Origin of the sequence: Vitreoscilla massiliensis (genome assembly GCF_001457815.1) — a bacterium.
Classification (GTDB): domain Bacteria; phylum Pseudomonadota; class Gammaproteobacteria; order Burkholderiales; family Neisseriaceae; genus Vitreoscilla; species Vitreoscilla massiliensis.
Map to the genome: position 1 here is coordinate 168,187 of NZ_LN898221.1, position 56,329 is coordinate 224,515.

A 56,329-nucleotide genomic window follows, 5' to 3' on the forward strand; every position below is an offset into this window, starting at 1 on the left:
ATGAGCGCGGCGTGAAACTGATAGGCGCGACTGCCCACTTTGTCACGCCCGACTTGGATGAAGGCCCGATCATTGAGCAAGAGGTAGAACGCGTAGACCATGCGTATTCACCGGAAGATTTATTGCGTACAGGCCGGCACAGTGAAAGCGTGGTGTTGGAACGGGCCTTGAAAAACGTGCTCGAACGCCGCGTGTTCATCAATGGCGAGCGCACAGTGATTTTGCGCTAAGCGCCATTTTGCTTTTGCCAGATAAGAAAACCCCAGCCTAGGCTGGGGCTTTTTTTTGTGTAGGTTAGCGGTTGGTCGTCGCATAGCCTTTGCTGGCGCTCTGAGCCACACGTTTGCGCTTGATGGTGTGCACCACCATAAACAGCAATAATACAAAACCGACATAGCCATTGATGACGTAAATCGCGTTCACCAGCTTGTCAAATGGCACGTTCAAACCCACAACCACGCCGATGACGGTCAAAACCACGGTCAATAGCTTAAACGCCGCCGATTTGCCATCGGTAAAACGGGCGGACGCTTGCCACAACAAAGGCACGGCGGTGGTGTAAATGCCAGCCAACACAATGATGGAAAACACCGTCGCAAACAGCGGATGGATGCTGGCGGCCAGTTTCAAAGTCGGCACCATAGAGCCGGCGATGAATTCCATGTTCGCCAACAGCCCCAAGGCAATGATGAACAAGGCCACGCTGAAACCGATGGCGCCCAATACCGCACCGAATGTTACTTCGCGCAAATTGTTGGCGCTGCTGCCCATCAAACCCATGAAGCCAGCCAACCACAACATGCAAAAACCCACATACGACAAGGCGGCAAACAACCAATTGCTGGAAGCTTTCATCAGGTTTAGTGGTGCCAAAGTGGCGTTCACATCGCTCAAGCCTTGCGGGTGTTTCAAGATGCCCCACAGACCCAATAAAATGGTCAATACCACAATGGCGGGGCCAACTTTGCCCAACACATTGACGATTTTGTCCAAGCCACAGATGACAGTGCCCGCAACCACAATGCCCATGCACACTGCGCCTGTCCACGGCGCCATGCCATATTGCTGCGCCACGGTGGCGCCCGTACCGCCTATCATCACGATAAACGACATGTAGATAAAGACAATGGCAAAATAATCAAAAAACCGCCCCAACACCTTGCCGCATAAATAAGTGTACATCTGGCCACTGTTGTGCACGTTTTGTGCCTTGCCAATGAGCACAAATTCTCGCCCCACGTACACGAAGAGCAACATCACCACGCCGATGCCAAGCAAGCCTTGCCAGCCATAAGCGCTGAAATACTGCACCACCTCTTGGCCAGTGGCAAAGCCCGAGCCGATTAAAAATGCAATGAATGCGCCAGCATAAGTGGCGACCCGCCCCCAATGTGTGCTTGTGTTTGTCATCTGTTCTCCTTTTCTGTGTTTGGTTTATGTGCAGCTGCAACATACGGCAGTTGCCCACAGCCAAAAATTCAGAAAACGACAGGATTTGCGCACAAATCTGACATCTCACTCATTGCCTTATGAATGGATTATTGACAAAAATAAGCTGAAAACGTGTTATTAAATAGCAAATAGCATTGATTAGCATGGTATTGGTATTGCTATTCAAAAACAGCGTTTGTCGATTAAAAAAGCGGCCTGTAAATGCTTACAGGCCGCTTGGATTCAACACTCGATGTGATTATTAATCGTTCAGTGCATTGTTCAATTCACGTGTTTCATTGAACACGATGTCAGGCCAACGCTCTTGCGTGAGGTTCAAATTGACGCGGTTCGGTGCCAAATAGGCCAAATTGCCACCGGCATCTATCGACAGATTCATGCCATTGGCTTTTTCAAATTCGGCCAATTTTTTCTTGTCTGGGCAAGACACCCAACGTGCCGACCAAATGCTGGCCGAATCAAAAATCGCATCCACGCCGTATTCGGCCGCCAAACGCGAAGCCACCACTTCAAACTGCAATACCCCGACCGCGCCCAAAATCAAATCGCCGCCATTGTGTGGTTTGAACACTTGCACCGCGCCTTCTTCACCCAATTGTTGCAAGCCTTTTTGCAATTGCTTCATTTTCAATGGGTTTTTAATGCGCACGCCACGGAACAATTCAGGGGCAAAGAATGGAATGCCGGTGTAAGTCAGCACTTCGCCTTCAGAAAAGCTGTCGCCGATTTGAATATTGCCATGGTTGGGGATGCCGATGATGTCGCCGGCAAACGCTTCTTCCACCAATTCGCGCTCGTGCGACATGAAGGTCACCACGCTGGAAGCGGCGATTTCGCGGTTGATGCGCAAATGCTTGATTTTCATGCCGCGTGAGAATTCGCCTGAGCACACGCGCAAGAAAGCGATGCGGTCGCGGTGTTTCGGGTCCATGTTCGCTTGGATTTTGAACACAAAACCAGAGAATTTTTCTTCGCCCGGCTCTACCACGCGCTCAAGCGCAGCGCGGCCTTGCGGCGCAGGTGCCCAGTTGACCAAGGCATCCAAGATTTCGCGCACACCGAAGTTGTTAATCGCCGAACCAAAGAATACTGGCGTTAATTCACCGGCCAAGAATTCTTCCAAGTTAAATTCATTGGAAGCGGCCTGTACCAATTCGATTTCAGCACGCAAATTGTCCATTTCCAATGGAAACAATTCGTCCAAACGCGGGTTGTCTATGCCTTTGATGACTTCAAATTCGTGCGATAATTTTTCCGCACCGGCTTCAAACAGGTAAATTTCATCGTTGAGGATGTGGTACACCCCTTTGAAGTTTTTACCCATGCCAATAGGCCAAGTCACAGGCGCACAGCGGATTTGCAACACGCTTTCCACTTCGTCGAGCAATTCCAACGAGTCGCGCACTTCACGGTCGTATTTGTTCATGAAGGTCACAATCGGTGTATTGCGCATGCGACACACGTTCAACAATTTAATCGTTTGTGCTTCCACACCTTTGGCCGCATCGATGACCATCAGCGCGCTGTCTACCGCAGTCAATACACGGTACGTGTCTTCCGAGAAGTCTTGGTGTCCGGGGGTGTCGAGCAAGTTGACGGTGTGGTCGCGGTAATCAAACTGCATCACCGAAGACGCAACCGAGATACCACGTTGTTTCTCGATGTCCATCCAGTCCGAAGTGGCAAATTTGCCGGATTTTTTGCCTTTTACCGTACCGGCAGATTGAATCGCACCTGAAAACAGCAATAATTTTTCGGTCAAAGTGGTTTTACCGGCGTCAGGGTGCGAGATGATGGCAAACGTTCTTCTGCGCTTTGCCTGTTCTTGAATCATGTTTAACATAAATACGCTTTTTTGAGATTATGTACACGGTTATGTACACATTATTTTGCATTGGGAATAGTGAAAATAGTAAAGACTTGGTATAACCAAGTCTGTTTGAATCTTTGCGGCGATTATATCAAATCGGCTGTATTGCTGTTCAAGTATTTTTTAGCGGTTTATTGCTGTCGCATTAACGATTCGACCTGTGTTTGAGCTTATGCCGCAAACAGGCTATGGGTGTTCAATGAAAACATTGTCAATGCATCAATTGAGTTAACCAGCTGTTCATTGATAACCATGCATGATTGATTTACATGAAATAATTTTAGGGGAGAATTCATAATCAATTTGTATCAACTACTTGGTATTGAAACCAATGCCAGTACTCAAGAAATTCAAAGAGCCATCGCCAGACAAGAGCTGTATAAAACATTGTCACCTGAAGCGATCAATAAATGTAAAGCCTATTTGCTTAATGCAGAAAACAGACAACGGTATGACTTGAAATTATTTTCTGAACACCCTGAACTGGTTCACCATCAAACCAATGCTCATTTAAACGAAAATAAACAACAATCTAATACTGTTTTCAAAAAAGGTTTTTTTATTGGTTTTTCTGTGGCCACTTTGCTAGGTGGTTCAATATGGGGGGCACAATATCTTTATGACCAATATCGCGCCAAAACCATTTTAGAATCAATCGAAGAACAAAAAACGGTTTTTTCAACCAGCATTGAACAAGCCTACTTACCTTCAAGCGAGGTGAAGCCAGGTTCACTGAGGCGACAAATATTCAGTCTGATGCAAGAACAAGAATCGATTCAAAAAGATTTGGTTTTAAATTTACCAGCTGCAGAAGGCGTGCAATATGATTTTTCTTCATTGGTGCTCAGTGTGTATTTGAATGGGAATGGTTTGCCCAGCTCATTAAAAGGCTACAAAATGGAATACTTCCCCAGTTATGAGAATCAAACGTTGACTTGGAAGTGTGTTTCAAATTTGTCTGATGAAATCCGTCCTAAAAACTGTCTGCGTCAAATTCAACCCATGACAAAAGAAAAGATTTTAAAGAACATCTTTGAAGCTGAACTTAACCAACTTAAACAGCAATCCAGTCAGCCTGATTTAGCAAAACCATTGGATACCTCTACTGGCAATAACTTTATCCCACCCATTACTAATGAATGTACTAAATTCCAAGAAAAATTAAAGCAAAAACAATTTGATGTATTTGCAGCAGGGGCTTACTCAGGTCAATCCAGTGAATACCAAATTGACAGCAGTGGTCATCAGGCGCATTGGATGGATGTTTCTGTGATGCACAATAAACCGGTGGTCTTGATTCTAGGTGCTTATGAACCCTCTATTTGGCGCATCAAATGGGAGCCCAATACCGTGATTGTAGGCGTAGTATTAACGGGTTATCACGATCAGAAAATACTGGGTCTACCCAAATCGGTACCTGTATTGACAACGACATCTCAAAAAAATGAATGTGGTGCCAACTATGTTTCCAGTGAAAATGCTGGAGCAGTAAATCAGTTATCAAAAAGCATTTTAAAACAAGATATTAAATCTTTGGTTTTAGCCAAAAATGGACAAGCGTTGATTGGAAACATTACCGCTCAGACCCCATTGACCATGTCATCGGATACCACTTTAGAACAAATTATTGATAAGAATATGCCTTTAGCAGGAAGGAAAGGCATTGAACAAGCTGTTCAAAAAGGCTTGTTAAGACCCGCACTGCCTGCTGATCTTAAGCAATGGCAGAAGGCATACGATCAAGCCCACAATGTACACAGGCCACCGATTGTTGGTGAAGAAAGGCCACAAAATGGCTCTTATTTACTCAGAGGTGGAGACAGCGCCTACGTTATTTTAAAGCCCATGACCATCCCAGCAGGTTTGTATGGTGCCCACTCAGTAGAATTTTTACTGCCTAAAGGGATTCAAAAACCATCGGGTAATCTAGGGCATTCAACGATTTATGATTTAAGCAATGGCCAATGTTACGGACCACATCCCAAATGCCTCAGGCAGTAAAGCAGCAGCTGGTAATCCCTTTTAAGAGGGATTACCAGCCTAAACTGACCTATACCTTGCAAACTGTTTTTGGGCCAAATGCGAATACTCGCTCTCTTCAAGTGATTGTGTGCATTTCAGAGATTCAAATACCCGTTGTTATTCAAATAATTTTACGATGAATTGACCAACTCAGATGCCGCAGCTAATGTTGGTTTTATTTCGGATAACAAATAATGTTTTGAAACACCACGGTGCTCGACTTCGCTGCGTACACATGCGGTTGGTCGGCGTAAAAGCGCAGGCTCTCGCCCTCGTTTAAGTCATGCCACTGATCATCAAACAACACCTGCATCTGCCCTTGCAACACATGTACGTGCTCGATGACGCCAACGCTGTGTGGCGATGATTGTTGGCTGTGTGCGCCGAGCAAGGTGATTTCAAACATTTCCATGCCAGTATCGGCCTGAAACTCAAACAAGGTGCGCACCTTCATCTGCGCATCGTCGGGAAATGCCCATTCATGCTCGTGCAACTTGGCTTCAGCGGCAAAAAATGCCGAAAACGAGGTATCCAAACCACTGGCGATTTTCCACAAGGTGGCGATGGTGGGACTGGATTCTTCGCGTTCAATTTGCCCTAACATCGCTTTGGACACACCGGTGGCCTTGGCGGTAGCGTCCAAACTCAAGCCTTTGTGTTGGCGCAAAGCCTTGATGTGTTTGGCGATGTGGGTTTTAAAACTGTCTTCTTGCACACTCTTCCTCTTGTGCGCTATAGCGCACGGTATTATGATGGCGGCTGTGCGCAATAACGCACACAGACATTCTAACATCGGTTTTGAAAGTGCACTATGCTGAACAAGGTTTTTAACATCAGCCACATTTCGGCTGGCTTTACCGCGGTATTGGTAGGCTATACCAGCTCTGTGGTCATCATCATCCAAGCGGCAACTGCCGCTGGCGCCACACCGGCGCAAATCGAAAGCTGGCTGTGGGCTTTGGGCGTGGCCATGGGCTTAAGCTCTTTGCTGTTTTCATGGTTTTACAAGCGGCCGGTACTGACCGCTTGGTCGACTCCAGGTGCGGCCATGTTGGTGGCAGCAGTGAGCCAATACGACATGCCAGTCATCATCGGAGCGTTTGTGATTTCCGGTGTGTTGATTGTGTTGACCGGCTTGATTACACCGTTGGCGCGCTTGCTGGAGCGCATCCCGCCATACTTGGGCACGGCCATGCTGGGCGCGATTTTATTGCCGTTTTGCTTGAAGGCGTTCCAACCCTTGAGCAGCACACCCGTGGTGTTTTTGTTGATGTTTGGCAGCTATTTGGTCGCTAAATATTTTGTGCCACGCTATACCATGTTGATTTTGCTGTTGGTCGGCATTGCATGTGCGGTGTTCGGCGGCAGTTTCAGCCATGCCGGTGTGGCCTTGAATTTGGCGCAACCGCAGTGGGTGACGCCGCGTTTTGATGTGTTGGCAATGATCAATCTCAGCCTGCCTTTGTATGTGTTGACAATGTTGTCGCAAAACCTGCCGGGTGTGGCGATGATGCGCAGCCACGGCTATGAAGCGCCGGTCAAGCCGTTGCTCATAGGCACCGGTGTGACCAATGTGTTGTTTGCGCCGTTTGGTGGCTTTAGCGTCAATTTGGCCGCCATTTCTGCCGCCATTTGTATGAACGATGGCGTCGATGCCGACCCCAAACAGCGCTACCGCGCGGTGATGTGGGCGGGCGTATTTTATTTGATTGCCGGCGTGTGGGCCACGACGGTGGTGGCTTTGTTCTTGGCTTTGCCCAAAAACATCAGCCAAATTTTGGCCGGCTTGGCCTTGCTCGGCACTTTGCTGATGTGTTTGCAAATCTCGTTTAAAGAAGGCAAGCAACAAGAGTCCGCTTTATTGACCTTCTTAATCACCTTGTCGGGCGCATCGTTCTTGGGCATCAGCGCCACCTTGTGGGGCTTGTTGGTGGGCATGGTGTATTTAAAGGTAACGAACAAATAAGCTAAGCGGCCTGTAAACCCACATGAGCCACATGAGCCACATGACCCACGATATGGGCACACAAAACATGAAAACACGCTCATACGGGTTTTACAGGCCGCATCTCACCTGACTTTACCTGCTTTAGCAAAAATTCCACCGTGTCTACACCGTCAATAGAAGTGTTTTGCCGTACAATATCGGCAAATTTTTTTGTACAAGAACCATCATGACGCACTTTCACATCCTCGATTTAGACACCATGGGTCAAGGTGTGGCCAAAGCCGACGGCCACATCACCTTCATCGCCAAAACCCTGCCTAACGAGGTGGTCGAAGCCGACATCTACCGCAACAAAAAAAACATCCATTTTGCCCATGTGACTGAGGTCATCACTGCCGCGCCAGAGCGCCAAGAAGCGCCGTGTCCGCATTATGCCCAATGTGGCGGCTGTGATTACCAACACGTCGATTACCCAACCGAATTGGCATACAAACAAAAGGCTTTGCGCCGCCATTTGCGCCATTTCCCCGATATTGACATCACCGTCCACGCCGCGCCTCAGCGCTGGCATTACCGCAACCGCATCCAATTGCACTACCATGCCGATAAAAAAGTCTTGGGCTTAATGGACGTGAATTACGAGCCTTTGCCGGTACAAAACTGTCTGTTGATCCAAGAGCAGGTGCGCGACAAAATGCTGGCCTTGTACCAAGACGATGCGTGGCTAGAATTGTTGCAAGACGAGCCCAAACGCGGCCATTTGGAACTGTATTGCCGCGACGAAGAAGTGCAAGTGAGTGTGAACGAACCGTATGCCAATGGCGGCTTTACCCAGGTGTTTCCACACATGAACCATTATTTGACCACTTGGCTCAGCCATCAGGTCAACCAATACATGGACGACGATGCGGTGATTTACGACTTGTTCGGCGGCAATGGCAACTTAAGTCTACCTTTGGGTCGCCCGACCGTGGTAGTAGACCAATATGGCGAACACCAACCGCAAGACAATGACACTCAAACCTTTGTGTCGCAAAACTTATACGCCAAAGATGCGCTGCAGCGTTTACAGGCCGCCATTCCTGATGACATGCAGCAACCGACGTGTCTGATCATAGACCCGCCGCGTTCTGGATTGAAAAACCTCAAAGACTTTGTCAGTACCTTCAAACCCAAAGCGGTGATTTTCATCGCCTGTGAGCCTACCAGTTTTGTGCGCGACATAGCCACTTGTTTGGAACACTACACCTTGATGAAAGTGGACTTGTTCGACCTCTTCCCCGCTACCCAACACTACGAAACCGTAGGCGTGTTGGTGCGCAATGAGCTTGTTTGAGCCCATACCTGCACACAACCTCATCCCGCAAGATGGGGTGATCAACGATTTTGGCTGCGTCTTGGATTTACAGGCCGCATCGCAGTGGTTTGACACCTTAAACCGACTGGTTCCGTGGCAACACGATGAAGTCGAAATATTTGGCAAGCGCATCGTCACCGCGCGCAAAGTCGCTTGGTATGGCGATGCGCCGTATTTTTACAGCGGTGTACTCAAACAACCACTGCCGTGGAGCGAGGCCATGCTGGCCTTAAAAGCCTTGGTGGAACAACACACGAGTCATCACTTCAATTCTTGCTTGGTCAATTTGTATGAAAACGGCAGCCAAGGTGTGGGTTGGCACAGCGACGACGAAACCACTTTGGGCAAAGCGCCCATCATCGCCTCTTTAAGCTTGGGCGCCACGCGCCGCTTCTGCTTCAAACACAAAATCCACGCGTTAAAATGTGAAATGGCCTTGGAATCAGGCCAATTAATCCTGATGCAAGGCGATTTACAACGCTATTGGTTGCACGCGATACCGAAAGCCGCACAAGTACACGCGGCACGGATTAATTTGACCTTTAGGCAAATCCACACTGTGATTTGATGCATCCAATGTAAATCTAAGCGACCTGTAAACAATATGAACAGGGTTTACAGGCCGCTTATCAACAATCTAAACATGATTACCATGAATGCACTCAATACCTGTGAGCGACAAATTGCTTTAAGCCAATGATTTATTGCTGCAGCCTCGCGTCATGCATTGAGCAACACAATGCGTTGCATGGTTTCGCCGTATTTGAGCGCGTCTTTGCTGTGCATGTCCAAACAAAATGCGCAGCCATTGATTTGCGAGGCGCGCAGTTTAATCAATTCTTTTTGGGTGTGGTTCAGACTGATGTTGGCCAAATACAGCTTCAGCCCTATCATCGCCTTATGGCCCATAGGGGCAACTGCTTCCATATCAAAACGTTGGCTCATGTGTGTCTTCTGATGTGGTGCAAAACGGCATCATGCTGTGGCATCTGCGCGCTGGTGTGTTAACCGAATCGCAAAAGCCTTATGAAAGCGGCCTGTAAGCCATAAAAATGGTTTACAGGCCGCTTTATATCATGGCAACACAGTGTATGACTGCTTATTTGGTAGTTTCACGCACTTGTTTGTCACCCGGTACGCCCAAGCCAGACCAGCGCATGATGTTGGCGACTTCAAACTCGTTCAACTCGTAGAAGCTGCCGCGTTTCAAACGTGCTGGCAAACCAATCGGGCCAAAGCGCACGCGCACCAAACGGCTGACGGTCAAGCCCAAGTATTCAAACAAACGGCGCACCTCGCGGTTGCGGCCTTCTTTCAACACCACGTTATACCATTTGTTCACGCCCTCGCCGCCTTGCTCGAACATGCGTTCGACTTTGGCAAAACCGTCTTCCAATTCCACGCCTTCGGTCAATTCTTTCATTTGATCGGTGCTCACTTCGCCCAATACGCGCACCGCGTATTCGCGTTCCACTTCAAAGCTAGGGTGGGCAAAACGGTTTACCAACGCACCTGAGGTGGTCAAAATCAGCAAACCACTGGTGTTGACGTCCAAACGACCGATGGCAACCCAACGGCTGGAAGCCGCTTGTGGCAAGCGATCGAAAATGGTGGTACGGCCTTGTGGGTCGTCACGGCTGACGATTTCGCCCTCTTGTTTGTAATACAACAAGATGCGTGGCAAACGGTCTGGCCATTTGAGTTTGATGTGGCTGCCGCGCACTTCAACGTGGTCGCTTGGGCCGACTTTGTCGCCCAATTGCGCCACTTTGCCATTGATTTTCACCGAGCCTTGCAAAATCCACTGCTCCATTTCACGGCGTGAACCCACGCCAGAAGCGGCCAAGGCTTTTTGGATGCGCGCAGGTTCGATATTGCTGCTGTCGACGCGTTTTTCACGGAAAAAGCGCACTTTTTCTTGAATTTCTTGATTCGGTTGGCGCACTGCCAATTTTTTGGCACGGGTCGCGCGCACTTTCGGTTGGCGACGCTCAGTGCGTGCTTCGCCTTCTGCACCACGTTGTGGATTGGTTGTACCGCGTTGTGGGCGCTCTTGGCTTTGTTCATGGCGGCCTGTAACACGTTCGTTGCGTTGTGAACTTTGGCCAGCGGCTTTGCCACGGCCTTGTTCGCCGCGGTCTTTGCGCTCTGCGCGTTCATAACGCTCTTGCTGTTCGCGTTCTTTTTCCAAACGTGCACTCTTGCTGTGGCTGAGTTTGGCGGGTTTGCGTTTGCTGGTTTTGCTGATGCCGTCGCGCATTTGGCGCTTGGTTAAGGCAGGTTTGCCCATATTGTTCTCCTAACACTCGGTTTGAGGTTCTTCTGCGGCAGGGATTGCGGCAGGGTTGCTGATTTCGGGCAGAATTAAACTGCCCAATTCGGTTAAAGGTGGTAAATCGCCCAAGTCTTGCAATTGTAAATCGGCCAAAAACTGTGGCGTGGTCGCCCACAATACAGGCCGGCCCAGCGTTTCTCTGTGGCCTATGCTTTCTATCCAACCGCGCTCTTGCAGCGTTTGTATCACTTGCGTCGACACGGTCACGCCGCGTATGGCTTCAATATCGCCACGGGTGACCGGTTGCTGGTAGGCAATGATGGCCAAGGTTTCCATCACCGCACGTGAATAACGCGGTGGCTTATCGGCCTGTAAATGTTCCAAACGTTCGGTCACTTCGGCCACAGCATGAAAACGCCAACCTTCGGCAGTCTTGCTCAAGGCCAAACCACGCTCGCGCCAACGCTGTTCTAATACCGCCATCACCACATCCAATTGCGCTTGTGACAACGCCGGTTCTGTGTGTTGACGCAATTCGCGTTCCGACATAGCGCGGTTTTGCGTCAGCAACAAGGCTTCAATCAGGCATTCGGCAGACACAGTCATTTCTTGCGGTCCAATTGTTTTTGCGCCCGTTCTTCACGCAATTGCGCTTCAAACACCCGCGCCGCCGCCAACCATTTGGTCCACTCGTTCGGCAATTCCAAGGTGATGTTGCCGATTTGGCCACTGCGAAAATCGGTTAATACGATTTCTGCCGCTTTTTGGTAGTCGATGCGACCGCCACTTAAAATGGTGCCACGCTTGCGGGCAATGGCTTCCAACCATTGCTCTTCACGCCACGTTGCCATTTCATCGTGCTCATAATCCAATTGATAGCGGCCTGTAAGCAAGTCAAAATAATTGTGACTGAGGTATTTCAACAATTCCAAACTGACTTCTTCTTCGTCCAAGGCATTGCGACCAACTGCGCCACTGGCGGCCAAATTGTAGCCACCTTCGGGCACGATGATTTTCGGCCACAACATCCCAGGGGTGTCGTACAACCAGAAATCGTCGGCCAAGAACAAGCGCTGCTCGGCCTTGGTAATGCCAGGCTCATTGCCGGTTTTGGCGGATTTTTTGCCCAACATGCTGTTGATTAAGGTCGATTTGCCAACGTTGGGAATGCCACAAATCAACACCCGCAGCGGTTTTTCGATGCCGCCACGGTTGGGCACCAACTGGCGCGAGGCATTGATGAGTTTGACTGCATTGCCGCGCTCAGATGCATCCAAGGCGATGGCTTGGGTTTGGCTTTGGCCGCTGTAATAATCGAGCCACAATTGCGTGCGCGCATCATCGGCCAAATCGCGTTTGTTCAGAATTTTCAGTTTGGGTTTGCGACCAGACAAGCTTTCCAACAAGGGATTGGCGCTGGAACCGGGGCATCTAGCGTCCAAAACCTCTATGACCATGTCGACCGATTTCATGCGATCGCCAATGGCTTTCTTGGCCTTGTTCATGTGTCCTGGAAACCATTGGATTGCCATAAGACTGCTTTCGTATCAAAACGGGCTATTATACCTGAACTGAGCGGCGGCCATCGAACGGATTACAATTGTCGGTGCCGTATGAGCACATCACGGTCTTGAAAGATTTGCGCCAAGGCTTCCACTATGTAGACCGAGCGGTGTTGGCCACCAGTACAGCCGATGGCCACCGTTACATAACTGCGGTTTTCCATGTCTATGCTGGGCAGCCATTTGTGTAAAAAAGTCGCGATGTCGTCTATCATCTCTTGCACTTGCGGATAGCCAGAGAAATAGCGCTGTATCGGCTCGTCTATGCCGGTTAAACGGCGCAAGTCTTTTTCATAATGCGGATTGGGCAGGCTGCGCACGTCAAACATAAAATCGGCATCGCTGGGCATGCCGTGTTTGAAACCAAACGATTCAAACACGATTTGCAAGTTGCGATTGGGCAAACCGACCCATGCGGTGATGTATTGGCGCAACTTGGGCGTGGTCAATAAGGTTGTATCAATGACATGTGAACGCTCGCGCAACGGCATCAGCCATTCACGCTCATACGTTAAGGCTTCTTCCAAAGTGCAATTGTCATTGGTGAGCGGATGGCGGCGACGGGTTTCGGAAAAGCGGTGCAGTAATTCGTGCTCTTGTGCTTCCAAAAACAACACATCAAATTGCCCTACCGAGTGCTGAATGGCATCGAGCATGGGCAAGAAATACTGTTGGCTGATGCGGGTGCGCATGTCCAAACACACGGCCAAATCGGTGATGCCGGGCTTGGCTTGGTACAAAGTCACCAATTGCGGCAACAATTCCAACGGCAAATTGTCGACGCAAAAAAAGCCCAAATCTTCCATCAATTTCAGCGCAACAGACTTACCCGAACCGGACAAACCACTAATCAGAATGACTCTCATCGTTTAACTGATCCTCTTTTAAGACTTGAGTGTGGCGTTCGATGAATTGCTTGGTGCTGTCCAAGCCACGGCTTTGCAAGATGAAATTGCGTACCGCGGCTTCCACCAATACCGCCAAGTTGCGGCCAGCTGCCACAGGGATGCTGACTTTGCGGATGTGCACATTCAAGATGTCTTGCTTTTCAGACTGGATGCTGAGTCTGTCCAAGCTTTGCATCAATTGATCGTCGGCGCTGACCAAATTGATGATCAGTTTCAACGGTTTTTTCGGACGGATGGCGGTTTCACCAAAGATGGCACGGATGTTCAGCACACCCAAGCCGCGCACTTCTAAAAAGTCGCGCAATACCGGCGGACAACGCCCTTCCAAGGTTTCGGGGCCAATGCGGTAAATCTCCACCGCATCATCGGCGACCAAACCATGACCGCGTGAAATCAGCTCCAAAGCCAATTCGCTTTTGCCCAAGCCGGATTTGCCCATCAGCAACACGCCGACCTCGAACACATCCAAAAATACCCCATGCATCACCGTCGACGCAGCCAAGGCGCGTTGCAAATAAATCCGCAACACGTCCATCAAATACGGGCTTTCCAATTTGGACGTCAATAAAGGCACGTTGTGGGTGTGGCAATAATCGCGCAGTAAAAACGGCACCGCCAAATCGTTGGCGACGATGACCACGGCGATGGTCTTGCCAAACAATTCGTTCAAACTGGTGCGAATTTTACTGGCTTCCAAATCATTCAGGTATTTGACTTCGGCAGAACCCAAGACCTGCACTTGATTCGGATGGATGAAGTTCAGATGGCCTACCAAAGCCAATAAAGGCTTGTCGGCTTCGATGCTGATGCGGTTGTCTATGCCCGCAGTGCCTGCCGCCCAAGCCAATTTGAGTTTGCTTTGATTGTCTTGATAGAGGCGTCGCACTGAAATACTGGGCATGGTAACTCCGTTATTCTGACATTAAGATGTTTTGAACCGCTTGTTTGTCAGTGGCTTGCAACAATTGTTCGCGCACCACTTTGGATGAGAAACGACTGGCCAAATGTGACAACACTTCCAAATGCACACTGTTAGAGCCTTCTGGCACCAACAAAGCGAAAATCAAGTTCACAGGCTTGCCGTCAGGGGCATCAAAACCGATGGGCTCAGCGGTGCGGATGAAAGCGCCAATCGGGCGTTTCAGGCCGGCATAGCGACCATGCGGGATGGCCACGCCTTGACCCAAGGCGGTTGTACCCAATTTTTCACGCGCAAACAGACATTCAAACACGTCACTTCTGGCCATTTCGGCTTTGTTTTCGATCAACAAGCCAATTTGTTCAAACAAGCGTTTTTTACTGCTAACCGGTAAATCCAAGACGATGTGGTCGAGAGGCAAGATTTCGCCTATCACATTCATTACCATTTTTTTCCACTTTCTTTACGATGCGTGTCGGATTTTACGCGGTTAATGGCGCCGCGACAATGTTGACTTTAGGGCAAAAAACCGCTATCACGACCACCAATAATGCAAGATTAAACCCAAGCAAATCACCCAACCAATGCGGTTATTTTTCAAAAAGATTTCAAAGCATTTTTGACGGTCACGGCCTTTGATTTGCGTGTATTGCCAGCATTGCATGGCCACCGCAATCAACAAAGACAACCAATACGGCCAAGTGGCGTCTATGTCCCAGCCAACGATGGCCATCAACACAATAAACACCGCATGGCACAACATCACCGCATTGACGTCTTGCTCACCAAAGGTAATCGCTGAGGTTTTGATGTTGCCCAATTTCAAATCGTCTTCTTTGTCTGCCATCGCATAACAGGTGTCGTAAGCAATGGTCCACATCACATTGGCGCTGAATATCAGCCATGCCAATGCTGGTACGGCATTGGTTTCGGCGGCAAACGCCATCGGCACGCCAAACGAAAACGCAAAACCCAAATACAGTTGCGGAATCGGGAAAAAGCGTTTGGTAAATGGATAGGTCACCGCCAAAAACACTGCTGGCAAACTCATCCACCACGTCAAGGTATTCAGTGGCAACAAACACAACAGCGACACCAAACACAGCCCCGCCGTCAACAACAAAGCCTCTTTCTTGCTCACCTGCCCCATTGCAAACGGTCGACCTTTGGTGCGCGCCACCGCGCCATCAATGTCACGGTCGGCAAAATCGTTGACGACACAGCCGGCGCTGCGCATCAAAAACGTGCCCAAGGTAAACACCAACACCATCAGCCAATCAGGGCTGCCATCGGAGGCGATTAACAAAGCCCAATACGTCGGCCACAACAGCAATAAGGTGCCTATCGGTTTTTCCACCCGCATCAAGCGGCCATATACCTGCAGTTTTTGCTGCCAATTCATTTTTTGTGTGTCATTCATCATGTGGTTTTAATGTGGGTAAAAAGCTTTCAATCAGCAATAAAGGCGCGGCCTGTAAATAAAAACACGAGCGCCGCGACACAATGATTTCATCGCAGGGATTGGCCGGATGCTCTGGGCTCAAATAGGCAAATTCAAACTCAGTGCGCCTGAGCGGCAATTCATACAAGCGCATGCCCAAAGGCTGGGTGCCACAGTCCATGATTTCATGCCAAGCCGCATCATCGCCAGCGCAGACGCTGCGCGCCCAAACCACCGTCTGCTGCTGCAAACACAAACCCACTTCCCTACTGTAGCCCTGCTCTGTGGCAATGTAAACCTGTTCATCATTTGCCACAACACTGTGTCCCAAATGCAGCAATTCTACCGAGAATTGTGGGCATTTGGCTTTCAAGGCCAAAGTCAGCGGGATGGCCTGTAATATGTCGGCAAGATAAGCCGTGTTATCATCTAAACTGAAGCCGTTTTCGAGCGTCAGCCAAGTATCTAAAGGTTTCATGACGCGCATTATGCCCATGCAAACAAGGCAACGCAAACCCCCAATTTGGAGCAATCATGGATTTGATTTTATGGCGCCATGCCGAAGCCCGCGACGGCAGTCCCGATTTGGAACGCCAACTCACGCGCAAAGGCAGCCAGCAAGCCAAGGAAATGGCTGAGTTTTTGAATCTGCATCTGGCCAAAAACACGCTGGTTTGGACCTCAGAAGCCAGCCGCAGCATCCAAACCGCCGCTTTTTTAAACCGCCCCAGCAGCGTACAGGCCGCCTTGAACCCCACTTGCAACAGCAGCGATATTTTGCCGCTGTTGTTGGCACAGCACAAACAGCCATTGCTGGTGGTCGGACACCAGCCGTGGCTGGGCGAAATTTGGGAACATTGCATGAGCGGTGGTGTGGCGCACAGCGATTATTGGAGCATCAAGAAAGGCGCGTTTGTGTGGCTGAAATTGAAAATGCAAGCCGAGGGTTTGGATTGCAAATTGGTGGCAGCGCTGGCGCCGGCGTTTTTAGGGGTCATCTGAACACGGGCTTGGTGTTTGCATTAAAGCAAACCGAATAAGCTGATGATGGGATAAACCATCTTACGCATCAATCTCATACACCAAGCCTCTCCAGTACTCAGCGGCCTGTAAACTCTGTTCATATACTCATGGCGTAGTTTCGCATTGCCAGCGTGTTTACAGGCCGCATCATCAAGGACGCAATATGTTGATATGGCAAGAGCAAACCATTGCTGCGGTGGTGTTTGATGCCTTTGGAACCGTCATCCACTATCCGGTCAAGCGCAACCCCTATGCTTTGTTGCGCCACCACTGGCACAGCGAACAAGGTTTTAAACACGCATGTTTGACCCAAAACATCGCCTTGCCAGATTTATTGCGCCAGTTGCAGCTTGAACATTTGTGGCCACAGATACAGGCGATGTTGGCCGAAGAACGCGCCCATCTGGCCTTGTTTCCCGAAGTGTTGACGGTATTGCAGCGCTTAAAACAGCTGCAAGTCAAAACCGCAATATGCAGCAATCTGGCGCACGCGTATGGCGAAGACGTGCGGCGTTTGTTACCCGATGTCGATGCTTCTTTGCTCAGCTATGAAGTCGGCCATGCCAAGCCGGAAGCGGCGATGTATGCGGCGGTAGAACAGCAATTGCAAGTGCCCAAAGAGCAGATTTTGTTTATTGGCGATACCCAACGCTGCGATGAAACCGGCCCGCGTGCTTATGGTTTTCATGCGCAGTGGCTACAGCGCGATTTGGGACAAGATTTGCAGCAGTTGGTATTGGAGCAATAACAGCGCTGCCCAACCAAAATAAAAAACCAGTAAGACCGCATTGCGCCCTATTTCACAGCCATTGCTGGTCAAGCACATGGATTTTGACTTAAACCATCCCTAATACACTCAAACCTCCATCGCCATGATTAAAGAAACACGCATGCGCAAACACAAGAACATCTTCCTAATGGGTTTGCTGTTGCTTATCGTGGGCTTGCTCTTGAAATTTGCCCTGCCAGACAGCAATGCCAACAATCTTGCCATCGCCACGCAAGCGCAAAGCGCACAAGAGGCGGCAGCAGCCATCGCGAGCAATAATCAAGGCGATGTGTTAACCCGTTCGATAGCGATGTTTTTATTGGGTTTGGGCGGCGTTTTGACCGTGGTCGGGGGCTTAAAACTGTTAACGGGTAAGTCTGCTTAAGTGCTTAACCACTACACTGTTTTAGAGGCCTCATCCATACAAAAGCGGCCTGTAAATCGTTTACAGGCCGCTTTTCATGCTTATTTAGCTTGTACAAGCATTATTTCTCAAAACGGTTGGCCGCGAACGGTTGTGGATTCACATAGGTTGCGTGGCCTAACATCATTTGTGACAACAGTTTGCCAGTGGCAGGGCCTAAGGTAAAGCCTTGGTGGGCATGGCCGAAGGCAAACCACAAATTGCTGTGTTTGTGCGCAGGGCCGATGACCGGTTTCATGTCGGGCATGCAAGGGCGATGGCCTATCCATGCTTTGTCTTCGACTGCTGTGGTCAAAGGCAGGTATTCACGTGCTTTTTTCTCCACATCGTCCAATTGGCGCTCATCAGCTGGCGCATTTTGGAAGGTGAATTCCGCACCGGTGGTGATGCGGATGCCGGCCGCTTTCGGGCCGATAACATAGCCGCAATCATAATCGAGCACGCTGTGGTTCAATACCTTGCCGTCGGCAATGTGGTAATGCTTGTGGTAGCCGCGCATCGGGAACAATGGGTAATCGTAGCCCAAGCCTTTTAACACATCGGCAGACCAAGGGCCGGTGGCCACCACCAAGTGTTTGGCGCTCAAACGGCCTTGGTCGGTATTCACCTGCCATTCGCCATTTTCTTGTTGCATATTGTACATTTGGCATTGTTTGAACTCGCCGCCTGCAGCAACAAAGTTTTCCGCATAGGCTTTGACCAAAGCGCCAGGATTGGTGACTTTCCAAGTGTTTTGCCAATGGATACCACCGACGAACAACGACGTGTTCAAATCCGGTTCCATTTCACGCACTTCATCCATATTGACCAAACGCGATTGCACGCCATAAGAGCGCGCCAATTCCGCTTCGGCAATGGCTTTGGCATAGGTTTCGGTGGTGCGGTGCAATTGCAGCCAGCCGGTTTTGCGCACCAAATGCTCGGCATGCGCCGCTTGCATCATTTCATCGTGGGTTTCGGTGCAATGTGCTATCAGTGTCGACCACTCATCCACCACGGTTTTGAAGCGTTTTGGATCTGAGTAATACCAGTATTGCATCAACGGATGTTTAAAATGCCACAAAGCAGCAGGACGGTAGCGGATGTCCAAATTGTGATTGGGTATGACTTTGAAGATGTCTTTCACATCGCGTGGAAACGCATGTGGAAACACCGCTTCACGCTGGATTAAACCGGCATTGCCGTAAGAGGTTTCCTCGCCCGGCTGTTTGCGGTCGATCAAAGTCACTTGCATGCCCTGCTGTTGCAAATGCCAGGCCACAGACACACCCACCATCCCTGCGCCAATGACGATTGCTTGTTCGCTCATTTTAATACCCTTGCTACATGTTTCTCTTGTTGATGAAGTGACGTCACACTGATGATGACTGTCGGTGCGCTATTATAGCGCCGACTGCCGCTCAAATAGTGAATTTATGCAGTAAATTTTAAAATAATTTAGATAATACAATGCAAAAATGAAGATTAAAAGATGATTTAACCATACATTCACATATTTACAGCCGATTCTGAAATATTTTTATGCTTGTTTAAGCTGCCAGTTCGCCAGTTCTCGTAAGATGTCAACAGCGGTGTTTTGGGATATGGAAAGTGTAGCACTACATTGTGGTGGCTAATGGAGTAACAGTTTGTTGTTATCAAAATGGTTTCATTGTTTGAAATGCAAATCAGCATACATAAGCGGCCTGTAACATTTACAGGCCGCTTTTCATCATTTTAAGTGCTGGATTTGTTTGCTTGGTGCTTATCCAAATAAAACTTCATGCCTTGGCTTTTTAAATTGAATTTGGCGATACCGCTGTTATTCGTGCCCACCCAAATATGTTCCTCGTCCAAAACGGCAATCGAATTCGGTTCCATGCGGTTGTAGAAAAAGTAAAAATAGCGCTGTCCTACGCCGTCTTTTACCACATACAAGCTGTTGTTGCAGATGATGTACCACGCTCCTTGATAAGACACCACGTCCACTGGGGCGCTGTCTTTGATGTGCAATACTTCTTGATAATCATATCCTTGCTCGGTGCTGGTTAATTCAAACAAACCACCTTCGTAGCCATCCAAGTGCATGCTTGCTTCTAAGAAATACAGTTTGCCATCGAGAGTCAAATCTTTTTGAAATTGCCATATTGCGCTTCTTTGATTTTTAAAGGTGGATTTGAGGAACCATTTGCTTGGAAATACAATTGTGCGCCCCATTCACCCCGATTGTTAAAAATCAACTGACCATTGGCGACTGGATAAGATTGAGGCTGCGTGTTTCCCACACTGATGTACAAACGCCCCGCTTGATTTTCTACCCGATAAGGGGTGCGAAACTTGCTCAATGCGATGGCAGACAATCGCCATTGCTGCACTTCGGCACTGTTTTGCATGCTACTGGGTATCGGCGGTAATGGATAATGTTCAAATGAGTAGGTGATTTGCGCTTGAGCAGTTTGCCCGCTAGCCATAGGGTTCTCAACAGCATGGGTTTGAACAAGGTTTAAACGCTCAGGGACTACCGCACAAGCCGCTGTATTTAATATTATCACAATGCCGACTATGCCTATAAACCCTGTGTGCATGTGCTTATGCCCTTATGTAACAAAGGCTTCAGCATAGCAACAATGCCCAATGAATACAAACCCATAACAAAGCGGCCTGTAAACTGTTACAGGCCGCTTTTTAATCACTGAGATTGCTTACAAAACCTTAAGCAATCACCTCACGCCAACGGGCGATTTGGGTGCGCACTTGTACCGGTGCGGTGCCGCCGATGTGGTTACGGGCGTTCAACGCACCTTCTGGGGTCAGGTGTTCAAACACGTCTTCGGCAATCAAGTCGCTGAATTGAGCCAAATCGGCAAACGCCAATTCGCTCAAGTCCACGCCTTTGTCGTCGGCAAAGCGCACGGCGCGGGCCACCACTTCGTGGCTGTCGCGGAAAGGCATGCCTTTTTTGACCAAATAGTCGGCCAAGTCGGTCGCCATCGCAAAGCCTTGCATCACGGCAGCGCGCATATTGTCGGCTTTGACGGTCACGCCGCGCATCATGTCGGCGTAAATGCGCAAGGTGTCGACCAAAGTATCTACGGTGTCAAACAACGGCTCTTTGTCTTCTTGGTTGTCTTTGTTGTAAGCCAAAGGTTGTGATTTCATCAACACAATCATGCCCATCAAATGGCCGACCACACGGCCGGTTTTGCCGCGCACGAGTTCTGGTACGTCGGGGTTTTTCTTTTGCGGCATGATGGAAGAACCGGTGCAGAAGCGGTCGGCGATGTCGATAAAGCCCACGCGTGGGCTCATCCACAAAATCAATTCTTCCGACAAACGCGACAAATGCACCATCACCAAGCTGGCGGCGGCGGTAAACTCAATCGCAAAATCGCGGTCAGACACGGCGTCCAATGAGTTTTGGCAAATTTGTTCAAAGCCCAACAATTCGGCGGTAATGCTGCGGTCGATGGGGTAAGTGGTGCCGGCCAAAGCCGCTGCGCCCAAAGGCATGCGGTTCACACGCTTGCGGCAATCGACCATGCGTTCAAAGTCGCGACCCAACATTTCCACATAAGCAAGCATGTGGTGGCCAAAGCTTACTGGTTGCGCCACTTGCAAATGGGTGAAACCTGGCATTACCACATCGACGTTTTGTTCGGCCAAATCCAATAAAGACGCTTGTAAGGCCTTAATCAAGTCTTGAATGATGGTGATTTCATCGCGCAACCACAAACGGATGTCGGTCGCCACTTGGTCGTTGCGCGAACGACCGGTGTGCAAGCGCTTGCCCGCATCGCCGATTTTATCGGTCAAGCGACGCTCGATGTTCATGTGCACGTCTTCCAAATCCAACGACCATTCGATGTTGCCAGATTTGATATCCTCAATGATTTCGGCCATGCCTTGTTGGATGGCTGCCAAATCTTGCTCAGACAGCACGCCCACACGTTTGAGCATTTCGGCATGCGCCAATGAGCCGTCGATGTCCCATTTGGCCAAGCGTTTGTCAAAATCAATCGAACCGGTGTATTTTTTCACCAACTCTGATACGGGTTCATTGAAACGACCTGACCAAGTTTTGTTATCATGCATGCTGTTTATCCTGCGAAAGTTTAGCTAAAAATGGCCATTATACGCCAACCTATGACCCTATTTGCAGTGCCTGACTTCAGAAATTTGAGTCTTATTTTGCGTGTGTTTGTTTCGGTGTCGATTTTGCTGCTGCTTTTGCCGCTGCTCAGTGCCGATAACCAGCAAGATTATTACACGCAAGCGGTGACTTTGGCGGCGTGGGTAGCGCCCTTCGTCATCATCACTTTGACGGTGTTGCTCTTGTGCATGCGGTTTGTGCTCAACCATGCTTATGATACGGTCATGGCTTGGGCCATCACCATGGCGTCTTATCTGTTTTGCGCCATCTTGTTTCAGTTTCCAAGCGAGGCGTGGTTTGCCGACATGATTTTGATTTCGGTATATGTATGGGGCTTTATGCATTACCACGCCATTTTGCAACGCGCCTTGTCCCCTGCTTTAAGCGAGGCCAAGTTGGCCGCCTTGACCGCGCGCATCCGCCCGCATTTCTTGTTCAACAGCTTGAACGCCGCCATTGCCTTGGTGCGCTCGCGCCCAGCCGAAGCGGAAATGGTGTTGGAAAACTTGGCCGATTTGTTTCGAGCGCAATTAAAAGACGGCAATCAAGCCAGCACTTTGGGGCGCGAAATCGAGTTGGCACAAGGCTATTTGGCCATCGAAACCATACGCATGGGCCATCAGCGTTTGCAGTCTATGTGGTATGTCGATGCGCCTGAGCAAGCGGAAGTGCCACATTTATTGTTGCAGCCTTTATTGGAAAACGCGGTATACCATGGCATAGAACCATCACACCGCCCCGGTGAAATCAGCATCAGCATCATCAAGCGCCAAGACTGGATTTACATCCGCATCGACAACCCCTTGCCAGAAGAAAGCAACAAAACCAAGAAACGCCAAGGCAACCAAATGGCACTGGCCAACCTGTCCGACCGCCTCACCTTGATGTACGACGCCGATGCCACCGTGCGCAGCAGCAAACAAGGCGACATCTTTCGCGTCGACATGCGTTTGCCGTATCGCAAGGCGGTGTGAGGGTTGTTGCAATGGTTTTAAATGAGCCAGTTACTGCAACACAGCGAATACATTGGGCTTGCACTTGAACGTCTGCTTGAACAAGTCAGCCACTGTGTATAAACACTGTATATAAATATGTAAAAGCGGCCTGTAACAAATTTACAGGCCGCTTTAATTCCATTCTTTGAGCTATTTTGAGGTCTTTATTTCACCTTCTTACGCCCCGTAAACATCGCCCCGACCAAATCCGATTTGGTGATGATGCTCATCACAATCACCGCCAACACATGCAAGGCCACCAAGATTTGTAACACAGTCACCAAGGTTTCATGCACGTTTTCTGGCCAGTCTTCCATGTAATACGGCGAGTCTATGGTTTGCGCCCAACCGCTGAAGCCCAAGCCCAAAATCACCGCGATTAAGGCAAAAATCATCAGCGCGCCCAAGGCATTGTGTCCCAAATAGTCTTCTTTTTCGCGTTTTACCAAGGCACACAAATGCGCTTTGATTCGCTTCGGAGTGGGGAAAAAGTCGCTGAAGCGCGCGTATTTGCTGCCAACAAAGCCCCAAACAATGCGCAAAACCACCAAAGCCACGGCGCTGTAGCCGACATACTCGTGCACGGTTTCACCCTTGGCGGTAAAAAACAAATTGGCGGCAATCAGGCCGACCAAAGCCCAATGAAACACGCGTACGAACACGTCCCACACCATTACTTTTTGCGTCATCTCCACTCCCTTGGCTGCAATTTCATCATCATTAAGCCATGATAACACAGGCGTGCACACACACTATTGCGCCAAATGAACAGACAAACTGGCTGCGACCTGCCGCGCCGTCTGTGCTAACATGCGGCCTGTAACGATAAAAGGAAACACCCATGGCCAATACGCGCCTGATTTTTGGCTTTCACGCCGTCAATGCCCGCTTGTGGCAAAACCCCAAATCCATCACCGAATTGTATGTCTTAGATGGCAAACAAGATGCGCGCATGCGCGATGTGCTCGACAAAGCTGGCGCGGAAAACGTGCGTGTGATTTTGGCCGACATGGACAGACTCAATACCTTGAGCAAACACGCGCGCCACCAAGGCGTGGTCGGCTTTATCGACGCATCGAAAAACCATGTCGATTTGGACGATGTGTTGGAAAATCTGAATGAGCCGCCGTTCTTGTTGATTTTGGACGGCATTACCGACCCGCACAATTTGGGTGCGTGTTTGCGTGTGGCCGATGCCATGGGCGTGCATGCGGTGATTGCACCGAAAGACAAATCGGCAGGTCTCAATGCCACCGTCAGCAAAGTCGCTTGTGGCGCCGCCGAAGTCGTGCCTTACATCACCGTCACCAATTTGGCCCGCACCATGCGCCAATTGAAAGACGAGAATATTTGGATTGTCGGCACTGCCATGGATGGCGACGCCGATTTGTACCATTACGATGTGCCGCAAGCGGTGGCGTGGGTGATGGGCAACGAAGGCGACGGCATGCGCCGCTTAACGCGCGAACATTGCGATGCACTGGTGTCGATTCCCATGTTCGGCACAGTCGAAAGCCTAAACGTATCGGTCAGCTCTGGCATGGTCTTAAGCGAAACCCGCCGCCAACGCGTGTTACAGCAAGAGCGCAGCAAAGCATAGCCTCTGTTTTACGCATGGATGACATGCAATTCATACAGTTGCAAACACTTACAGGCCGCTGAATGCGGCCTGTAAGTGTTTAACTGTTGGTAATTATCAACAATTTGTATCTTACCTCTGCATTCCAGTCAAATATTCTCTCGGGCATAGGATATAAATGTTCCATCTCCTGAGTCTATGTAAATCCTATCGCATTTTGGGCAAGAATATAAATTCGTACCGAACTCAATTAATCCCTCATTCAAAAGTTCAACTGATGTTTTATTTGTATTAGGAAATTTTTCATTTTGTTCGATTCCATCCAGAATGGCAGCAATATTTTTTTCTGAGATTACCACTGATTCAGAATCGCTCCAGAGTTCAGAGAGGTTCATAATATAACCGCAAAGGCATGTAAATTTAGGCATATTCTTGTTTTCTCTTTCTGTAAAGGTTTGACTGCTACTGACTATACTTTACGCACAAGCTTCATTTTAAAAGCATACGTCAGCGTCTCTCCCATCTCCTCCCGCAACCACGCACCAAACTCGGCAGTTTTGGTGTGCGTGCTGATGTCGTTGCTGCTGAGCAAGTAATAGCTAGAACCGTCGGCCGTAAAAGGCTGCTCGGCCTGTAAAATATGTTGGTCTAGTTCATCGGCCACCATAAAGAGCGATGCCATGGCGGTGCCCATACCGGCGATAGCGGCCTGTATCGCCAGATAAAAATGTTCAAACGTGGTACTGGGCATCGCGGCATAAGCATCCGCGACTTCGGCATTTTGCTCATGTTGCTGTGCCAACCATGTCTTCCAAGCGCTGGCGCGGCTGTTGCTGTGCAGGCGCAACGCTTTGTGTTCGCCCGTTCGGCTCACCGGTGCCATGTACTCATCCGCCAATTTGTGTGCCTGCACATGCTTGGGCCAAGCAAAATCGTTGCGCCGTATCGCCACATCCACATGTTGCCCAGCAAAATCCACCGCCCCACCCGCGGCCAAAATCACCACATTCCACTGTGGATGGCGGCGTTTGAACTCTGGCAAACGCGGTATCAACCACTTCATCGCCAGCGTTGGCTCACACGACACGCGCAAATCGCTGTCTTGCTGTTTGATGTGCAGCAGCGCTTGTTGCAAGGCGCGGTATTGCACCTCGCATGCGCCATACAAGTGTTGCCCTGCCACATTCAACACCAAATACCGCCCTTGTTTGACAAACAAAGCCGTGCCCACCGCCGCTTCCAAGCCTTTGATTTGCTTGCTCACCGCGCCGGCGGTGACATGCAAACACTCGGCGGCGGCGTCCAAACGCCCCAAGCGCGCGACGTGGTAAAAAAATTTCAGCGCCTGCCACGGCAATTTATCAATACTTTCCATATGCTCAACTTTATGCGACCAATATTCGCTATTCACCCCGAGTATTTTCACACAAAATCGTGTTTAAGCCTATTTTGATTGAGCATAAGGAAAGTATGATGCAGGAGTTTTATGTGGTGTTGGCGGTAACGCTATTGGCGGTGGTGAGTCCGGGGGCAGATTTTGCCATGGTCAGCCGCAACAGTTATGTGTACGGACGCATGGCCGGCGTGAGTACTGCCGTTGGCATCGCGGTGGCGATTTGGCTGCATGTGGCCTATGCTGTGCTCGGTGTTGGGCTGTTGCTGCAGAACACGCCGATGTTGATGCAAGTGGTGCAAACAGTGGGCGCGCTGTATTTGGCCTATATTGCGTGGCAAACATGGCGACAGCCGCCGCTGTTGCCTGACAGCGACACTGATAACAGCCACAGTAAATCGACGTGGGCAGCGTTTAAAAATGGCTTGGTTTCCAATGCCTTGAATCCAAAAACCACGCTGTTTGTGTTGAGTGTGTACAGCCAAGTCGTGCGTGCAAACAGCGCACTGTGGCAATTGCTCGTTTATGGTGGGCTGATGTCGTTGGCACACTTGCTGTGGTTTGCGTGGGTGGCGGTGGCTTTGTCGCAAGCGCGGGTGCGGCGCTGTCTGCTCAGCAAACAGCGTGTGGTGAACCGTGTGATTGCGAGTGTGCTGCTGCTGTTGGCTGGGGTGTTATTGTGTGCTTAAGGGATATTTACAGGCCGCATATTTCATCTATTAAGCGGCCTGTAAACTAAATCGGGATGCGCATCACCACTTTAAGCAAGACCCACAGCAATAAGGCCAGCAACGCAAACATTGCAAAACCTGCGGCCAAGGTGTAATACAGCGGCGCCATCAAGGCGCGGCCACCGCGCTGTTGCAATTCCATGTGGCTGGGCGTGTGTGGGTCGTACAAAATTTGTACGGTGTCGCCGACTTTGACCGGCGCTGGATTCATGCCGGTATGGGTGCGCGAGCGCATGACAGTGCCATTGGGCAGGCGAAATTCAACCACGGTAAACGCCGCTCCGCGATGGTATTGTTGGTCGCGCCGCTCTGCATCAGAATTGTGCCACTGCACTTCCACCACCACACCGGCTGTGGCCGTTGCCCGCCGCTCAAATTCACGGTAAAACCGCCCTATGCGGCGACCTTGATAAAACATCAACACGGCCGCCGTCAGCAACAGCAGCACCACCAACACCATTAACATCGTGAAGCCCATGATGTCACCTTTAGCTTGAACACTCAGTTGCCACTGTAAACTCAGCCTGCTACTGCTTCCAACAAGATGTTTGCAAACGACTGTTTGCGAGGGCTGAAAGGCAGTGCGGCTATGCTTACAGGCCGCATATGGCTACACAAATGCGGCCTGTAAGCATGCAACACAGTCTATAAGCTTATGCTGAGTGCGCCCCATAAAGTTAACGCAAACGTGCCGCCACTTGTCCACCAATATAGCGCTGAAAATCAGGTTGTTACTGGCGGTAATATGCATTCCAATAGCTGAGCAAATGGCTTTGCGTTTGCTGGTAAAAACGCGGATTTTCAGCCAGAAAACCCGTCCATGCTTGCGCATAAACCGCATTGTTCAACAGCGGTGCCAACAGATACACAATCGCCGCCACATACTCGCCAGCCAAACGCAGCAGATGCGGTATGGCAAAATCGGGCATAGTCTGTTGCAATAACAAACGCAATGCGTGTTCGCGCACATGGCCATTGTGGTGGCGGTTGTACATACAGGCGAGAATGGCGCGTTCAGCATCGGTATCAACGTCGCCAGCAAGATGTTTATTAGCAAGATATTTAAGAGGAGATGCAAAGAAATACACGCGTTCAGGGATGTTGAGGCAAGCACTTGCGAGGCTGATTTGAAAACTGTCGATGCTACTTTTACGGGGATGGGCGCGCAACGTCGCTTGCAAACGCTGACACACATCCGGCACCTCGGCCTGTACGCTCGCGGGAAAAGCGTTACACCACAATGTTAGCCACGACTCGCATGAGCTGGCCATAGGCAGCTCAGCCTAGGCCAAAATCATTTCTTGCATCAGCTTCATTCCCCATTGCCAACCGAATAAGTCGTTGTCCAAATGGCCAGTGTGTGGGCTTTGCAAGGCTTTGCCGCCGAGCTGGGCGGCGATGTGCTGCGCTTGCTCAAGTTTACAGGCCGCATCATCGGCGCCGATGACCACAGCGGTGGGAAACGACGCGCGAGCGCGTTGTAAGGTGTTTTCAGCATCGTTTTGCCACTGCAAAAACAGCGGCGCCACCAACATCACGCCCTTGATGCGCTTTTGTTGTAACACACTGCTGTCAAACAACCATGCGCAAAACGCGGCGCAAGCAGCGCCGTGCGCGACCACAAATAAGGGCGATTCTGCGGAAGCGCTATCAATAGCGGCCTGTAACTGGCGCGATTGTTCAGGTAAACCATTTGCTGCAGCAAACTGCGCCGTCACCACTTGCGGATAGCTCACTTCCCAGCGGTCTAGCCACATGCGCTGCCGGACGTCCGCATCGCGCAACAACAACAAATGCAAGTCCTCGCGCTCGCGCAGGTTCATTGCATTTACAGTTCGTAATCGACCACCAACGGCGCATGGTCGGAGAATTTTTCGTCTTTGTACACATGCGCTTCGCGCGCCAAGGCGTACAGGCTTGGGGTGGTCATGTGGTAATCAATGCGCCAACCCACGTCTTTGGCATAGGCTTGGCCGCGGTTGCTCCACCAAGTGTAGCCTGGGTTTTCCGGATAGAGCTTGCGCCAAGTATCGACCCAACCGACTTGCTCCAATAATTTGGTCAACCATGCGCGTTCTTCAGGCAAGAAACCAGAATTTTTCTGATTGCCTTTCCAGTTTTTCAAGTCGATGTTGTTGTGGGCGATGTTCCAATCACCACACACGACGATGTGGCGGCCTTCGGCCAACAAGTCTTGCAATACTGGCAAGAACGCATCTAAAAATTGGTATTTATACGCTTGGCGTTCTTCGGCGCTGGTGCCTGAAGGCAGGTATAAAGAAACGACGCTGAGGTTTTTGTCGTCGAAATCGGCGCGGATATAGCGGCCTTCATTGTCGAATTCTTCCAAACCCAGACCGTATTGCACCCGGTCGGGTGTGGCCTTGCTGTAAATGGCGACGCCGCTGTATCCGGCTTTTTCGGCACAATGCCACACACCGTGCATGCCATTCGGTTTTTTCAATTCATCGGTGAGTTTGTCTTCGCGTGCTTTTAATTCTTGTACGCAGACGATATCGGCATTACTCTTTTGAATGTATTCAATAAAACCTTTTGATGCGGCAGAACGAATGCCGTTGACGTTGGCGCTGATGATTCTAAACACGGGCTTCCTCGGGTACAATACGCAAAAATTGAACGGCTCAAGCCGTAATGTAAGCCACATTGTACCGATTAAGGATTATTCATGTCAGATTTTCGTCAACAGTTTCTCAAATTCGCACTCGAGCAAGAGGTTTTGAAGTTTGGTGAATTCATCACCAAAGCCGGCCGCCCTTCTTCTTATTTCTTCAATGCTGGTTTGTTTAACGACGGCAATGGCATTTTGCAATTGTCGCGTTTTTACGCCGATGCCATCATCGCCAGCGGCGTCGAGTTTGACATGTTGTTTGGCCCTGCTTACAAAGGCATTATTTTGGCAGCAGCCACCAGCATGGCCTTGGCCGAAAAAGGCGTGAACGTACCGATTGCCTACAACCGCAAAGAAGCCAAAGACCACGGTGAAGGCGGCGTGTTGGTTGGCGCACCGGTACAAGGCCGCGTGTTGATCATTGATGACGTGATTTCTGCCGGCACTTCGGTGCGCGAATCGGTGAAACTCATCGAAGCCGAAGGCGCCACCCCTGCTGGTGTGGTGATTGCTTTGGACCGCATGGAAAAAGGCACGGGCGAAACCTCAGCGGTACAAGAAGTGGAACAACAATACGGCTTGCCGGTGGTGTCTATTGCCAATTTGCACGACTTGTTGGCGATGTTATCTGATGATGCGACTTTGCAAACTTACTTGGTGGCTGTTCAGGCTTATCGGGATAAATACGGTATTAACTGATTTTTAAGTGTTTGATTATTAAAGCCGACTTCAGTCGGCTTTTTTGTTTTCAATTTTGGAAAATAACAAAATTATAAATGCGTTATGTTAATTAAAGTATGAGTAATATTATGGATAAGGACTTTATCTGCATATTCCATGCTGCTGACTGATGTTTAATTAAATCTTGTGATTGCTTATATTTGCTGGCTACACCCTGTTTGTTCCGGTCTGTATGCTCTTCTCCACTCACCTAGTACAGCATGATGAGAACCCAATCACCCTACATACCCACCCCGCGGCTCAGCGGCGCACGCAGGCTATTGCAACAAGTTTAGATAGCAAATATGCACAAAAGCGGCCTGTAAACCCAATAGAAAGGTTTACAGGCCGCTTTTATACCACCGCATTCACCTACTCAAGCCATCGTTAACTGCCTGAAACAACGCCGCGTTTGCTGCATACTGGTTTGCGAGAGTGTAATAAATCTTGCAAGGCCGCGTTTAATTCTGGGTATTGGAACACATAGCCGTGCTCAAGCAGGTTTTTCGGGGCAACTTTTTGGCCGTTTAACACCAAATCGCTCTGCTCGCCCATCATCAAACGCATGATGCTGGCAGGCAAACGCAGCGGTGCGCTGCTGTGCAAAACTTGACAGGCGCTGTTGACAAAATCGCCTTGGCTGGTGATTTGCGGCGCCACCACGTTGTAAACATCGCTATGCCAACGCTGTTGTTGCAACAGCCACAACACCACCGCCACCACATCGTCTATGTGCACCCACACCAACGGTTGACGACCTGAACCGACTTTGCCCACTTTCAGGTATTGGATGGGTTTCATCATCGCCGCTAACACACCACCGCCCTGCCCCAACACCACCCCCAAGCGCAGCTTCACCACTTCTGTGCCAATACGGGCGAACTCATCCGCAGCCTGCTCCCACAAACTGCACAATTGCGACATAAACACCGTTTGCGACGGGCTGGTTTCATCGCAGACCTGTTGCCATTGCTTGCTTATGTCTATGCCGTAATAGCCTATGGCCGAGCCATTGATCAAACGCTGTGGCGGCGCGGTCTGTTGCTCGGCCCACGCCAGCAAGGCCTGTGTGGTCTGCACACGGCTGGCAATAAAGCGCTGTTTATTGGCATCGCTCCAACGACTGGTGCCAATATTGGCGCCGGCAAGGTTGATGATGGTGTTTACAGGCCGCTTGATATTGGCCAAATCGCTCACCGCTGTGACGGTATCGCCAAACTCGGCTAGGATTTTGGCCAAGTCGCGCCCCCATACCGTCACTTGATGGCCTTGTTGCAACAACACAGGAATCAAATGCTGTCCGATAAAACCGGTGCCGCCGCTGATGAGGATGTGTTCAGAGGTTTTCATGGTCTTGTTTCCTGATTTGCGCCGCTTTTTGTTGCACAGACAATTCGCAATAGCCGTCTTGGCACACGTCTTTGATGTCTTTCACATTGAGCCCCAGCAACCATACCGGCATGCGATAGCGATGGCGGGCAAACACTGGATAGGCGACATCAAAAAAATTGCGCAGCAACGGCAAACTGGTAAACCAAGCAGTTTTCGGCTTGCCCAAGCGACGGTACATCACCCGTATTGCCTCCATACCGATGTGCAGCTTGCCTTGTTCGTCTATTACATGCATCAAGGTCAACGCGTCTTCGAGCTTGATGTCATGTGCCGCCAATATATCAGCTTGGGTGGAAATGGCAATCAGATTCATTTGTTCGGCATGTTGGCGGTACATCTGCATCATCTCGGTACGGCAAATCGGGCACAAATCATCATGAAATATGGTTAAAGCCATGACGTTCTCCTTAAATAAATGGGTGATACCTACAATTCATCGTTATTAGCACGCTGGCTATTAATGCTTCAAAGACCGTATGTGTTGCAATTTTTCGTTTAAGTCGCAGCGACAATAGCCTTGGGCACAGTGCAAGCGGGCATTTTTACCCAACAGCCAAACGGGCACACGGTGGCGATGGTGCACAAACACGGGATAAGCCCATTCCAATACAGGCTTAAGCAACGGTAACATGCTTAGCTGTGCCAAACGCTGTTTGCCAAAACGGCGGTATAACAAGCGCACCGCATCCAAACCTTGGTGGATGTGTCCCAGCTCATCAACCACGCGCAATGCCATCAAAGCGTCTTCAGTACGGATGCCATAGTGTTGCAAGCGCTCAGATTCGGTCGACAAGGCCACCAATTCAATCTCATTGGGATATTGCCATGCAAATGCGTGCATCTCGGTACGGCAAATCGGACACAAATCATCATAAAACACGATTATTTTCATGGCTTTCTCCACAAAACGCTGTTGCTGCAAGTTGAATAAATCATATTTTAAACTGTAATTTCTGTCAATACTGAAATTTATATTATTTCCATCCAACATAATTTTGCACTGTTCTTTGCTAGAATGGCGCCACTTCATTCATAAGAAAGCGCTCTCACACCATGATGATGCACCCGAATTTCGACCCAGTGGCCTTACAACTGGGGCCTTTGGCCATACGCTGGTATGCCTTGAGCTACATCGTTGCCTTTGTGTTGTTTATTTGGCTCGGTCGCCGTCGCATCAAGCAAGGCAATACCGTGTTCACCAATGAAATGCTCGATGATTTGCTCACTTATGGCGTGGTCGGGGTGATTTTGGGTGGCCGCGTTGGCTATGTGTTGTTTTACAATTTTGCCCAATACATGGAACACCCATTGTCCATCTTCAAAGTGTGGGAAGGCGGCATGTCGTTTCACGGTGGTTTCTTGGGGGTATTGCTGGCGATGTGGGTTTACGCCAAACGCCACAAACTGACTTTCTTCCAAGTGACCGACTTTATCGCACCGATGGTGCCGGCAGGTTTGGCTTCAGGCCGCATTGGTAACTTCATCAATGGCGAATTGTGGGGCCGTGTCACCGACATCAATGCGTTTTGGGCCATGGGTTTCAAACAAGCCAATTACGAAGACGTGGCCATCGCACCGACCAATCCGCAATGGCTGGCTTGGTTTAACCAATACGGCGTGTTGCCGCGCCATCCATCGCAGCTCTACCAATTCGCCATGGAAGGCGTGTTGTTGTTTGTGATTTTGTGGCTGTTTGCCAAGAAACCGCGTCCAGTCGGTCAAATCTCAGCGCTGTTTTTGATGGGTTATGGTGCGTTCCGCTTTATCGCTGAATTCGCGCGAGAACCAGATGCACAACTGGGTTTGCTCGGTTTGGGCTTGTCCATGGGACAATGGTTGAGTCTGCCCATGATCATCGCCGGCGCATTATTATTTGTGTATGCGCAAAAGCGCGCAGTAGCGTCTAAGTAAGGTCGCAGTAAAAAGTCACAATAAAAAAATGACAAGTTGGTGTTTCATATTCAGGCTAACTTAAGCTAATATCGAAACACCAAGCTTTAAAGCGGCCTGTAAACCTGTTTAGGCTTATGGCACGCCCTTGGTACCGCCTACATGGCGGTATTATTACATCAAGAGAAAACGAACGGAGAAACCATGCAAACCAAGATGAAATCATTGGCATTGATGCTGACTTTGGCCATAGGCATGCCCGCCATCAGCCACGCCGCGCCTTTATTGGCCGACCAAGGCGAGCCTGCCGCCAAATTGGCGCGCGTACCGCAAGCGAATGCGTGGTTGGAAATCGACAGACAAGCGTTTACCGACAACATCCGCACCTTGCAAAAAGAATTGGATGGCAAATCGAAAATCTGCGCGGTGATGAAAGCCGACGCTTACGGCAACAGCATAGACTTGTTAATGCCGTCCATTCTTGAAACCAATGTTGAATGCGTGGGCATCACCAGCAACTCAGAAGCCGCCATCGTGCGCCAACACGGTTATAAAGGCCGCATCGCCCGTTTGCGCGCCGCCACCACCAATGAAATCTTGGATGCTTTGCCTTTGGGTGTGGAAGAATTGTTCGGCAACTTAGAACAAGCGAAAAACATCTCCAACTTGATGAAATCGCGTAACCACACCTTAAAATACCATTTGGCCTTGAACGCAGGCGGAATGGACCGCAATGGCTTGGAAATGGTCACACCCAAAGGCAAACAGCAAGCGGTGGAATTGTCCAAACTGCCGAATTTGAAAATGGTCGGCATCATGACCCATTACGCGGTTGAAGACGAAAAATACGTGCGCGACCATTTGAAAATCTTCTTGGAACAAACCGATTGGCTGATCAAAACTGCCAAACTCAAACGCGAAGACTTGACCTTGCACACCGCCAATTCCTTCACCACCTTGGCCGTGCCCGAAGCGCGCTTGGACATGGTGCGCCCAGGCGGCGTATTGTACGGTGACAGCATCCCAAGCTACACCCAATACAAGAAAACCATGGCCTTCAAAACCCAAGTGGCGGTGGTGAACAGCTATTTGAAAGGCTCTACCGTCGGTTACGACCAAACCTACACCTTAACCCGCGACTCACGCTTGGCCAACTTGCCATTTGGCTATTCCGATGGCTACCGCCGCGCCTTCAGCAACAAGGCTTATGTGCTCATCAATGGCCACAAAGTGCCAGTGGTAGGCAAAGTATCAATGAACACCACCATGGTCGACGTCACCGACTTCCCTGACATCAAATCTGGCGATGAAGTCGTGGTCTACGGCAGCCAAGGCAAAGAAGAAGTGAAACAAGCCGATTTGGAAGAATACAACGGTGCATTGCTGGCCGATTTGTACACCGTCTGGGGCAACTCGAATCAGCGTAAATTGAAACAACAATAAGATCGTCAGCAATCCAAGCGGCCTGTAACTCCTTGCATGGGGTTTACAGGCCGCTTCTTTTATGGTCCATACCCACTGCTTATCCCTTTAAATATTCATTACTTTTGCGCATACCAATATGCCCACTATTCAATCTACAGCCAGCAAATTTGACGTAGTCTGAATCAGAAAATTGCAAAAAATTTTCGTTTATTCGCAGATACAACAAAAAATATACATTGAATAACAAGCTAATTTAACAAAGGATGAATTGTGCACAATAATTTTAAAATTTCACTTTTAGGCATTGCACTGGGAATGTCCTTGCTGCACTCCAGCCATGCCGCCCCTTTATTGGCAGGTCAAGACCAACCCATCGCTCAAGCCGCCAAAATACCCGCTGCCAATGCATGGTTGGAAATCGACCGACAGGCCTTTGCCGACAATTTGCGTACCTTACAAAAAACCTTACAGCCCCAAACGCAAATGTGTGCGGTGATGAAGGCCGATGCCTATGGTGCGGGTATTGATTTGCTGATGCCTGCCATTTTGGAAACCCAAACACCTTGTGTCGGCATTACCAGCAATGCCGAAGCCGCCATCGTGCGCCAACATGGGTTTACAGGCCGCATCATGCGTTTGCGCGCAGCCACCAATGAAGAAATCATCGATGCCTTGCCTTTGCAGATAGATGAATTATTGGGCAATTACGAACAGGCTCAAGCCATGTCCAAATTGCTGCAACAGCAAAACCAACTTTTGAATTTTCACTTGGCCCTCAATTCAGGCGGCATTGACAGAAATGGCTTGGATGTGAGTGACAATAAAGGCATGAAGCAGGCTGTGGCCATGACCCATTTACCCCATCTTAAACCCGTCGGCATCATGACCCATTACGCCGTCGAAGATGAAAACTATGTCAGAGCACACTTAAAGACTTTTTTAGAACAAAGTGGCACCATCATCAAACAAGGGAAGTTAAAACGTGAAGATTTGATTTTACACACTGCCAATTCATTCACCACCATCAAAGTCCCTGAAGCCCATTTGGACATGGTCAGACCGGGCAATGTAATTTATGGCGACCCCAGCATCGCTGGTTTACCAGGTTATAAGCGTGTGTTAAGCGCCTTCAAGACCAAAGTCACCATGGTCAATACCTATCCCAAGGGTTCAACCGTAGGCTATGACCAAACCCACACCTTAAGCCGTGCATCGCGTTTGGCCAATTTGCCCATTGGTTATTCCGATGGTTACCGCCGAGCCTTTAGCAATAAGGCTTATGTGTTGATACGTGGACAAAAAGCCCCTGTTTTGGGCAAAATTTCCATGAACACGGTAATGGTCGATGTGACCGATATCCCCGCTGCACGCATGGGCGATGAAGTGGTGTTGTTTGGGCACCAAGGCAATAACGAGGTCAAGCAAGAAGACTTACAAAACCTCACCGGCGCCTTGCTGGCCGACAGCTATACGGTGTGGGCACATTCCAATCAACGCAGATTGAAACAGCCTTAAATTGATCATTTGAATCCAAAAGCGGCCTGTAAACTGATTCAATGCGTTTACAGGCCGCTTATGCTTGATAATCACAGATTGAACCAAGCAATTCTCAGCGTGGCCACCAAAACCCACACCATCCAAGCGCCATACCAAACAAACATGCCGCATTTCAATAGCGGCGGCAGCTTCAGCAAATGTCCAATATAGGCCATATTTTTCGATTGCATCTTCGTCAATCCATGAGTATGTCTGGATTGAAACCCTATCGACTCATACAGAGCAAACAAGGTATTTGTAAAGGCCCGCATGTCCAAACCAATAAAGCCGCTCCAATACCCATCACCATGGTATATCCGCCCTTGATTGCTCAGACACAAACCCACCATCAACACCGTCACCCACAACAACGACCACGCGCTGCGGTCAAACACCACCGGTATGTCCCAAGCCAAAAAACACAAAGTGACCATATTCCATACCGAAAAGACCAAGAAATACGGCCCAGCCACTCGGGTATAAAACCAACCTATCAAATCATTCAAAGCCGACACGTCCTGCCACAGTTGGCGCACATCTCGGTCTGGTATGTTTAAAACCCGCTCATCATCAATGTGAGCTCGTTCTAAAGCGCGTTTGCCTGTCTGATACAACAACAGACTGACGCACACCGCTAAAGGCATCCAAAACCAACGTCCAAAGAAAAAATCACCCACATTCAATACTCCCATGAATTTGCAATAGCGTGCCTTGAGCGGTCTGTAACTCTTTACAGACCGTTTATTGGGCTTGGTGTGTTTGTTTAGAAAAGTGGTTTACCACCACACAAAAACCACCTCTCCAAATCGAATACACGCCTTCACTTCAGTTCAAGATTCTTATGTCTTTGATGTAACAATAATCACAGTCTTTTTCTGACACTGTGTATTCATAAACCACCCCATTTTTCATGTATTTCATCGATTTCACATCCACTTCAATCACTCCTTTGGTGGGCTTCTTGGTGATGTGATTAAAATAAATCTTTGGGTTTCTCAGTTCATTATTGACTTCAGCGAGCGGAGCTCTAGATTGAAACACTGCTTGTATCGACAGTATTTTTAATGACGATTCATACCGTACATTGGATTTAAAAAAATGGTCTTGACCTGCAATGTAAATAATTTCATTGTGCTTCTCAAAATCAGAAAAAAAACTACCCACTAAATTCAATTCCCTTATTCTGTATAAATTGAGCTTGTAATTAAAATCATGCTCATCAGCAATTTTTAATTCTGGCCACCTACCTCGACTGCCTCCGTCCATTTCAAAATAGGCTGTTTGTATGTCAATGCTGTTGATTTGATAGCTTACCAAAGGATTACCACTGTATTTTGTGTTCTCCCTAAACGCTTTAATAAACGGTGGTCCTAGCCAAAATGCCATGAAGATAAATAAACCAATAAAGAAATACCTCACAGTCGTATCAAAATTCATCATTCACCTATTTAAAAAATGAAAATGAAAACGTGTTTAAATCCATAAATAAGGCTACCTCAATCGGTATTTTTATTTGAATAATGCTCATTTTACTTACTATTGATGCCTCAAAAAGCCATCGCAAACATCATCGTCACACATAGCCCTCAACACCTCACTATTCATCCAAATACAAGGTACTCGCCGCATACAGTTTGGCATAACCGCTGACGATGACTTTTTTCGCCACCAATTCCCCATACAGCACACCACCGCGGGCGGAGATTTGTTTGGCGGTCATTTTTTGTTCATGCAAACGCACGCCCCAATACGGAAACAGGCCGGCATGTATCGAGCCAGTCACAGGGTCTTCATGGCCGCCATTGGCAGGCCAGAAATAGCGTGACACAAAAGCGTATTCGCCATCACATGGTGCGGTAGCAACCACATCGTAAGGTTTCAAGGTCTTTAGTGGCGCTTCTTCTATGTTCAATGCGCGCACCTCTGCTTCGCTGGCGTACACGGCAAAATACGCTTGCGGGCTTTGCAACACGGTTTGCGGCGCTATCGACAAGCCGGCCAGCAAGGCCGGTGGTACATCTGCTATTGCAACCGGAGCACGGTTGGGAAACGTCATGCTGATTATGCCGTCTGCTGCAATGTCTATGCTGAATTCGCCCAATAAGGCGCAAGCAAACACAATGTGTGTACCCACGCCATAAAAGCGCTGCAACACATAGGCGCTGGCCAAACTGGCGTGACCGCAAAAGTCAATTTCGGTCAGCGGCGAAAACCAGCGGATGTGGTACACGCCGTTTTTGGCCACCACAAACGCCGTTTCGGATAAATTGTTTTCCGCAGCGATATTTTGCATCAAGCTTTCCTCTAAAAACGCCTCCAACACCACCACCGCTGCTGGGTTGCCACCAAACACTTGCTGCGTAAACGCGTCCACCACATATTGTTGTAATTGCATCTTTTTCTCTTTGCATTTTGGTTTCAATCAAGCCATGAGCATAACACAAGCGGCCTGTAAGCTTGGCATGGGCTTACAGGCCGCTTTTCAAACATGTATTTGGGGTTAGGCAGACATATCTGTACAAGGTGTTAGCGCAATACCGCATCATAATCACCCACGCTCTGGCGACAATGTGTGTTAGCTTAAGCCATATCTTTTCAGCAGGAACACATGATGCCACCCAACAATCAGCAACAAGCACAGCCCGCAGCCCGCATACTCAACATCGCCAGCGATTGGCAGACGCTGCTGCAAACAATACAAGCAGATGTGCCACTGCATGTATTACTCAGCAGTCACGACTTGTATCTCAACCTTGCGGCCTGCTCGCAGCTTTATGCCAGTTTAAAACACCTCCCGCTGCGCACTATCACCATTATGGGGCCACATGCACACGCCAACTGGGTGGAAGATTGTGTTGATGCGGCATGGGAGCTTGAACATTTAGGCGAGGATATAGAAAATATGCCACTGCAAGAGGTTCTGATTAGCGTGAGCTTGGCGTATGAAGATGAGGATTTTGAATTTGCCGCCAGCGACATGTTTCTGCACAGCCACTTATATGCAGAACAAACTGAAACAATGTCTGCGGCCCAATATCTGGCGTGGTTTCATCCGCAAATAGCCTATGAAACCCAAGCCATGCATGCACTCATCGCTGCGGCGAAGCAACAAGGTGTGCAGACAGGGCTAATAAGCGGCCTGTAAAGCCATAAAAGACTTACAGGCCACATGGATGCTATTGCACAGTAATGTATGGCTCCCACAACTGCACGATGTCTTCATTGTTGTGCTGCAAAATTATCCAGGCACATCTTCATTCAGGCCGCTTACCAGCATCAATACCATACATACCATAATCTTATGGCTTTTTCTTAAAAATTGGGTTACTGACGGCTTGGTATTCTGGCAATTGTTCTACCGCTTCCTTGGCCACGCGCAAAGAGCAGCGGTAAATGCGGCGGTAACAGCGCAAGGCCAGTATGTTTTCACCGATAGACAGTAAAAAGCGCACATCTTGCAGCGATTCACCCAATTTAGGATAGCCCACGTGCTTCGGTTTTATGGTCCGTGATCGACGACAAGGCCACTAGCAGCACAAAAATGCCGGCCACCAACAGCAGCAATACCATCATAATGGTCATCATGGTGTTCCTTAGTGTTTGTTTCAGCAGCAAGGCTTACAAAGTGGCCAATACCGTTTGCCATTGGTTCCAAGTCAGGCGCGGTGTGGTGCTGATGTGGCGGTTATACGCTTGGTCGAACAACACATGTTGCCATTGCGGCGCACGGTGGCCGTGAATTTCGGGTCTGTCGTCAATGAGCACATCGCCATAAACCAGCGTTTTGTCTTTGGTCACAATCATGCGCCGCGTCCATTCCATGCCCAAATGCTCTTCCACCCATTCGTATTTCTCAGGCACACAGTGTTGGTATTCATTGATGGGCGCAGTACAAATCACCACCTCATGCCCAGCCTCTTGCATGGCTTTCATGCCATTGATGGCGCCCTCTATTGGACGCAGATTTCTGAAAAAGCCTTTGCTGGCGATGATGTCGCGCGTGGCTTGCGCATATTGCGTTGGGTAATCGTCACGCGGATAAAAATGGCGGCGGTGTTCAGGCGCGATGGCCGGAAAATCTTGCTGCATGGGGCTGCGTTGCCATGCTTGATAAAACGCCTGTTCAAAATCGGCCAACACCCCGTCTTGGTCTACCAGTATCAACATTAAACCTCTCCCTATCTGTAAAGCTTGATTTGTACATCGACCCTGTCAATGCTGTGAACCCAACAACCAACACACTGTGACCATCATGTTTGTGCAGTCCCTTGTTCGATGGCACTTTTAAGCGCTTCAAAAAAATCACGGTGTGTTTGGCTGTAATCAGGTCGGTTTAAAATGTCAAAAACACAGGCCATGCCTTGATGAATGGCCGCTTGGTCTTGTTGGAGCAAGCCATGCCCCAGCAAGATGGCACAGCACTTTTTCAAATCGCCACTCGGCCATTTGATGATGGGCTGCAAGTATTCCTGCACCACAGCTGCCAGTTCCAGCCTAGGCTCAAGAAAGGATTTCTCGCAAGCCGCCACCTTTTCAACAAAACACACAGCCACCGCCATGGCAGCCGCCTCATCGCCTATTTTAAGCAAGGTTTTGTCTGACGCATGCCTGTCCACTGCCGCTGCAAACGAGCACACCATTTTATCGTCGCATTCAATCTTGGCGGCCTGTAAAAACTCAGTGTAGCGTTGGGACGCAGTGACATAATGGCAACCAATGCTGGCAAACACTGAATATGGCAAGCTGTTCCACAAAGACACGTGAAAAAACCACGCCACTTCAGTAGAAACATCTTTGACAAAAAAACCATCTTGCACATGGCGATAGCCCAAAACACCCGCAGAAATTTCCACTTGCCTTAAAAACAGTCTCTCTAGGTTTTTTTTGCGGCTCATCCGAATGTCCCTGTCTAAAATATCATCGCGTCTGCTGCTTGCACAGTGGCAACAAAAAGTGAACTGCCTGATTCTTTGCAGGCCGCTTCCATCTCGATAGCTAGCCACAATGACACCAACTTACGCACAATCAAGGTGCAAGCGGTGTTTGCTGCAGTCCACGCATTGAAACAAATAACCGGCCAAATCGCCGTCCACACGCAAATGTTCGCGCACCCATGCCACAGGGATGCCATGCTGCAACACATCGACTTCAATCTCAGACCAAATCGGTGCCAGCATGGCGCTGTCGGCATAGGCGATGAACGCACATGGCTTGCCGCAGCACACCAGCCATTGTCCTTGTTGCCAGCTGGAATAAGCGGGCGTGTGTTGGCACACCTGTTTGATGTCAGCCTCGGCCAGCGTCCAAGTGACCTTGACTTCGCCATCAGCGTCCTCCGCGCCAAATTCTGTGCCCTCGATGCCCATGGCATCATTGAATTGTCCCGAATATTTGGCAGCGGCAGAGCCATCGGCCACACACCAAGGGCAGATGTAATCGACCTCATCTTGGCTGTAAAACACACCTGTATACTGGTAATCACGTGGCTGTTCACACACCTCACACACGCCAGTTTCGGCTGCAAACAGGTTCAAACGGTAGGCATTGGGGTGTAATGGAAAATGAGGTAAATCCATAAGACGCTCGCTGAAAAAATAGAATGTTTCACCCAACACATCTTAGCAGCCGCAGCAGCCTCATTTCAAGCCGCGCCGCTTGGTGCACTGAATCAGTCTTCAAGGCCTCATCGGCACCATAAAAAGCGGCCTGTAAACCCTATTAAGATTTACAGGCCGCTTGTATTCAATGCAAAGCCTAAGGCGATAAGCAATCGTTTATTTCAACACACGAATGCCCACGGCTTCGCGCACTTGTGCTAAGTGCTCGTGTGCCACTTTGCGCGCTTTATCGGCGCCGGCTTGCAAGATGTCTTCGATGCGGCTTGGATTGGCGGTGAGTTCGGCGAAGCGCTCGCGCTTTTCGGCCAATTCGGCGTTGATCAATTCAAACAATTGCTGCTTGGCATCGCCCCAGCCGATGCCGTCGGCGTAAGCCTGTTTCATTGCCGCTTGTTGTTCTGCAGTTGCAAACGCTTGGTAGATTTCAAACAAGGTGCTGCCATCGACTTCTTTGGGCTGACCCGGTTCCAAACTGTTGGTAACGATTTTCATCACCGATTTGCGCAGTTTTTTCTCACCTTCAAACAAAGGAATGGTGTTGCCATACGATTTGCTCATTTTGCGGCCGTCCAAGCCAGTCAAAATCGCGGTGGTTTCGTCGACCACTGCTTCAGGCATCACAAACAATTCTTTGAAGCGGTGGTTGAAGCGGCCGGCGATGTCGCGCGCCATTTCCAAGTGTTGGATTTGGTCACGACCCACAGGCACATGGGTGCCGTTGAAAATCAAAATGTCGGCGGCCATCAACACCGGGTAGCAATACAAACCCATTTCCACGCCATGATCCAAGTCTTCTTGGCCGGCATCGACATTGGCCTGTACCGCGGCTTTGTAAGCATGGGCGCGGTTCATCAAGCCTTTGGCGCAAATGCAGTTGAAAATCCAATTGAGTTCCATGGTTTCTGGAATGTCAGATTGGCGGTAGAAGGTGACGTGTTCTGGGTCTAAGCCGCAAGCCAGCCAAGTGGCGGCCACGGCCAGCGTTGATTCGTGGATTTTCTCAGGCTCATGGCATTTGATTAAGCCGTGGTAATCGGCCAAGAAAATAAACGATTCAACACCCGCTTCTTGGGTGGCCGCGATGGCCGGGCGGATGGCGCCCACATAATTGCCCAAATGCGGTATGCCTGTGGTGGTCACACCGGTTAACACTCGCTTGTCAGTCATGACGTTTCTTCTTTCTGTCTTAACAACATAAACAAAGCGGCCTGTAACAACTTACAGGCCGCTTCTTCAAGGATACAAATCGTGAGTAAGTTGGTTTTACTGTGGCACAGACGCAGCTTGCCAACGTGTGTTCCACATACGCCAAGCACGCACAGACACCACCACTTGTTGGTGGCGGATTGGCAATGCTGTTGGGTAAGTGGCTGGGGACATGGTTGGCGTCTTTGGCGTCTGTGGTTTCAAATTTGCGTCTATTCTAATTCAATTGCCGCCGCCAATAAAGACAAACGTGCCATCACCCCGTAAACATAGAGGCGATTGTCTTCACAATTGGCCGGTGATTCACGGTCGGCCACGCCCAAAGTGTTCCACTGTGCATAGCGGCGTTTGTCGGCGTCTTCGCTTTGGTAAGGGATTTCTTGGTCCATAGGAATAAAGCGCATGCCTGTCGCATTGAGGTTTTCATCTATGCCACGCGCCTCGTTCACACGGTAAAAACCACCGATGACAAATCTGTCCATCATGTACACTACCGGCTCAGACACGGCTTCGCCGACTTTTTCATAGGTGTAAATGCCTTCTTGCACGATGACCTCCGACACTTCCAAACCCTCTTTAATCACCGCCATTTTGTTGCGGTTTTTACGGTTGAGTTTGCGCACCTCATCGGCCGATTTCACGCTCATCACGCCCATGCCATATGTACCAGCATCGGCTTTGACAATGACAAACGGCGTATCTTGTATGCCTTTTTCGTCGTATTTGGCCTGTATCTTGTCCAATAAGCGCTGCACCACTTCTGCCAATTGGTCTTCGCCCTCGCGCTCGTGAAAATTGATGCCGCTGGCTTGTTCAAAATACGGATTGATGTCCCATTCGTCTATGCCGATGACTTGGGCAAATTCCGCCGCCACTTGGTCGTAAGCGGCAAAGTGTTGGGTTTTGCGGCGTGTGGTCCAGCCGCCTTTGAGCGGTGGCAACACCACTTGGTCTAAGCCTTGTAATAACTCAGGCACGCCGGCGGACAAATCGTTATTGAGCAACACCAAACAAGGATTGAAACCATCGGCCAATTGCAAACGCTCGCCAACGCGCGTTAACGGCTCTAACACCAATTCATTGTCCAAAGCCGTGGTAAACGCAGTGGCCTCGGTGATTTCCGGATTCAGAGACCCGATACGCACTTCAAAACCAGCTGCTTCCAAGATTTTGCTCAAGGCATAGACGTTTTGCAGATAGAAGGTATTGCGGGTGTGGTTTTCTGGCACCAATAAAATAGACTTGGCCGTAGGGCAAGCGCGTTCAACCGCGTCTTGCGCCGCGATGACGGCGGTGGCCAAAAAATCGCTGTTGAGGTTGTTAAAGCCACCGGGGAACAAATTCATGTCGATGGAAGACATTTTGTAGCCGGCATTGCGAATGTCAACAGAACCATAAAATGGAGGGGTGTGCTGGTGCCATTTGGCCCTAAACCAAGCTTCGATTTCGGTTTGTTTGTCTAAAATCACTTGCTGAAACGCAGCAGTATGTTGTTCAAATTGATCCAACATCGGAGTGTTCATAAACGGCACGCTTTCTAAAAATTAACATGTAGGCAAGGACTTGTCGCAATAAAGTTGGAGACAAATCAACAAACCAAAAATAAGTGTAACACAGCGGTCAACTACCACTGTTCAAGGGTAATGGCTAACGATATCATCACACGGCATCGCCAACATTACAAAAATAATTACTTCTAAATTTATACTCAAAGGGTCTATAAAAGGTATGGTTAAGCATTCAATTCGCAATCTCTTCTTGGCCAGTGTCATCAGTTTGACTTTGGCCGCCTGTGGCAACGACATCAAATCCGACATCATCTTGCTCGATCAAGCCGTCAGCCAATCGGGCATGAACGACAAAACCATGACCGAGCTGCAAAAAGAAATCGCTGCCGCCCGTTCACCGGAAGAATTCACCGTCGCCGCCGGCAAAATTCGCGATCAATACCAGCGCTACCACCAAGCGATCAATGCGCTGAATTTTAAAACCGACGAGGTGCGCGGCATCCGCGATGAATTGAGCACACAAAGTGGCGAATTGGTAAGCAGCTTGGACGAATTCGTCAACCTGAACATCCGTTCCAGCGTTTCTTACACACCAGTACAAGCCGATCGTGTGCACGCCACCATCGCTCGTGCCGAAAACCAAATCCAAACCTCGGAAAAAAACACCTTACAAACGCTGAAAAAACTGCAGGCTTTGGGCAAAGATAATGGCGTGGACTTGCAAATTCAATAAGGCCAACGCGAAAAACATGCCACCGCAATGGTGGCATCGTTGTTTTACAGGCCGCCTATTCTAAAAATAACCTTTATTTTCAATATTTTCTCTGACTTCCCTGCCGCTTAGAGCCAATTTGTGAGAAAATGCTGCACTTATAAAATTGCACGGCAAGACCTCATAACAGCATGAACACACATCCTTCGGCGCAAAAGCCGATTTTTTCGTACAAAAAATACTGGGCCAAACGCTTTGGCACCGCGCCCTTCCTGCCCACCACCCGTGCCGAAATGGACGAATTGGGTTGGGATTCTTGCGACATCATCATCGTCACTGGCGACGCTTACATCGACCACCCGAGTTTCGGCATGGCGCTGGTTGGCCGTTTGTACGAGGCGCAAGGCTATCGCGTTGGCATCATTGCCCAACCCGATTGGACCAGTGTGGATGCCTTCCGTGAATTGGGCGAACCGAATCTGTTCTTCGGTGTGACCTCGGGCAATATGGACTCGATGATTAACCGCTACACCGCCGACAAAAAACCCCGCTCCGATGATGCCTACACCCCCAATGCCGAACCCAACAAGCGGCCAGACCGCGCGGTGGTGGTGTATTCACAACGTTGTAAAGAAGCGTATCCGGGCGTGGACGTGATGATAGGTTCGATTGAAGCGAGTTTGCGCCGCATCGCCCAATATGATTTTTGGTCGGACAAAGTGCGTCCGTCCATCCTCATCAATGCCCGTGCCGACATTTTGCTGTACGGCAGTGGCGAACGTGCCTTAATCGAAGTGGCCGAGCGCCGCGCCAAAGGCATACGCCTCAAAGACATCCGCGATGTGCGCGGCACCGCTTTCTTGATTCAACACGGCAAAACCCCCGACAACCAAGAGTGGACCGAAATCGATTCCACCACGGTGGACGTACCCGGCAAAGTCGACACGCTGTTAAGCCCATACATGGAGTACAGCCCCGAAGAATTAGCGGCGCGCGATGAAGAAGTGAAAGAACACGCCAAACCAGTGGTGTTCATGAGTGCGAAAGAGCGTGCAGAAGCCCGTCGCCAAGCGCGTCACCAACAAGTGGTGCGCATACCGAGTTTTGAAGCCGTGGCTTACGATCCTGTGCTCTATGCACACGCCAGCCGCACCTTGCATTTGGAATCCAACCCTGGCAATGCCCGCGCCTTGGTGCAAATGCACGGCGAGCGCGATGTGTGGCTGAATCCGCCTCCCATCCCATTGACCACCGAAGAAATGGACTATGTGTTTGGCTTGCCATACGCGCGCAATCCGCATCCAAGCTATGGTAATGCCCACATCCCGGCTTGGGAAATGATTCGTTTCTCCATCAACATCATGCGTGGCTGTTTTGGTGGCTGTACCTTCTGTTCGATTACCGAACACGAAGGCCGCATCATCCAAAGCCGTTCGCACGAATCGGTAATTAAGGAAATCGAAGAAATCCGCGACAAAACCAACGATTTCAAAGGCTATATTTCCGACTTGGGCGGCCCTACCGCCAATATGTACCGCATGGCGTGCAAATCGCACGACATCGAGAAAAACTGCCGCAAGCTTTCTTGTGTATGGCCAGACATATGCCCGAATTTGAATACCGACCACTCGTCTTTGATTGAGCTGTACCGCAAAGCGCGTTCGGTAGAAGGCGTGAAGAAAATCAGCATAGGCTCGGGTCTGCGCTACGATTTGGCGGTGGAAAGCCCCGAATACATCAAAGAATTGGTGACCCACCACGTAGGCGGTTATTTGAAAATTGCCCCTGAACACACCGAAGCTGGCCCATTGTCGATGATGATGAAGCCTGAGATGAAGAAATACGACCGATTCAAAGAATTGTTTGAAAAAGCCAGCAAAGAAGCCCGCAAAGAACAATATTTGATTCCGTATTTCATCGCCGCCCACCCTGGCACTTCAGACGAAGACATGATGAATTTGGCGCTGTGGCTGAAGAAAAACAACTTCCGCCTCGACCAAGTGCAAACCTTTATGCCAACGCCTATGGCTTTGGCGACGACGATGTGGCATACAGGCCGCAATCCGCTGAAAAAACTGTCGCGCAGCTCCAGCAAAGTCGACATCGTCAAAGAAGGCAAACGCCGCAAATTGCACAAAGCCTTTTTGCGCTACCACCATCCAGACAACTGGCCAATGCTGCGCAATGCCTTGCACGATATGGGTCGCGACGATTTGATTGGTTATGGCAAGAAACACCTGATTCCGCCAACTCAGCCTGCTGATTGGGTGCCGCCGGTGAAAGGTGCCTCCAAAGCCAAAGGCAAGCAAGGACAGGCCGCCACCAACAGCGCTGCCAATCCTAGCCGCCAAACCACCAAAGGCAAATTCCAAACCGCGCGCACGGCTTGGCATCCAAACGAGCGTTTCCAAGATGCGCCCAAAGGCAAAACCGCGGGCAAATCTTCGCCTCAAGCAGGTAGCAAAACCGGCGCGGCAGGCAAAGCCACAGGTGCAGCCAAACGCGGCAAACCCAAAGCGCGTTAAGCCGCCACAAAATTGAAAATCTCTGCATACCACAGCCACGGCTGTGGTATTTTTTATGCTATGGTGGTGTTGGCAGTCTCTGTATTTACCACTCTTTTTTGGCAACTCTTTTTCGTGCACAAGGACAGACGATGGACAATCAACAATGGTATATCGGCAGCAATAAAGGCATAGAACACATCTTAAGCCGGCCTGTAAACGCCGCTGCGGCGCCACAAGCGCATGAAATCAGCGTCGCCATCCACAGCAATTCCTTGAATTACCATGATTTGGGCGTGGTGATGGGGATGATGCCAGTTGAGGGAGAACGGGTATTGTTATCCGATGCTGCCGGTGTGGTCACGGCAGTGGGCAGCGAGGTCAGTGAATTTAAGGTCGGCGACAAAGTCGTGTCGACGTTTTTCCCTACTTGGCACCGTGGCAAACCCGAATTCATCGGTTTTGGCGGCGTTCCGGGCGATGGCACCGACGGCTATGCGCAACACCACGTCACGGTAGACCAACACGCGTTTACCCACATTCCCGCGCATTTTGATTTGGCCCAAGCGGCGACCATCCCCACTGCCGGCATTACCGCTTGGCGCGCTTTGGTGGTAGAAGGCCAGTTACAGGCCGGCCAAACCGTGCTCATCCAAGGCACTGGCGGCGTGTCGGTGTATGCCTGCCAATTGGCGCATGCCATGGGCGCGAAAATCATCGCCACCTCGTCCAGCGACGACAAATTGAGCGAGATGCAAAAACTCGGTGCCGATGTGTTGATTAATTACCGCAAACACCCTGATTGGGGGCAGCAAGTGGCGGAATTGGGCGGTGCCGATGTGGTGGTGGAAGTGGGCGGTGCACAAACCATGGTGCAGTCTTTATTGGCGGTCAAACCCGCCGGCGTTATTGCCTTAATCGGCGTGTTAAGCGGCATGGACAGCCCCTTGCCGATAGGGTTGATGCTGAACAAGCAAATCGCCATCAAATCCGTGCTCACCGGCAACCGCGAACAGCAATTGGCCTTTATCGCCGATTTGGAACGTTACCGCATTCAGCCCATCATCAGCAAAACCTTTGCCATAGCCGATTTACAGGCCGCTTTTGCCTATCAAGCATCGCAACAACACTTGGGCAAAATCATCGTCACCCATCCCATCGCACAGGCTTAAAGCCACAGCTGTGTTGAATACACCACACCCCAAGTCAGCACATACTGGCTTGGGGTGTATTGATGCGGCCTGTAAACCTTAGACTATGCTACTTAAGCCATGGTATGTATGGTGTTTTTAAAGCGTTTCAAGGCCAAGTAAAAGAACACGCTGCCGATGATGAACAGCCCTAAAAATGATGGCCACACCACCTCAAACCCGGCACCACGGAACAAAATCGCTTGTGCCAATTTGATAAAATGCGTGGTCGGCGCCGCCAACATCAGGTGTTGCACCATCTCCGGCATGCTTTCACGCGGCGTTTGCCCGCCCGACAGCATTTCCATAGGCAGCAACACCATCATCAACAGCAAACCAAATTGCGGCATCGATTTCGCCACCGTGGCCATGAAAATGCCCATAGAGGTGGTGGCAAACAACATCAACACCGCGCCCGCAAAAAACAGCGTCAGCGAGCCAGCAATTGGCACCTCCAGCGCCCAACGCACCACCGCTTGCAAAGACACAAACGCGGCAATCAACACCACCAAACTCATGGACCAGACTTTGGCGGTCATGATTTCAAACACCGTCACCGGCATCACCAGCAAGTGCTCAACCGTGCCATGCTCGCGCTCGCGAATTAAGGCCGCGCCGGTCAAAATAATCGACAACATGGTGACATTGTTGACCACTTGCATGATGCTGTTGAGCCAAGTGCTGTCCAAAGTTGGGTTAAAACGCGCGCGCAAGGCCAATCCCACCGGCAGCGCGTTGTTGCCACGGTAGCGCTGGCTGAACTCATTCACCTCGGCATTGATGATTTGCTGAATCGCGCCATTGCCGGTAAAGGCCTGACTCATGCGCGTGGCGTCGATGTTCAATTGCAAACTGGTTTGTTTGCCTGCCACCACATCGGCCTGTAAACCATGGGGAATAATCAAGGCAAACGTGTACAAGCCCTCGTCCATACCGCGGTCTATGTCTTGGTAGCTGACCATTTGCGCCTCGGTAAAATGCGGCGGGTAGAAAGCGGCGGCGATTTTGTTCGACAATTGCGATTGGTCTTCATCGACGATGGCAATCGGCGCGCGCGTTAAGGTTTCAGGCACAGCCTTGGAGCTGGAATACACCGAAAACGTGAACGAAAACACAATCAACACCAACATGACCGGATCGCGCCACAAACTCCACAATTCCTTCACCCCCAAGCGGTAAATATTCCACAAAGATTGCATCATTACCGCTCCTGCTTTTTCAATAATAAGATGGCCACACCCAAAATCACCGGTATGGTCACGGTCAGCATCCACAAATTGTGGTGCAAATCAGCAAAATGCAGCGCTTTGTTGAACACACCGCGGCTGATGTTAATCATCGACGTGGTTGGATAAACCTCGCCAAACACGCGCCCAAAACCCTCCATAGACGACACCGGATTGATCATGCCGGAGAATTGCACCGCCGGCATGATGGTGCCGATTAAGGTGAAAAACATCGCCGCAATTTGGCTTTTGGTCAGCGTTGAAGCGAGTAAACCCATGCCAGTGGCGATGATGACGTACAGCAACGCCGCCAAAGACAAGGTCAAGAAACTGCCTTTGATGGGCACCCCAAACAGCGTCACCGCCAACAGCGTCATCAACAGGTAATTGATGAAGCCCAACACGATGTACGGCACTTGTTTGCCCAGTAAAAACTCGGTCTTGCTCACTGGCGTGACATACAAATTGATGATGGAGCCGTTTTCTTTTTCACGCACCACCGCCAAAGCGGTCAAAATCGCGGGCAACATCAACAGCAACAGCGGTATCACCGCCGGCACCATCGCCGGTAAACTGGTGACGTCTGGGTTATAGCGATAGCGGGTTTCCACCGTGACCGCACTGCCAACACTCAGGCCGATTTTGGCCTTGATTTGCTCGAGCAGCCACGTTTGGTGTATCGCTTGCACATAGCCTTGCACGGTTTCAGCACGCGTTGGCATCGCGCCGTCTATCCACGCTGCCACTTCCACTGGCTGACCGCTGCTGCTTTTCTTGGCAAAATTCGGCGGGATTTCCACTGCCAAGGCCAATTCGCCGTTTTGTAAGCGTCTGTCCATGTCGGCCTCATCGCTTAAAGGCGTCTTCTCGATGAAATACGGCGAGCCCGACAAACTCAAGGCGTAATTGGAGCTGAGCGTGGACTGGTCACGGTCGAGTACCGCATAGGTCAAGTCTTCCACGTCCATGCTGATGCCATAACCCATTACCAACATCAAAATGATCGAGCCCATCAAGGCCATGATGGCGCGGATGCGGTCGCGTCTGAGCTCCAAGGCTTCGCACCAGGTGTAACTGAGCAAACGCTGCAAACTGAAGTAACGCGGCCTGTAAGCGGCCTGTAAGCCCGTTTTTGCATTTTCTGTCTGGTCGGGTAACGCTATGGCGGTGTGATTGCTCGCTTCTGACTCTGGTTCTAATTCAGGTTCAGGCTCAGTTACGACTTGTTCTGCTGGTTTGGCAGCCGCATCGGTGCCCGCGCCCGCTTCCAGCAAATAACCAATAAACGCGTCTTCCAATGAAGCCGCGCCACGCTTGGCCACCAGCGCCGCCGGTGCATCGCTGTCCAATACCTTACCTGCGTGCATCATCGACATGCGGTCGCAGCGTTCGGCCTCGTTCATAAAGTGGGTGGAAATAAAAATGGTGACCCGATCTTGGCGCGACAATTGAATCAAGAATTGCCAAAAATTGTCGCGCGACACTGGGTCTACCCCCGAAGTCGGTTCGTCCAGAATCAAGATTTCAGGGTTGTGCACCAAGGCCACGGCCAAAGACAAGCGCTGGCGCACACCCAAAGGCAAGGCATCGGGCAAGGCATCGCCCAGCTCGGCCAAATCAAAGCGCTGCATCATCGCCGCCACGCGTTCATCCAACTCGGTTTCCGGCACATGATAGAGGCGCGCATGCAAGACCAGGTTTTGCAACACCGTCAATTCCGAATACAGCGAAAACGCCTGTGACATATAGCCGACACGGCGGCGGGTTTCAATATTGCCACTGTTGACCTCTTGCCCAAACAGCCACGCCCGCCCTTCGCTGGCAGGCAGCAAGCCGGTCAAAATCTTCATGGTGGTGGACTTGCCGCAACCATTCGAGCCCAGAAATCCAAAAATCTCGCCACGGCGTATTTTAAAATTAACATGGTCGACTGCGGTAAAATCGCCAAAGCGTATGGTCAAGTCTTCCGCTTCGATGGCATAGGCTTCGCTCTCATCCACCACCAAAGGCGGAATGTGGATTTCTTGGTAATTGTTTTTCTTTTCAGCGGGCAATAATTGGATGTAAGCCGCTTCCAAATCGGCGCTGCCTACCGAGGCCAACAATTCGGTCGGCGTGCCCGTGGCCAAGACCTTGCCCGCATCCATCATCACCAGCCAGTCGAAGGTCTGCGCCTCATCCATGTAAGCGGTGGCCACCATCACGCTCATTTCAGGCCTATCCACACGGATGCGCTGAATCAATTCCCAAAACTGTGCCCGTGCCAACGGGTCGACGCCGGTAGTGGGTTCGTCCAAAATCAGCAAATCCGGGTCGTGAATTAAGGCGCAACACAGACTCAGCTTTTGCTTCATGCCGCCAGACAACTTGCCCGCAGGCCGGTCCAGAAACTTGTACAGGCCGGTGCTTTGGGTCAAATCGTCGATGCGGCGCCGCCGCTCAGCGGCATTGTGGCCAAACAAGCGCGAGAAAAATTGCAGGTTTTCTTCTACCGACAGACTGTGGTACAGATTCTTGCCCAAGCCTTGCGGCATGTAAGCGATATTGGGGCAAACACGGTTGCGGTGTCTTTTCAGCCCCATGTCACCGCCCAGCACCCACACCGAACCTTCTTGTATCTGGCGTGAGCCGGCAATCAGCGACAGCAAACTGGATTTGCCGACGCCATCGGGGCCGATAAACCCCACCATCTTGCCGGCGGGCAAGTCCAAATCAATTTGGTTCAAGGCCAAGGTTTTGCCATAGCGCAAACTCACCGCCGTGATTGTGGCGACGTTGCCGCTTGCTTGTGTTCCCATTACTCAGCCTTTTTGGTGATGCCAGCAGGCCATTCGTGTTTCGCGTCCAAACGCACCCACGCCACCCCTGGCAAACCGGTTTTCACCAATTGCAGGTGTTGTTGCAACAGTTCTGGCGGAATTTTGGCCTTGACCTTAAACATCAGTTTTTGGCGTTCACTTTCGGTTTCGACGGTTTTGGGTGTGAATTGGGCAGTATCGGCCACATGAGACACCTTGGCCGGAATGGCATAGCTAGGCAAAGCATCCAAGACCAAACGCACGTCGGTGCCAACCGGAATTTTGCCGGCCATGGTTTCAGGAATGAAGAAAGTCATGAACACATCCGACAAATCAATCAGGTTCAAAATCTTGCCACCAGAGGCCACGGTTTCGCCTTTTTGCGCCACCAAATACTGCACACGGCCATCGCGCGGTGCCAAAATTTCGGTGTCGGACAATTCCGCTTCTATGCGTTCGATGGTGGCTTTGGCCGCATTGACATTCGATTTCGCCCCCACCACTTGCGCTTCTACCGCTTTAATCGACGCTTCGGCCGTATCAACTTGTGCACGCGCCGCTTCTAAAGTCGCCACTGCGGCCTGTACGCTGGCGCGGTCGTCGTCCAATTGCTGTTTGGAAGCCGCACCTTCTTTGGCCAACACTTCCGAACGCGCCACACGGCGTTTGGCCGCATCCAATTCGGTACTGCGCTGCGCCACACTGGCGATGGCCGCTTGTTTGTCGCTCTTGCCCATTTGCACTTGCGCTTGCGTGGTCAAGACCGCATTGCTGGCTTGTTCCAATTGCGCTTGCGCTTCTTTCAATTGCGCTTCTAAAGCATGCGCTTTGATTTTGGCCAAGACTTGTCCGGCTTTGACAAAATCGCCTTCTTTGACATAAATGTCTTCGACATTGCCGCCGATTTTGGCCGACAAATCAATTTCAGTCGCTTCGATGCGACCATTGCCTTTGACAAAGCCTTCATACGTGCCATCGTGCTGGTTTTGCCACACAAAATACGCCACAGCAGCAATCGCCACCGCGCCGACCAGATACGTGATCAGGGTTTTGGTTTTTTTGTTCTTCATGATGCGAGACCTAAGAATTCATTGAGGGTTTGAGGTAAGCATCGCCACCTAAGGCGAAATACAGCGCCACTTGCGCTTGCAACACATTGCGTTTGGTTTGCACCCAGCTTTGCTGCGCACTGAGCAATTCGCGCTCAGCGTCCAATACTTCCAAATACGTCACCACGCCGTAGTCGTAGCTGATTCTGGCCAAGCGCGCGCGTTCAGATGCGGCCTGTAAGGCTTGCTTTTGGCTGAGCACTTGCCTGTTCAACCACACTTGGTCACTCAAGGCATCGGCCACTTCGCGAAACGAGGTTTGGATGGCTTTTTCATAATTCCCCACCGCCATGTTTTGGCGAATTTGCGCCAAATCGACATTGGCGCGCAAACGGCCGGCATTGAAGATGGGCACGCTGATGCTCGGCACCACGCTCCAAATGCCATTGCCACCGCTGAACAAATTGTTGAACTCATTGCTGGCGGTACCGACATTGGCGGTTAAGGCGATGCGCGGGAAAAAGGCGGCGCGGGCGGCGAGAATGTCGGCGTCAGCCGCTTGCAATTGGTATTCAGCGGCAACGATTTCCGGCCGATTGAGCAGCAGATCCGACGGTGTGCCCACCAATAAATCGCGGTTGACAAAGTTTTCGGTATCCAAGCGGCCTGTAAACACGCGCACAGGCTCACCCACCAATACCGACAACATGTGCTCGTGGTTTTGCTTTTGCTGATTCAATTGGTGCAACAAGGTATCGGCATTGCTGAGCAAGGTTTGCGCCTGCACATACTCGGTTTTGGCGCCCGCCCCCACCTCATAACGGCGCTTGAAGATGCGCACCGATTCTTGAAACGTCGCCCGCGATTGCTCGGCCAAGGCAATGCGCTCATTCAATTCGGCCAAGGCCAAATACTGATTGGCCACTTGGTTCATGATGCTGTTGCGCACGGCTTTGGCATTGGCTTCGCTGGCAAAAAAGCGCTGCAAAGCGGCGCGGTTCATGTTGGCGATGCGCCCCCATAAATCCAATTCCCAACTTTGCAAACCGACACTGGCGCTGTATTGCTCATTGATGGCAGGCAAACCCGGTAAATTCAAATCTTTGGCCGTGCGTGCGCGCTGTCCATCGACACCGGCATTGATACTCGGAAATAATTCCGAACGCTGTATGCCATATGCCGCTTGTGCTTCGAGGATTTGCAAACTGGCCAGTTGCAAGTCTTTGTTCGACACCAAGGCACGGTGCAATAAAGACTCCAACACATCGTCTTGAAAATACTCATCCCAATACAAGCTGCGCATATTGTTGGACTGAGTGTGGGGATAAGCCCCCACCAATTGTTCGGTATTGTGTGGCGCGATGCTGTGTGGGTATTGGCTTTGACAAGCCGCTACCAGTGTTAACATCAGCGCGGCCAAACCACCACTGCGATAAATACTGCGTTCCACCCTTCCCCCTGACTGTGAGATGGTGCGGCCTGTAAGAAGAAGTCACACCGTTTTGAGTACGATTACAGCTTCAGTGTAACAGGGGAAATTTTTGAGGGTCAAAACTGCGACATCGACTAAAATTGGCATGATTATTGGCAATAACTACCAAAATACCTGCCAACAATCAAAAATACACGCAATAAAACTGCCAAAACCTCACCACACATTCAGACCGACAACCCAAAGCCCTGCCTTAATCATGTTGCAATGCCGCAAACAGACTCGCATGGCTGGCCATGTATTGATTTAAATCATCTTTTCGGCAGTTATATGTATTTTGAAGCGTGGCATTTAACATACATTCAAGTATGTATTGAATTTTTGAGGTAGGTTGCGCGACTCAAAACCATATTCAGCGAACGCCAAGTTTCGCCTTCCAACGTCACGGTTTTGCTATTTGCAGGCCGGATTTGAAAACCGACTTTTTGATAGCATCGCCGCGCTGCCACATTGCCCTCGAACACATTCAATTCGGCCATATCGTGCGCAAAACAGCGAAAACCTTCGTCCAATAATTGTTCTACCAACCATTTTCCCCAACCTTGCCCACGAAAACTTGCATCCCAAATCAAGATGCGTCTGAGCAAGAAACTGTCAGTCAAATTTTTGATTTGCGCATGGCCGACCACGCGGCCGT

59 protein-coding genes (2 of these 59 running past the window's edge) are annotated in these 56,329 nt (G+C 50.1%); 19 read left to right on the forward strand and 40 right to left on the reverse strand.

Translation table 11 applies throughout. The annotated features are described in order from the left end of the window. Window positions 1-230, forward strand: the end of a protein-coding gene (locus BN3003_RS12360; protein WP_234333065.1) for a formyltetrahydrofolate deformylase. Its footprint begins 688 nt before the window's first position; the window shows 230 of its 918 coding nt (coding positions 689-918); its start codon lies beyond the left edge, outside the window; it ends in the stop codon at window positions 228-230. A gap of 64 nt (window positions 231-294) precedes the next feature. Here BN3003_RS12360 and BN3003_RS12365 read toward each other — a convergent pair whose 3' ends face one another. Both BN3003_RS12365 and BN3003_RS12370 read right to left on the reverse strand, forming a co-directional pair. Beyond that, on the reverse strand, window positions 295-1,410 hold the full coding sequence (locus tag BN3003_RS12365; RefSeq protein WP_058356978.1) for a YkvI family membrane protein: 1,116 nt from the start codon (window positions 1,408-1,410) through the stop codon (window positions 295-297). A 283-nt stretch (window positions 1,411-1,693) separates the two neighbouring features. Further along, window positions 1,694-3,295 carry a peptide chain release factor 3 gene (locus tag BN3003_RS12370; RefSeq protein ID WP_058356979.1) on the reverse strand — a complete coding sequence of 534 codons (1,602 nt, stop codon included), beginning with the start codon at window positions 3,293-3,295 and terminating at the stop codon, window positions 1,694-1,696. 330 nt (window positions 3,296-3,625) lie between these two features. Between BN3003_RS12370 and BN3003_RS12375 the strand changes: the two genes are divergently transcribed. Continuing rightward, complete coding sequence (locus BN3003_RS12375; protein WP_058356980.1) at window positions 3,626-5,323, forward strand: J domain-containing protein; 1,698 nt, start codon at window positions 3,626-3,628, stop codon at window positions 5,321-5,323. A 196-nt stretch (window positions 5,324-5,519) separates the two neighbouring features. On the opposite strand, the gene BN3003_RS12380 is transcribed toward BN3003_RS12375, so the two are convergent. Continuing rightward, entirely contained in the window at window positions 5,520-6,059 is a 540-nt protein-coding gene (locus tag BN3003_RS12380; protein WP_058356981.1) for a helix-turn-helix domain-containing protein, read from the reverse strand. A 96-nt stretch (window positions 6,060-6,155) separates the two neighbouring features. Here BN3003_RS12380 and BN3003_RS12385 point away from each other — a divergent pair, with 96 nt between their 5' ends. The 3 genes from BN3003_RS12385 (at window position 6,156) to BN3003_RS12395 (ending at window position 9,217) form a co-directional block, all read left to right on the forward strand. Next, on the forward strand, window positions 6,156-7,310 hold the full coding sequence (locus BN3003_RS12385; RefSeq protein ID WP_058356982.1) for a benzoate/H(+) symporter BenE family transporter: 1,155 nt from the start codon (window positions 6,156-6,158) through the stop codon (window positions 7,308-7,310). Between the two features lie 208 nt (window positions 7,311-7,518). After that, entirely contained in the window at window positions 7,519-8,628 is a 1,110-nt protein-coding gene (locus tag BN3003_RS12390) for a class I SAM-dependent RNA methyltransferase (protein ID WP_058356983.1), read from the forward strand. Next, window positions 8,615-9,217 (forward strand): alpha-ketoglutarate-dependent dioxygenase AlkB family protein, encoded by a 603-nt coding sequence (locus BN3003_RS12395; RefSeq protein WP_058356984.1) that lies wholly within the window; start codon window positions 8,615-8,617, stop codon window positions 9,215-9,217. The genes BN3003_RS12390 and BN3003_RS12395 overlap by 14 nt, the downstream gene beginning before the upstream one ends. Window positions 9,218-9,369: 152 nt before the next feature. Here BN3003_RS12395 and BN3003_RS12400 read toward each other — a convergent pair whose 3' ends face one another. The 9 genes from BN3003_RS12400 to BN3003_RS12440 form a co-directional block, all read right to left on the reverse strand. Continuing rightward, entirely contained in the window at window positions 9,370-9,594 is a 225-nt protein-coding gene (locus BN3003_RS12400) for a carboxymuconolactone decarboxylase family protein (RefSeq protein ID WP_058356985.1), read from the reverse strand. 154 nt (window positions 9,595-9,748) lie between these two features. Next, window positions 9,749-10,939, reverse strand: a complete 1,191-nt coding sequence (locus BN3003_RS12405; RefSeq protein WP_058356986.1) for a pseudouridine synthase — start codon at window positions 10,937-10,939, stop codon at window positions 9,749-9,751. Between the two features lie 9 nt (window positions 10,940-10,948). Continuing rightward, window positions 10,949-11,530 carry an SMC-Scp complex subunit ScpB gene (scpB, locus tag BN3003_RS12410; RefSeq protein WP_058356987.1) on the reverse strand — a complete coding sequence of 194 codons (582 nt, stop codon included), beginning with the start codon at window positions 11,528-11,530 and terminating at the stop codon, window positions 10,949-10,951. Further along, complete coding sequence (gene ylqF / locus BN3003_RS12415; protein ID WP_058356988.1) at window positions 11,527-12,456, reverse strand: ribosome biogenesis GTPase YlqF; 930 nt, start codon at window positions 12,454-12,456, stop codon at window positions 11,527-11,529. The genes scpB and ylqF overlap by 4 nt, the downstream gene beginning before the upstream one ends. Before the next feature lie 62 nt (window positions 12,457-12,518). Beyond that, window positions 12,519-13,352: an RNase adapter RapZ gene (gene rapZ / locus BN3003_RS12420; RefSeq protein WP_058356989.1), complete on the reverse strand. Its 834-nt coding sequence runs from the start codon at window positions 13,350-13,352 to the stop codon at window positions 12,519-12,521. Next, window positions 13,333-14,295 (reverse strand): HPr(Ser) kinase/phosphatase, encoded by a 963-nt coding sequence (gene hprK / locus BN3003_RS12425; RefSeq protein ID WP_058356990.1) that lies wholly within the window; start codon window positions 14,293-14,295, stop codon window positions 13,333-13,335. Before hprK ends, rapZ begins: the two co-directional genes overlap by 20 nt. 10 nt (window positions 14,296-14,305) lie before the next feature. After that, window positions 14,306-14,755 (reverse strand): PTS sugar transporter subunit IIA, encoded by a 450-nt coding sequence (locus tag BN3003_RS12430; protein ID WP_058356991.1) that lies wholly within the window; start codon window positions 14,753-14,755, stop codon window positions 14,306-14,308. A gap of 93 nt (window positions 14,756-14,848) precedes the next feature. Beyond that, entirely contained in the window at window positions 14,849-15,733 is an 885-nt protein-coding gene (gene ubiA, locus BN3003_RS12435; protein ID WP_058358044.1) for a 4-hydroxybenzoate octaprenyltransferase, read from the reverse strand. Continuing rightward, a complete protein-coding gene (locus BN3003_RS12440; RefSeq protein WP_058356992.1) occupies window positions 15,726-16,232 on the reverse strand; it encodes a chorismate--pyruvate lyase family protein in 507 nt (168 codons plus the stop codon). The genes ubiA and BN3003_RS12440 overlap by 8 nt, the downstream gene beginning before the upstream one ends. 56 nt (window positions 16,233-16,288) lie before the next feature. On the opposite strand from BN3003_RS12440, the gene BN3003_RS12445 reads away from it, so the two are divergent. The 3 genes from BN3003_RS12445 to BN3003_RS12455 all read left to right on the forward strand — a co-directional run bounded on the left by BN3003_RS12445 (window position 16,289) and on the right by BN3003_RS12455 (window position 17,931). Next, window positions 16,289-16,756, forward strand: coding sequence for a SixA phosphatase family protein (locus BN3003_RS12445; RefSeq protein ID WP_058356993.1), 468 nt, complete (start codon window positions 16,289-16,291; stop codon window positions 16,754-16,756). 184 nt (window positions 16,757-16,940) lie between these two features. After that, window positions 16,941-17,525: an HAD family hydrolase gene (locus BN3003_RS12450; RefSeq protein WP_058356994.1), complete on the forward strand. Its 585-nt coding sequence runs from the start codon at window positions 16,941-16,943 to the stop codon at window positions 17,523-17,525. Window positions 17,526-17,667: 142 nt separating this feature from the next. Further along, window positions 17,668-17,931 (forward strand): hypothetical protein, encoded by a 264-nt coding sequence (locus BN3003_RS12455; RefSeq protein WP_058356995.1) that lies wholly within the window; start codon window positions 17,668-17,670, stop codon window positions 17,929-17,931. A gap of 100 nt (window positions 17,932-18,031) precedes the next feature. Here the strand turns inward: BN3003_RS12455 and BN3003_RS12460 are convergent, their stop codons facing one another. The 4 genes from BN3003_RS12460 to argH all read right to left on the reverse strand — a co-directional run bounded on the left by BN3003_RS12460 (window position 18,032) and on the right by argH (window position 22,041). Beyond that, complete coding sequence (locus tag BN3003_RS12460) at window positions 18,032-19,279, reverse strand: NAD(P)/FAD-dependent oxidoreductase (protein WP_058356996.1); 1,248 nt, start codon at window positions 19,277-19,279, stop codon at window positions 18,032-18,034. Window positions 19,280-19,686: 407 nt separating this feature from the next. Beyond that, window positions 19,687-20,037, reverse strand: coding sequence for a hypothetical protein (locus tag BN3003_RS12465; protein WP_058356997.1), 351 nt, complete (start codon window positions 20,035-20,037; stop codon window positions 19,687-19,689). A 35-nt stretch (window positions 20,038-20,072) separates the two neighbouring features. Then, window positions 20,073-20,420: a hypothetical protein gene (locus BN3003_RS12470; protein ID WP_058356998.1), complete on the reverse strand. Its 348-nt coding sequence runs from the start codon at window positions 20,418-20,420 to the stop codon at window positions 20,073-20,075. 241 nt (window positions 20,421-20,661) lie between these two features. Beyond that, window positions 20,662-22,041 carry an argininosuccinate lyase gene (argH, locus tag BN3003_RS12475; RefSeq protein WP_058356999.1) on the reverse strand — a complete coding sequence of 460 codons (1,380 nt, stop codon included), beginning with the start codon at window positions 22,039-22,041 and terminating at the stop codon, window positions 20,662-20,664. Between the two features lie 51 nt (window positions 22,042-22,092). Here argH and BN3003_RS12480 point away from each other — a divergent pair, with 51 nt between their 5' ends. Then, window positions 22,093-23,073, forward strand: coding sequence for a sensor histidine kinase (locus BN3003_RS12480; RefSeq protein WP_234333069.1), 981 nt, complete (start codon window positions 22,093-22,095; stop codon window positions 23,071-23,073). A gap of 185 nt (window positions 23,074-23,258) precedes the next feature. Here the strand turns inward: BN3003_RS12480 and BN3003_RS12485 are convergent, their stop codons facing one another. Next, window positions 23,259-23,783, reverse strand: coding sequence for a cytochrome b/b6 domain-containing protein (locus BN3003_RS12485; RefSeq protein WP_058357001.1), 525 nt, complete (start codon window positions 23,781-23,783; stop codon window positions 23,259-23,261). Window positions 23,784-23,935: 152 nt separating this feature from the next. Here BN3003_RS12485 and rlmB point away from each other — a divergent pair, with 152 nt between their 5' ends. Continuing rightward, the gene (gene rlmB / locus BN3003_RS12490) at window positions 23,936-24,694 is read left to right on the forward strand and encodes a 23S rRNA (guanosine(2251)-2'-O)-methyltransferase RlmB (protein ID WP_058357002.1); all 759 of its coding nucleotides are present in this window, start codon (window positions 23,936-23,938) and stop codon (window positions 24,692-24,694) included. Window positions 24,695-24,822: 128 nt separating this feature from the next. Here rlmB and BN3003_RS12495 read toward each other — a convergent pair whose 3' ends face one another. Both BN3003_RS12495 and BN3003_RS12500 read right to left on the reverse strand, forming a co-directional pair. Further along, window positions 24,823-25,068 carry a hypothetical protein gene (locus BN3003_RS12495; protein WP_147645433.1) on the reverse strand — a complete coding sequence of 82 codons (246 nt, stop codon included), beginning with the start codon at window positions 25,066-25,068 and terminating at the stop codon, window positions 24,823-24,825. Window positions 25,069-25,142: 74 nt separating this feature from the next. After that, window positions 25,143-26,048: a LysR substrate-binding domain-containing protein gene (locus BN3003_RS12500; protein WP_058357004.1), complete on the reverse strand. Its 906-nt coding sequence runs from the start codon at window positions 26,046-26,048 to the stop codon at window positions 25,143-25,145. A gap of 95 nt (window positions 26,049-26,143) precedes the next feature. Here BN3003_RS12500 and BN3003_RS12505 point away from each other — a divergent pair, with 95 nt between their 5' ends. Further along, window positions 26,144-26,755, forward strand: a complete 612-nt coding sequence (locus BN3003_RS12505) for a LysE family translocator (protein ID WP_234333070.1) — start codon at window positions 26,144-26,146, stop codon at window positions 26,753-26,755. Between the two features lie 46 nt (window positions 26,756-26,801). Here the strand turns inward: BN3003_RS12505 and BN3003_RS12510 are convergent, their stop codons facing one another. The 4 genes from BN3003_RS12510 to BN3003_RS12525 all read right to left on the reverse strand — a co-directional run bounded on the left by BN3003_RS12510 (window position 26,802) and on the right by BN3003_RS12525 (window position 29,402). Further along, entirely contained in the window at window positions 26,802-27,275 is a 474-nt protein-coding gene (locus BN3003_RS12510) for a DUF3592 domain-containing protein (RefSeq protein ID WP_058357006.1), read from the reverse strand. A gap of 253 nt (window positions 27,276-27,528) precedes the next feature. Continuing rightward, window positions 27,529-28,068, reverse strand: a complete 540-nt coding sequence (locus BN3003_RS12515; protein WP_058357007.1) for a hypothetical protein — start codon at window positions 28,066-28,068, stop codon at window positions 27,529-27,531. Between the two features lie 12 nt (window positions 28,069-28,080). After that, a complete protein-coding gene (locus tag BN3003_RS12520; protein ID WP_058357008.1) occupies window positions 28,081-28,620 on the reverse strand; it encodes an alpha/beta hydrolase in 540 nt (179 codons plus the stop codon). Window positions 28,621-28,625: 5 nt separating this feature from the next. Beyond that, entirely contained in the window at window positions 28,626-29,402 is a 777-nt protein-coding gene (locus tag BN3003_RS12525; protein ID WP_058357009.1) for an exodeoxyribonuclease III, read from the reverse strand. Window positions 29,403-29,483: 81 nt separating this feature from the next. Here BN3003_RS12525 and pyrE point away from each other — a divergent pair, with 81 nt between their 5' ends. After that, window positions 29,484-30,125: an orotate phosphoribosyltransferase gene (gene pyrE, locus BN3003_RS12530; protein WP_058357010.1), complete on the forward strand. Its 642-nt coding sequence runs from the start codon at window positions 29,484-29,486 to the stop codon at window positions 30,123-30,125. Between the two features lie 408 nt (window positions 30,126-30,533). Here pyrE and BN3003_RS12535 read toward each other — a convergent pair whose 3' ends face one another. From BN3003_RS12535 to BN3003_RS12545, 3 genes are read right to left on the reverse strand one after another with little or no spacing between them, the layout of a single operon-like run. After that, complete coding sequence (locus tag BN3003_RS12535) at window positions 30,534-31,496, reverse strand: TIGR01777 family oxidoreductase (protein ID WP_058357011.1); 963 nt, start codon at window positions 31,494-31,496, stop codon at window positions 30,534-30,536. Then, entirely contained in the window at window positions 31,483-31,935 is a 453-nt protein-coding gene (locus tag BN3003_RS12540) for a thiol-disulfide oxidoreductase DCC family protein (RefSeq protein WP_058357012.1), read from the reverse strand. Before BN3003_RS12540 ends, BN3003_RS12535 begins: the two co-directional genes overlap by 14 nt. A gap of 60 nt (window positions 31,936-31,995) precedes the next feature. After that, window positions 31,996-32,430 (reverse strand): thiol-disulfide oxidoreductase DCC family protein, encoded by a 435-nt coding sequence (locus BN3003_RS12545; protein ID WP_159061445.1) that lies wholly within the window; start codon window positions 32,428-32,430, stop codon window positions 31,996-31,998. Window positions 32,431-32,591: 161 nt separating this feature from the next. Here BN3003_RS12545 and lgt point away from each other — a divergent pair, with 161 nt between their 5' ends. The 3 genes from lgt (at window position 32,592) to alr (BN3003_RS12560) (ending at window position 36,368) form a co-directional block, all read left to right on the forward strand. Then, window positions 32,592-33,449 (forward strand): prolipoprotein diacylglyceryl transferase, encoded by an 858-nt coding sequence (gene lgt, locus BN3003_RS12550; protein WP_058357014.1) that lies wholly within the window; start codon window positions 32,592-32,594, stop codon window positions 33,447-33,449. Window positions 33,450-33,632: 183 nt separating this feature from the next. Further along, the gene (gene alr, locus BN3003_RS12555; protein WP_082625734.1) at window positions 33,633-34,871 is read left to right on the forward strand and encodes an alanine racemase; all 1,239 of its coding nucleotides are present in this window, start codon (window positions 33,633-33,635) and stop codon (window positions 34,869-34,871) included. 252 nt (window positions 34,872-35,123) lie between these two features. Then, window positions 35,124-36,368, forward strand: coding sequence for an alanine racemase (gene alr / locus BN3003_RS12560; RefSeq protein WP_267886136.1), 1,245 nt, complete (start codon window positions 35,124-35,126; stop codon window positions 36,366-36,368). A gap of 71 nt (window positions 36,369-36,439) precedes the next feature. On the opposite strand, the gene BN3003_RS12565 is transcribed toward alr (BN3003_RS12560), so the two are convergent. From BN3003_RS12565 to BN3003_RS12575, 3 genes are all read right to left on the reverse strand, one after another. Further along, window positions 36,440-37,081: a hypothetical protein gene (locus tag BN3003_RS12565; RefSeq protein WP_058357016.1), complete on the reverse strand. Its 642-nt coding sequence runs from the start codon at window positions 37,079-37,081 to the stop codon at window positions 36,440-36,442. A 133-nt stretch (window positions 37,082-37,214) separates the two neighbouring features. Next, a complete protein-coding gene (locus BN3003_RS12570; protein WP_058357017.1) occupies window positions 37,215-37,829 on the reverse strand; it encodes a hypothetical protein in 615 nt (204 codons plus the stop codon). 157 nt (window positions 37,830-37,986) lie between these two features. Next, a complete protein-coding gene (locus BN3003_RS12575; protein ID WP_058357018.1) occupies window positions 37,987-38,784 on the reverse strand; it encodes a PhzF family phenazine biosynthesis protein in 798 nt (265 codons plus the stop codon). A gap of 213 nt (window positions 38,785-38,997) precedes the next feature. Here BN3003_RS12575 and BN3003_RS12580 point away from each other — a divergent pair, with 213 nt between their 5' ends. After that, on the forward strand, window positions 38,998-39,534 hold the full coding sequence (locus tag BN3003_RS12580; protein ID WP_147645435.1) for a hypothetical protein: 537 nt from the start codon (window positions 38,998-39,000) through the stop codon (window positions 39,532-39,534). Window positions 39,535-39,688: 154 nt separating this feature from the next. Here BN3003_RS12580 and BN3003_RS18880 read toward each other — a convergent pair whose 3' ends face one another. From BN3003_RS18880 to gshA, 6 genes are all read right to left on the reverse strand, one after another. After that, window positions 39,689-39,877: a hypothetical protein gene (locus BN3003_RS18880; RefSeq protein WP_147645436.1), complete on the reverse strand. Its 189-nt coding sequence runs from the start codon at window positions 39,875-39,877 to the stop codon at window positions 39,689-39,691. Between the two features lie 130 nt (window positions 39,878-40,007). Then, on the reverse strand, window positions 40,008-40,556 hold the full coding sequence (locus BN3003_RS12585; RefSeq protein WP_058357020.1) for a 5' nucleotidase, NT5C type: 549 nt from the start codon (window positions 40,554-40,556) through the stop codon (window positions 40,008-40,010). Window positions 40,557-40,639: 83 nt separating this feature from the next. Beyond that, entirely contained in the window at window positions 40,640-41,284 is a 645-nt protein-coding gene (locus BN3003_RS12590; protein WP_147645437.1) for a hypothetical protein, read from the reverse strand. A 120-nt stretch (window positions 41,285-41,404) separates the two neighbouring features. Next, complete coding sequence (locus BN3003_RS12595) at window positions 41,405-41,965, reverse strand: CbrC family protein (protein ID WP_058357022.1); 561 nt, start codon at window positions 41,963-41,965, stop codon at window positions 41,405-41,407. A 198-nt stretch (window positions 41,966-42,163) separates the two neighbouring features. Then, on the reverse strand, window positions 42,164-43,174 hold the full coding sequence (locus tag BN3003_RS12600) for a tryptophan--tRNA ligase (protein WP_058357023.1): 1,011 nt from the start codon (window positions 43,172-43,174) through the stop codon (window positions 42,164-42,166). Window positions 43,175-43,425: 251 nt separating this feature from the next. Further along, window positions 43,426-44,736 carry a glutamate--cysteine ligase gene (gene gshA / locus BN3003_RS12605; protein WP_058357024.1) on the reverse strand — a complete coding sequence of 437 codons (1,311 nt, stop codon included), beginning with the start codon at window positions 44,734-44,736 and terminating at the stop codon, window positions 43,426-43,428. Window positions 44,737-44,941: 205 nt separating this feature from the next. Here gshA and BN3003_RS12610 point away from each other — a divergent pair, with 205 nt between their 5' ends. The 3 genes from BN3003_RS12610 to BN3003_RS12620 all read left to right on the forward strand — a co-directional run bounded on the left by BN3003_RS12610 (window position 44,942) and on the right by BN3003_RS12620 (window position 49,109). Further along, on the forward strand, window positions 44,942-45,454 hold the full coding sequence (locus BN3003_RS12610; RefSeq protein ID WP_058357025.1) for a hypothetical protein: 513 nt from the start codon (window positions 44,942-44,944) through the stop codon (window positions 45,452-45,454). A gap of 170 nt (window positions 45,455-45,624) precedes the next feature. Then, window positions 45,625-47,958 (forward strand): YgiQ family radical SAM protein, encoded by a 2,334-nt coding sequence (locus BN3003_RS12615; RefSeq protein WP_058357026.1) that lies wholly within the window; start codon window positions 45,625-45,627, stop codon window positions 47,956-47,958. Between the two features lie 131 nt (window positions 47,959-48,089). Beyond that, window positions 48,090-49,109, forward strand: a complete 1,020-nt coding sequence (locus BN3003_RS12620; RefSeq protein ID WP_058357027.1) for a zinc-dependent alcohol dehydrogenase family protein — start codon at window positions 48,090-48,092, stop codon at window positions 49,107-49,109. Between the two features lie 92 nt (window positions 49,110-49,201). On the opposite strand, the gene BN3003_RS12625 is transcribed toward BN3003_RS12620, so the two are convergent. From BN3003_RS12625 to BN3003_RS12645, 5 genes are all read right to left on the reverse strand, one after another. Continuing rightward, window positions 49,202-50,329: an ABC transporter permease gene (locus BN3003_RS12625; RefSeq protein WP_058357028.1), complete on the reverse strand. Its 1,128-nt coding sequence runs from the start codon at window positions 50,327-50,329 to the stop codon at window positions 49,202-49,204. Then, complete coding sequence (rbbA, locus tag BN3003_RS12630) at window positions 50,329-53,151, reverse strand: ribosome-associated ATPase/putative transporter RbbA (RefSeq protein ID WP_058357029.1); 2,823 nt, start codon at window positions 53,149-53,151, stop codon at window positions 50,329-50,331. Before rbbA ends, BN3003_RS12625 begins: the two co-directional genes overlap by 1 nt. Next, the gene (locus tag BN3003_RS12635) at window positions 53,151-54,221 is read right to left on the reverse strand and encodes an HlyD family secretion protein (RefSeq protein WP_058357030.1); all 1,071 of its coding nucleotides are present in this window, start codon (window positions 54,219-54,221) and stop codon (window positions 53,151-53,153) included. The genes rbbA and BN3003_RS12635 overlap by 1 nt, the downstream gene beginning before the upstream one ends. 10 nt (window positions 54,222-54,231) lie before the next feature. Next, a complete protein-coding gene (locus tag BN3003_RS12640) occupies window positions 54,232-55,650 on the reverse strand; it encodes an efflux transporter outer membrane subunit (RefSeq protein WP_058357031.1) in 1,419 nt (472 codons plus the stop codon). Between the two features lie 344 nt (window positions 55,651-55,994). Further along, window positions 55,995-56,329, reverse strand: the 3' portion of a protein-coding gene (locus BN3003_RS12645; RefSeq protein ID WP_058357032.1) for a GNAT family N-acetyltransferase. The gene runs 178 nt beyond the window's last position; only the last 335 of its 513 coding nucleotides appear in the window; its start codon lies off the right edge, out of view — the gene reads right to left on this strand; its stop codon occupies window positions 55,995-55,997.

Bases quoted from the DNA above. Each gene is read 5' to 3' on its own strand.
- BN3003_RS12480 (WP_234333069.1), top strand. From the start codon at position 22,093: ATGACCCTATTTGCAGTGCCTGACTTCAGAAATTTGAGTCTTATTTTG.
- BN3003_RS12505 (WP_234333070.1), top strand. From the start codon at position 26,144: ATGATGCAGGAGTTTTATGTGGTGTTGGCGGTAACGCTATTGGCGGTG.
- BN3003_RS12590 (WP_147645437.1), bottom strand. From the start codon at position 41,284: ATGAGCCGCAAAAAAAACCTAGAGAGACTGTTTTTAAGGCAAGTGGAA.
- BN3003_RS12365 (WP_058356978.1), bottom strand. From the start codon at position 1,410: ATGACAAACACAAGCACACATTGGGGGCGGGTCGCCACTTATGCTGGC.
- BN3003_RS12395 (WP_058356984.1), top strand. From the start codon at position 8,615: ATGAGCTTGTTTGAGCCCATACCTGCACACAACCTCATCCCGCAAGAT.
- BN3003_RS12575 (WP_058357018.1), bottom strand. From the start codon at position 38,784: ATGCAATTACAACAATATGTGGTGGACGCGTTTACGCAGCAAGTGTTT.
- BN3003_RS12405 (WP_058356986.1), bottom strand. From the start codon at position 10,939: ATGGGCAAACCTGCCTTAACCAAGCGCCAAATGCGCGACGGCATCAGC.
- BN3003_RS12500 (WP_058357004.1), bottom strand. From the start codon at position 26,048: ATGGAAAGTATTGATAAATTGCCGTGGCAGGCGCTGAAATTTTTTTAC.
- BN3003_RS12570 (WP_058357017.1), bottom strand. From the start codon at position 37,829: ATGATGAATTTTGATACGACTGTGAGGTATTTCTTTATTGGTTTATTT.
- BN3003_RS12535 (WP_058357011.1), bottom strand. From the start codon at position 31,496: ATGAAAACCTCTGAACACATCCTCATCAGCGGCGGCACCGGTTTTATC.
- BN3003_RS12460 (WP_058356996.1), bottom strand. From the start codon at position 19,279: ATGAGCGAACAAGCAATCGTCATTGGCGCAGGGATGGTGGGTGTGTCT.
- BN3003_RS12595 (WP_058357022.1), bottom strand. From the start codon at position 41,965: ATGGATTTACCTCATTTTCCATTACACCCCAATGCCTACCGTTTGAAC.
- BN3003_RS12610 (WP_058357025.1), top strand. From the start codon at position 44,942: ATGGTTAAGCATTCAATTCGCAATCTCTTCTTGGCCAGTGTCATCAGT.
- BN3003_RS12495 (WP_147645433.1), bottom strand. From the start codon at position 25,068: ATGAACCTCTCTGAACTCTGGAGCGATTCTGAATCAGTGGTAATCTCA.
- BN3003_RS12600 (WP_058357023.1), bottom strand. From the start codon at position 43,174: ATGACTGACAAGCGAGTGTTAACCGGTGTGACCACCACAGGCATACCG.
- BN3003_RS12625 (WP_058357028.1), bottom strand. From the start codon at position 50,329: ATGATGCAATCTTTGTGGAATATTTACCGCTTGGGGGTGAAGGAATTG.
- rbbA (WP_058357029.1), bottom strand. From the start codon at position 53,151: ATGGGAACACAAGCAAGCGGCAACGTCGCCACAATCACGGCGGTGAGT.
- hprK (WP_058356990.1), bottom strand. From the start codon at position 14,295: ATGCCCAGTATTTCAGTGCGACGCCTCTATCAAGACAATCAAAGCAAA.
- BN3003_RS12455 (WP_058356995.1), top strand. From the start codon at position 17,668: ATGCGCAAACACAAGAACATCTTCCTAATGGGTTTGCTGTTGCTTATC.
- ylqF (WP_058356988.1), bottom strand. From the start codon at position 12,456: ATGGCAATCCAATGGTTTCCAGGACACATGAACAAGGCCAAGAAAGCC.
- BN3003_RS12385 (WP_058356982.1), top strand. From the start codon at position 6,156: ATGCTGAACAAGGTTTTTAACATCAGCCACATTTCGGCTGGCTTTACC.
- BN3003_RS12445 (WP_058356993.1), top strand. From the start codon at position 16,289: ATGGATTTGATTTTATGGCGCCATGCCGAAGCCCGCGACGGCAGTCCC.
- lgt (WP_058357014.1), top strand. From the start codon at position 32,592: ATGATGATGCACCCGAATTTCGACCCAGTGGCCTTACAACTGGGGCCT.
- BN3003_RS12465 (WP_058356997.1), bottom strand. From the start codon at position 20,037: ATGCACTTGGATGGCTACGAAGGTGGTTTGTTTGAATTAACCAGCACC.
- BN3003_RS12370 (WP_058356979.1), bottom strand. From the start codon at position 3,295: ATGTTAAACATGATTCAAGAACAGGCAAAGCGCAGAAGAACGTTTGCC.
- gshA (WP_058357024.1), bottom strand. From the start codon at position 44,736: ATGAACACTCCGATGTTGGATCAATTTGAACAACATACTGCTGCGTTT.
- alr (WP_082625734.1), top strand. From the start codon at position 33,633: ATGCAAACCAAGATGAAATCATTGGCATTGATGCTGACTTTGGCCATA.
- BN3003_RS12585 (WP_058357020.1), bottom strand. From the start codon at position 40,556: ATGTTGATACTGGTAGACCAAGACGGGGTGTTGGCCGATTTTGAACAG.
- BN3003_RS12400 (WP_058356985.1), bottom strand. From the start codon at position 9,594: ATGAGCCAACGTTTTGATATGGAAGCAGTTGCCCCTATGGGCCATAAG.
- BN3003_RS12520 (WP_058357008.1), bottom strand. From the start codon at position 28,620: ATGAACCTGCGCGAGCGCGAGGACTTGCATTTGTTGTTGTTGCGCGAT.
- BN3003_RS12545 (WP_159061445.1), bottom strand. From the start codon at position 32,430: ATGAAAATAATCGTGTTTTATGATGATTTGTGTCCGATTTGCCGTACC.
- scpB (WP_058356987.1), bottom strand. From the start codon at position 11,530: ATGACTGTGTCTGCCGAATGCCTGATTGAAGCCTTGTTGCTGACGCAA.
- rapZ (WP_058356989.1), bottom strand. From the start codon at position 13,352: ATGAGAGTCATTCTGATTAGTGGTTTGTCCGGTTCGGGTAAGTCTGTT.
- pyrE (WP_058357010.1), top strand. From the start codon at position 29,484: ATGTCAGATTTTCGTCAACAGTTTCTCAAATTCGCACTCGAGCAAGAG.
- BN3003_RS12440 (WP_058356992.1), bottom strand. From the start codon at position 16,232: ATGAAACCTTTAGATACTTGGCTGACGCTCGAAAACGGCTTCAGTTTA.
- BN3003_RS12450 (WP_058356994.1), top strand. From the start codon at position 16,941: ATGTTGATATGGCAAGAGCAAACCATTGCTGCGGTGGTGTTTGATGCC.
- BN3003_RS12510 (WP_058357006.1), bottom strand. From the start codon at position 27,275: ATGGGCTTCACGATGTTAATGGTGTTGGTGGTGCTGCTGTTGCTGACG.
- BN3003_RS12580 (WP_147645435.1), top strand. From the start codon at position 38,998: ATGATGCCACCCAACAATCAGCAACAAGCACAGCCCGCAGCCCGCATA.
- BN3003_RS12470 (WP_058356998.1), bottom strand. From the start codon at position 20,420: ATGGCTAGCGGGCAAACTGCTCAAGCGCAAATCACCTACTCATTTGAA.
- BN3003_RS12540 (WP_058357012.1), bottom strand. From the start codon at position 31,935: ATGGCTTTAACCATATTTCATGATGATTTGTGCCCGATTTGCCGTACC.
- argH (WP_058356999.1), bottom strand. From the start codon at position 22,041: ATGCATGATAACAAAACTTGGTCAGGTCGTTTCAATGAACCCGTATCA.
- BN3003_RS12635 (WP_058357030.1), bottom strand. From the start codon at position 54,221: ATGAAGAACAAAAAAACCAAAACCCTGATCACGTATCTGGTCGGCGCG.
- ubiA (WP_058358044.1), bottom strand. From the start codon at position 15,733: ATGAATGACACACAAAAAATGAATTGGCAGCAAAAACTGCAGGTATAT.
- rlmB (WP_058357002.1), top strand. From the start codon at position 23,936: ATGGCCAATACGCGCCTGATTTTTGGCTTTCACGCCGTCAATGCCCGC.
- BN3003_RS12615 (WP_058357026.1), top strand. From the start codon at position 45,625: ATGAACACACATCCTTCGGCGCAAAAGCCGATTTTTTCGTACAAAAAA.
- BN3003_RS12390 (WP_058356983.1), top strand. From the start codon at position 7,519: ATGACGCACTTTCACATCCTCGATTTAGACACCATGGGTCAAGGTGTG.
- BN3003_RS12620 (WP_058357027.1), top strand. From the start codon at position 48,090: ATGGACAATCAACAATGGTATATCGGCAGCAATAAAGGCATAGAACAC.
- BN3003_RS12565 (WP_058357016.1), bottom strand. From the start codon at position 37,081: ATGGGAGTATTGAATGTGGGTGATTTTTTCTTTGGACGTTGGTTTTGG.
- BN3003_RS12515 (WP_058357007.1), bottom strand. From the start codon at position 28,068: ATGGCCAGCTCATGCGAGTCGTGGCTAACATTGTGGTGTAACGCTTTT.
- BN3003_RS12430 (WP_058356991.1), bottom strand. From the start codon at position 14,755: ATGAATGTGATAGGCGAAATCTTGCCTCTCGACCACATCGTCTTGGAT.
- BN3003_RS12485 (WP_058357001.1), bottom strand. From the start codon at position 23,783: ATGACGCAAAAAGTAATGGTGTGGGACGTGTTCGTACGCGTGTTTCAT.